Annotated in this window: 48 protein-coding genes (1 of these 48 running past the window's edge); 15 read left to right on the top strand and 33 right to left on the bottom strand. The window is 43.4% G+C overall.

Annotated elements, in window-relative coordinates; genetic code table 11:
* Both infB and F957_RS05520 read left to right on the top strand, forming a co-directional pair.
* Positions 1-1,578: the 3' portion of a translation initiation factor IF-2 gene (gene infB, locus F957_RS05515; protein WP_016542332.1), read on the top strand. It extends 1,137 nt beyond the left edge of the window; only the last 1,578 of its 2,715 coding nucleotides appear in the window; its start codon lies beyond the left edge, outside the window; it ends in the stop codon at positions 1,576-1,578.
* A complete protein-coding gene (locus tag F957_RS05520; protein ID WP_005240073.1) occupies positions 1,578-1,979 on the top strand; it encodes a ribosome-binding factor A in 402 nt (133 codons plus the stop codon). The genes infB and F957_RS05520 overlap by 1 nt, the downstream gene beginning before the upstream one ends.
* Positions 1,980-2,033: 54 nt before the next feature.
* Here the strand turns inward: F957_RS05520 and F957_RS05525 are convergent, their stop codons facing one another.
* The 17 genes from F957_RS05525 to F957_RS05605 form a co-directional block, all read right to left on the bottom strand.
* A complete protein-coding gene (locus F957_RS05525; protein WP_004802326.1) occupies positions 2,034-2,408 on the bottom strand; it encodes a Na+/H+ antiporter subunit G in 375 nt (124 codons plus the stop codon).
* 11 nt (positions 2,409-2,419) lie between these two features.
* On the bottom strand, positions 2,420-2,695 hold the full coding sequence (locus F957_RS05530; protein ID WP_004656203.1) for a monovalent cation/H+ antiporter subunit F: 276 nt from the start codon (positions 2,693-2,695) through the stop codon (positions 2,420-2,422).
* Entirely contained in the window at positions 2,692-3,219 is a 528-nt protein-coding gene (locus F957_RS05535; RefSeq protein ID WP_016542333.1) for a Na+/H+ antiporter subunit E, read from the bottom strand. Before F957_RS05535 ends, F957_RS05530 begins: the two co-directional genes overlap by 4 nt.
* The gene (locus F957_RS05540; protein ID WP_016542334.1) at positions 3,219-5,030 is read right to left on the bottom strand and encodes a monovalent cation/H+ antiporter subunit D; all 1,812 of its coding nucleotides are present in this window, start codon (positions 5,028-5,030) and stop codon (positions 3,219-3,221) included. The genes F957_RS05535 and F957_RS05540 overlap by 1 nt, the downstream gene beginning before the upstream one ends.
* Complete coding sequence (locus F957_RS05545; RefSeq protein ID WP_004656199.1) at positions 5,030-5,398, bottom strand: Na+/H+ antiporter subunit C; 369 nt, start codon at positions 5,396-5,398, stop codon at positions 5,030-5,032. The genes F957_RS05540 and F957_RS05545 overlap by 1 nt, the downstream gene beginning before the upstream one ends.
* Positions 5,391-8,243 (bottom strand): monovalent cation/H+ antiporter subunit A, encoded by a 2,853-nt coding sequence (locus F957_RS05550; RefSeq protein WP_016660490.1) that lies wholly within the window; start codon positions 8,241-8,243, stop codon positions 5,391-5,393. Before F957_RS05550 ends, F957_RS05545 begins: the two co-directional genes overlap by 8 nt.
* A 254-nt stretch (positions 8,244-8,497) precedes the next feature.
* On the bottom strand, positions 8,498-9,880 hold the full coding sequence (locus F957_RS05555) for an ATP-binding protein (protein ID WP_016542336.1): 1,383 nt from the start codon (positions 9,878-9,880) through the stop codon (positions 8,498-8,500).
* A 24-nt stretch (positions 9,881-9,904) separates the two neighbouring features.
* On the bottom strand, positions 9,905-11,407 hold the full coding sequence (locus F957_RS05560) for a UvrD-helicase domain-containing protein (protein WP_016542337.1): 1,503 nt from the start codon (positions 11,405-11,407) through the stop codon (positions 9,905-9,907).
* A gap of 9 nt (positions 11,408-11,416) precedes the next feature.
* On the bottom strand, positions 11,417-12,184 hold the full coding sequence (hisIE, locus tag F957_RS05565; RefSeq protein WP_016542338.1) for a bifunctional phosphoribosyl-AMP cyclohydrolase/phosphoribosyl-ATP diphosphatase HisIE: 768 nt from the start codon (positions 12,182-12,184) through the stop codon (positions 11,417-11,419).
* A 79-nt stretch (positions 12,185-12,263) separates the two neighbouring features.
* On the bottom strand, positions 12,264-12,686 hold the full coding sequence (locus F957_RS05570) for a hypothetical protein (RefSeq protein WP_016660489.1): 423 nt from the start codon (positions 12,684-12,686) through the stop codon (positions 12,264-12,266).
* 35 nt (positions 12,687-12,721) lie between these two features.
* Entirely contained in the window at positions 12,722-13,108 is a 387-nt protein-coding gene (locus tag F957_RS05575) for a VOC family protein (RefSeq protein WP_016542340.1), read from the bottom strand.
* 23 nt (positions 13,109-13,131) lie between these two features.
* The gene (locus tag F957_RS05580) at positions 13,132-14,448 is read right to left on the bottom strand and encodes an FAD-dependent oxidoreductase (protein ID WP_016542341.1); all 1,317 of its coding nucleotides are present in this window, start codon (positions 14,446-14,448) and stop codon (positions 13,132-13,134) included.
* Between the two features lie 119 nt (positions 14,449-14,567).
* The gene (locus F957_RS05585) at positions 14,568-15,167 is read right to left on the bottom strand and encodes a cytochrome b (RefSeq protein ID WP_016542342.1); all 600 of its coding nucleotides are present in this window, start codon (positions 15,165-15,167) and stop codon (positions 14,568-14,570) included.
* Positions 15,168-15,404: 237 nt separating this feature from the next.
* Positions 15,405-17,024: an ABC1 kinase family protein gene (locus F957_RS05590; protein WP_016542343.1), complete on the bottom strand. Its 1,620-nt coding sequence runs from the start codon at positions 17,022-17,024 to the stop codon at positions 15,405-15,407.
* Between the two features lie 12 nt (positions 17,025-17,036).
* Positions 17,037-17,717: a ubiquinone biosynthesis accessory factor UbiJ gene (locus F957_RS05595; RefSeq protein ID WP_016542344.1), complete on the bottom strand. Its 681-nt coding sequence runs from the start codon at positions 17,715-17,717 to the stop codon at positions 17,037-17,039.
* A gap of 10 nt (positions 17,718-17,727) precedes the next feature.
* Positions 17,728-18,669, bottom strand: a complete 942-nt coding sequence (gene ubiE / locus F957_RS05600) for a bifunctional demethylmenaquinone methyltransferase/2-methoxy-6-polyprenyl-1,4-benzoquinol methylase UbiE (RefSeq protein WP_016542345.1) — start codon at positions 18,667-18,669, stop codon at positions 17,728-17,730.
* 205 nt (positions 18,670-18,874) lie between these two features.
* A complete protein-coding gene (locus F957_RS05605) occupies positions 18,875-19,582 on the bottom strand; it encodes an FFLEELY motif protein (protein WP_016542346.1) in 708 nt (235 codons plus the stop codon).
* Positions 19,583-19,792: 210 nt separating this feature from the next.
* Between F957_RS05605 and pap the strand changes: the two genes are divergently transcribed.
* The gene (pap, locus tag F957_RS05610) at positions 19,793-21,211 is read left to right on the top strand and encodes a polyphosphate:AMP phosphotransferase (RefSeq protein ID WP_016660488.1); all 1,419 of its coding nucleotides are present in this window, start codon (positions 19,793-19,795) and stop codon (positions 21,209-21,211) included.
* A gap of 27 nt (positions 21,212-21,238) precedes the next feature.
* Here pap and tcuC read toward each other — a convergent pair whose 3' ends face one another.
* Positions 21,239-22,531, bottom strand: a complete 1,293-nt coding sequence (gene tcuC, locus F957_RS05615) for an MFS transporter (RefSeq protein ID WP_016542349.1) — start codon at positions 22,529-22,531, stop codon at positions 21,239-21,241.
* Between the two features lie 175 nt (positions 22,532-22,706).
* Entirely contained in the window at positions 22,707-23,213 is a 507-nt protein-coding gene (locus F957_RS05620; protein WP_016542350.1) for a hypothetical protein, read from the bottom strand.
* A gap of 183 nt (positions 23,214-23,396) precedes the next feature.
* Between F957_RS05620 and F957_RS05625 the strand changes: the two genes are divergently transcribed.
* From F957_RS05625 to recD, 3 genes are all read left to right on the top strand, one after another.
* A complete protein-coding gene (locus F957_RS05625; protein WP_016542351.1) occupies positions 23,397-27,065 on the top strand; it encodes an exodeoxyribonuclease V subunit gamma in 3,669 nt (1,222 codons plus the stop codon).
* Positions 27,066-27,068: 3 nt separating this feature from the next.
* Positions 27,069-30,782 carry a UvrD-helicase domain-containing protein gene (locus tag F957_RS05630; RefSeq protein ID WP_016542352.1) on the top strand — a complete coding sequence of 1,238 codons (3,714 nt, stop codon included), beginning with the start codon at positions 27,069-27,071 and terminating at the stop codon, positions 30,780-30,782.
* 99 nt (positions 30,783-30,881) lie between these two features.
* Entirely contained in the window at positions 30,882-32,633 is a 1,752-nt protein-coding gene (recD, locus tag F957_RS05635; protein WP_016542353.1) for an exodeoxyribonuclease V subunit alpha, read from the top strand.
* A gap of 698 nt (positions 32,634-33,331) precedes the next feature.
* Here the strand turns inward: recD and F957_RS05640 are convergent.
* Complete coding sequence (locus F957_RS05640) at positions 33,332-34,630, bottom strand: serine hydrolase domain-containing protein (protein ID WP_016542354.1); 1,299 nt, start codon at positions 34,628-34,630, stop codon at positions 33,332-33,334.
* A gap of 240 nt (positions 34,631-34,870) precedes the next feature.
* Here F957_RS05640 and rpsO point away from each other — a divergent pair, with 240 nt between their 5' ends.
* The 4 genes from rpsO (at position 34,871) to F957_RS05660 (ending at position 40,429) form a co-directional block, all read left to right on the top strand.
* Positions 34,871-35,140, top strand: coding sequence for a 30S ribosomal protein S15 (gene rpsO / locus F957_RS05645; RefSeq protein ID WP_004656162.1), 270 nt, complete (start codon positions 34,871-34,873; stop codon positions 35,138-35,140).
* Positions 35,141-35,395: 255 nt separating this feature from the next.
* Positions 35,396-37,483 carry a polyribonucleotide nucleotidyltransferase gene (gene pnp / locus F957_RS05650; protein WP_171068316.1) on the top strand — a complete coding sequence of 696 codons (2,088 nt, stop codon included), beginning with the start codon at positions 35,396-35,398 and terminating at the stop codon, positions 37,481-37,483.
* Positions 37,484-37,743: 260 nt separating this feature from the next.
* Positions 37,744-39,066, top strand: a complete 1,323-nt coding sequence (locus tag F957_RS05655) for a dicarboxylate/amino acid:cation symporter (RefSeq protein ID WP_016542356.1) — start codon at positions 37,744-37,746, stop codon at positions 39,064-39,066.
* 139 nt (positions 39,067-39,205) lie between these two features.
* Positions 39,206-40,429: a magnesium transporter CorA family protein gene (locus F957_RS05660; RefSeq protein WP_016542357.1), complete on the top strand. Its 1,224-nt coding sequence runs from the start codon at positions 39,206-39,208 to the stop codon at positions 40,427-40,429.
* 27 nt (positions 40,430-40,456) lie between these two features.
* Here F957_RS05660 and F957_RS05665 read toward each other — a convergent pair whose 3' ends face one another.
* The 6 genes from F957_RS05665 to F957_RS05690 form a co-directional block, all read right to left on the bottom strand.
* On the bottom strand, positions 40,457-40,783 hold the full coding sequence (locus F957_RS05665; RefSeq protein ID WP_004802375.1) for a chaperone modulator CbpM: 327 nt from the start codon (positions 40,781-40,783) through the stop codon (positions 40,457-40,459).
* Between the two features lie 11 nt (positions 40,784-40,794).
* A complete protein-coding gene (locus tag F957_RS05670; protein WP_016542358.1) occupies positions 40,795-41,739 on the bottom strand; it encodes a DnaJ C-terminal domain-containing protein in 945 nt (314 codons plus the stop codon).
* 141 nt (positions 41,740-41,880) lie between these two features.
* On the bottom strand, positions 41,881-42,492 hold the full coding sequence (locus F957_RS05675) for a LysE family translocator (RefSeq protein WP_016542359.1): 612 nt from the start codon (positions 42,490-42,492) through the stop codon (positions 41,881-41,883).
* A gap of 119 nt (positions 42,493-42,611) precedes the next feature.
* A complete protein-coding gene (gene hslO / locus F957_RS05680; RefSeq protein ID WP_016542360.1) occupies positions 42,612-43,487 on the bottom strand; it encodes an Hsp33 family molecular chaperone HslO in 876 nt (291 codons plus the stop codon).
* Positions 43,488-43,604: 117 nt separating this feature from the next.
* Positions 43,605-45,425 (bottom strand): cation:proton antiporter domain-containing protein, encoded by a 1,821-nt coding sequence (locus F957_RS05685; RefSeq protein ID WP_016542361.1) that lies wholly within the window; start codon positions 45,423-45,425, stop codon positions 43,605-43,607.
* A gap of 122 nt (positions 45,426-45,547) precedes the next feature.
* Positions 45,548-47,773 (bottom strand): primosomal protein N', encoded by a 2,226-nt coding sequence (locus tag F957_RS05690; RefSeq protein WP_378319697.1) that lies wholly within the window; start codon positions 47,771-47,773, stop codon positions 45,548-45,550.
* Between the two features lie 159 nt (positions 47,774-47,932).
* Between F957_RS05690 and gspF the strand changes: the two genes are divergently transcribed.
* From gspF to F957_RS05705, 3 genes are all read left to right on the top strand, one after another.
* Positions 47,933-49,138, top strand: a complete 1,206-nt coding sequence (gene gspF, locus F957_RS05695) for a type II secretion system inner membrane protein GspF (RefSeq protein WP_016542363.1) — start codon at positions 47,933-47,935, stop codon at positions 49,136-49,138.
* Positions 49,138-49,680 carry a type II secretion system major pseudopilin GspG gene (gene gspG / locus F957_RS05700; RefSeq protein WP_016660485.1) on the top strand — a complete coding sequence of 181 codons (543 nt, stop codon included), beginning with the start codon at positions 49,138-49,140 and terminating at the stop codon, positions 49,678-49,680. Before gspF ends, gspG begins: the two co-directional genes overlap by 1 nt.
* A gap of 261 nt (positions 49,681-49,941) precedes the next feature.
* Positions 49,942-50,286, top strand: a complete 345-nt coding sequence (locus F957_RS05705) for a hypothetical protein (RefSeq protein ID WP_016542365.1) — start codon at positions 49,942-49,944, stop codon at positions 50,284-50,286.
* Between the two features lie 57 nt (positions 50,287-50,343).
* Here F957_RS05705 and F957_RS21280 read toward each other — a convergent pair whose 3' ends face one another.
* On the bottom strand, positions 50,344-50,607 hold the full coding sequence (locus F957_RS21280) for a DUF2798 domain-containing protein (RefSeq protein ID WP_016660484.1): 264 nt from the start codon (positions 50,605-50,607) through the stop codon (positions 50,344-50,346).
* Between the two features lie 244 nt (positions 50,608-50,851).
* On the opposite strand from F957_RS21280, the gene F957_RS05710 reads away from it, so the two are divergent.
* Positions 50,852-51,190, top strand: coding sequence for a tRNA-binding protein (locus F957_RS05710; protein ID WP_023270886.1), 339 nt, complete (start codon positions 50,852-50,854; stop codon positions 51,188-51,190).
* Between the two features lies 1 nt (position 51,191).
* On the opposite strand, the gene lnt is transcribed toward F957_RS05710, so the two are convergent.
* Both lnt and F957_RS05720 read right to left on the bottom strand, forming a co-directional pair.
* Positions 51,192-52,751 carry an apolipoprotein N-acyltransferase gene (lnt, locus tag F957_RS05715; RefSeq protein WP_016542368.1) on the bottom strand — a complete coding sequence of 520 codons (1,560 nt, stop codon included), beginning with the start codon at positions 52,749-52,751 and terminating at the stop codon, positions 51,192-51,194.
* Complete coding sequence (locus F957_RS05720) at positions 52,748-53,587, bottom strand: HlyC/CorC family transporter (RefSeq protein ID WP_004656129.1); 840 nt, start codon at positions 53,585-53,587, stop codon at positions 52,748-52,750. The genes lnt and F957_RS05720 overlap by 4 nt, the downstream gene beginning before the upstream one ends.
* 175 nt (positions 53,588-53,762) lie before the next feature.
* Here F957_RS05720 and tusA point away from each other — a divergent pair, with 175 nt between their 5' ends.
* Positions 53,763-54,020 carry a sulfurtransferase TusA gene (gene tusA, locus F957_RS05725; protein ID WP_004656127.1) on the top strand — a complete coding sequence of 86 codons (258 nt, stop codon included), beginning with the start codon at positions 53,763-53,765 and terminating at the stop codon, positions 54,018-54,020.
* A gap of 69 nt (positions 54,021-54,089) precedes the next feature.
* Here tusA and F957_RS05730 read toward each other — a convergent pair whose 3' ends face one another.
* The 4 genes from F957_RS05730 to F957_RS05740 form a co-directional block, all read right to left on the bottom strand.
* The gene (locus F957_RS05730) at positions 54,090-54,527 is read right to left on the bottom strand and encodes a hypothetical protein (protein WP_016660483.1); all 438 of its coding nucleotides are present in this window, start codon (positions 54,525-54,527) and stop codon (positions 54,090-54,092) included.
* Positions 54,528-54,529: 2 nt separating this feature from the next.
* Entirely contained in the window at positions 54,530-55,171 is a 642-nt protein-coding gene (locus F957_RS05735; protein ID WP_016542369.1) for a trypsin-like serine protease, read from the bottom strand.
* 107 nt (positions 55,172-55,278) lie between these two features.
* Positions 55,279-55,776 carry a hypothetical protein gene (locus F957_RS20970; protein WP_016660482.1) on the bottom strand — a complete coding sequence of 166 codons (498 nt, stop codon included), beginning with the start codon at positions 55,774-55,776 and terminating at the stop codon, positions 55,279-55,281.
* 230 nt (positions 55,777-56,006) lie between these two features.
* Positions 56,007-57,671 (bottom strand): electron transfer flavoprotein-ubiquinone oxidoreductase (locus F957_RS05740; RefSeq protein ID WP_016660481.1); only part of this gene is annotated, 1,665 nt, incomplete at its 5' end.

Here is a 57,671-nt window from a genome sequence, read left to right as displayed (position 1 = left end):
GTTTTAGTTTCAGATACGCAAGCAGAAGATAACTTATTGGTTGCTGCTGAAGAAGCACGTGGTGAGCAAACCACTCGTCCACCAGTGGTAACGATCATGGGTCACGTTGACCATGGTAAAACGTCATTACTGGATCGTATCCGTCGCTCTAAAGTGGCTGCGGGTGAAGCGGGTGGTATTACCCAGCATATCGGTGCTTATCACGTTGAAACTGAGAAAGGAATTATTACTTTCCTAGATACACCGGGACACGCAGCGTTTACCTCTATGCGTGCACGTGGTGCAAAAGCGACTGATATCGTGGTCCTTGTTGTTGCGGCTGATGATGGTGTAATGCCACAAACTGCAGAAGCAATTGACCATGCACGTGCTGCGGGTACGCCAATCATTGTTGCCATCAACAAGATGGACAAAGAGTCGGCTGATGTAGACCGTGTCTTAAATGAATTGACCACGAAAGGGATCGTACCTGAAGAGTGGGGCGGTGATGTGCCAATTGCCAAAGTATCAGCACACTCTGGTGCAGGTATTGACGGTTTACTAGATTTGATCTTGATCCAAGCTGAATTGATGGAGCTTAAAGCTTCAGCAGAAGGCGCGGCGCAAGGTGTGGTCATTGAAGCACGTGTCGACAAAGGTCGTGGTGCGGTGACTTCGATTCTGGTACAAAACGGTACCTTGAACATTGGTGACTTGGTTCTTGCGGGTTCATCTTATGGTCGTGTTCGTGCGATGTCGGATGAAAATGGTCAACGTATTACTTCTGCTGGTCCATCAATTCCAGTTGAAATCTTAGGTTTACCAGAAGCGCCAATGGCGGGTGACGAAGTTCTTGTTGTGAATGATGAGAAGAAAGCGCGTGAAGTTGCTGATGCTCGTGCAGATCGCGAACGTCAAAAGCGTCTTGAGCGTGCAAGCTCGATGCGTCTTGAAAACATCATGGCATCAATGGGCAAGAAAGATGTTCCTACAGTAAACGTGGTACTCAAAACTGACGTACGCGGTACTTTAGAAGCCTTACATGTTGCACTTGATGAGCTTGCAACTGATGAAGTTAAAGTCCGTGTAATTGGTTCTGGTGTCGGTGCGATCACTGAGTCAGATGTGACTTTAGCTGAATCATCAGAAGCAGTATTGTTAGGCTTCAACGTACGTGCAGACAATACTGCACGTCAAAAAGCAGACCAAGATAGTATCGATATTCGTTACTACAGCATCATTTATCAATTGATTGATGATGTTAAAGCGGCAATGAGCGGTAAGCTTGCACCTGAACACCGTGAAACCATCTTGGGTGTTGCGGAAGTGCGTGAAGTGTTCCACTCAAGCAAGTTTGGTGCAGCAGCAGGCTGTATGGTGCTTGAGGGTGTATTACACCGTAACAAACCAATTCGCGTATTACGTGATGACGTGGTTGTGTTCCAAGGCGAGCTTGAATCTCTTCGTCGCTATAAAGAAGTGGTTGAAGAAGTTCGTGCTGGTATGGAATGTGGTCTTGCAGTCAAAGGCTATAAAGACATCAAAGCACAAGATAAGATCGAAGTGTATGATGTTCAATTGATTAAACGGAGTCTTTAATGGCGGGTAGCCAACGCTTAAAGCGCATGGCGGATTCAGTACAACGTGAGTTGTCTGAGCTTATCCGTCAGGAGCTTAAAGATCCACGTCTGGGTGGTCTGGTGACCATCTCAGCCGTGAAAGTCAGTGCTGATATGGGTTATGCCGAAGTTTATGTCACAGTAATGGGGCGTGAACTTGGTGATGATCAAAGTGAAGCTGCGAACAAAGAAACTTTAGATGTATTGAATAAAGCATCTGGCTTCTTGCGCCATGAGTTGAGTCGTCGTATTAAAACTCGCGTGACGCCTCGTTTACGCTTCCACTATGACAAAACCAATGCCTACGGTAATTATATGTTTGGTCTGATTGCTGAAGCTGTGAAGGATTTACCTGAACAAGAGCAAGATGAACAAAAGTAAATGCATATAAAAAAGCCACCTTCGGGTGGCTTTTTTATGCTTTGAATAAAAGAGTTAATCTTTCTTCAATGGATGGCGACGATAACGTTGCCAAGGCAATGGACGATTGAGTGCTTCTGGTACATCACCACTGGTTGAGCGTAAGCGTAAATGAATGGCTGCTTGTGCCATCAAATTTGCTGATACAGGCGCAGTGATAAAGGCAAACAAGGTAATCAGTAATTCAGCAAAACCAAAACGACCATGCATCGCAGCAAAAATCATAGCTGCGATCAGAAAGCTACCGAGGCCCAAGGTACTTGATTTGGTGGGTGCATGCAGGCGCATAAATAAGTCAGGGAGACGGATCATGCCAATCGAACCGATCAGCATGAAGAACGCACCAAACACCACAAAAAATGAAACCACAATCTCAAGAATCAGTTGCATGGTATAGCTCCTTAATCAATTACATGACCTGTAGTGAAGTAACGAGCAAGCGCGGCAGTAGAAACAAAGCCGAGCATTGCAACCAAGAGTGCACCTTCGAATAGATTGGTGCTGACCCAATAAATACCTAAGACCACGATCAGACAGGTGGCATTTAAGAATAAAGTATCGAGTGCCAAGAGTCGATCAATCACTGAAGGGCCTGCAATCAAGCGAATCAAGCACAGAAACATAGAGATGGTAATGGCAATTAAACCAATACCCAATGCATAAGGCAAAATGGTCATTTATTTGCTCCTTCTGTAATCTTGACATCAAAGATTTCGATTAAAGGCCTTTCATAGCGGTTTTTAATGTCTTGAATATCCAGTTCGGTATTGTCTGAGCTGAGTGCATGTACCAGAATATCTCCACGTTCCTGATCGATTCCAGCTGAAACCGTACCTGGTGTGGTGGTGATAATCATCGCGAGTAAAGTATTCACTTGCTCGTGCTCAGTTTCCAACGGAACCCGATACCATTTAGGATGTAATTGATCCATAGGACCAAGTACCATTTTGGCAACACGGAAGTTGGAAATGACAATATCCCAAAGTACCACAAACACCAGTTTAATCGCAGGAAGCCAATGAATATGCGGCGTTCTTGCAATAAATGGACTCACTAAACGAGCAATTGCGACAGCTAAAATCAGTGCCATTAAAATGTCAGTCAGATCCAGACTATGTGCCAGCATTAGCCAGCTCAAGAAAATCAGCACCGACACAAATGGATGTGGGAACCAACGCTCAAGCAAAGATAATTTTTGCATCAGTGATCCTCCATTGGCTTTAACTGTGTGTTATTTGGAATGGTCGGCGCTTCGAGGACTTGCTCCGCAATTTGACGCTGCTTATATTCAGAAATATGTTCGCCTTGTAGGGTTGGCTTGGAAATAATATCTGGAATCAGCAAGGCATTCGGATCTTCAACTTCACCGCCATATTTGGTTTCAGGTAAATAGCTTGGATCATAAGGCTGTACGCTGATCGGGCGACCTTGTGCATCATGTTTCAGAATGGTTTGGTTATAAAGCGCGTGATTCTGAATTTGCTGTGCTGTTGCAAGCGTGTAGTTCTGAATCGGCGCCGCGCAAACCACATAAAGCATTAATGCGCCAAGTAAAATATAGATCGCAGTATCATTACGCTTCGGCGCAAGCTCAGGCAGAGCTTGATACTCAGCATAAGCCGCTTCTTTCTGATCTTCTTCCGGTGGGGTTGCACGCCAGAACAGGATAAAGCCAACGCGTGTCATGGCAATGATGCTGAGCAAGCTCACGATCAGAATCACTGCGATGATCCAGCCTTGATAAGGTGTCTCAGCAGTGGCTTGCAAGATGAAGACTTTACCCAAAAATCCGCTGAATGGGGGTAAACCTGCCATCATCAAGGCGATGGTAAAGTAAGTAAAAGCCGCCGCCTTTTCCTGTTTGATTCGTGGTGCAACTTTTAAATGATCTTTAAACGCGCCACGTTGCGAGGTCATCCAGCCACAGAACAAATAGAAAGCTGCTGCGATCAAGGTACTGTGAACTAAATAATATAGTGCTGCGGCCCATGCCTGTGTATTGAACATGGCAATCGAAATTAGCAAAGTACCAATCGATGACAACACCATAAAGCCAACAAAACGGCGTAGGCGTTCAGCACCAATTGCACCAATCACGCCATAGAAAGAGGTGATTAGACCAATGATCAATAAGCAGTTCTTGAAAATGCTTTGAGCCATGGCATCATCAAACACAGTGCCATTCACACGTAAAATGGCATAAATACCCACTTTGGTCATAATGGTGAAAATTGCAGCGACAGGTGTGCTTGCAACCGCATAGGTCTTCGGCAACCAGAAGCCAACAGGCAACATCGCGGCTTTAATACCAAACACCACAAACAGCAGGAGTCCACCGGCAACGGCAAGCTTGTGCTGATCGCCATCTAAGCTTGATACTAGACGGCCAACATCAGCCATATTCAAGCTACCGACACTGCCGTAAATCATGCCTAGACCAATCAGGAACAGGGCAGAGGCCAGCAAGTTAATGGTGACGTAATGCACGCCAAGCTGGAAACGTGGACGACCTTGACCGTGTAATAACAGTACATAGGAAGCCATCAACAGGATTTCGAAGAAGACGAATAAGTTGAATAAGTCGCCTGTCAGGAATGCACCGGTGATTCCCATGAGTAGGAAATGCACCATGGTATGGAAATAACGCCCACGCGTATCCCAGTTCTCACTGGCATACCAAATCACAGGCACTGCAAGAATATAGGTCAGTACCAGCATAAAAGCGGAGAGGCGATCAAGGACTAACACAATCCCAAATGGCGCCGACCATTCACTGAGCTGATAAACCGTAATTTGGCCTGTGCTGGCAATACTCAGATAACTGATTGCCGTGATTAAGCCCAAAACTGCCGAAGCAATACTAATCCCGCGACGCCAAGGTTGACGCCAATCTTGCTTTAAAGAACCTGAACCTGGATTGCCCAATAACACCAGAATAAAACTGGTGAATGCTGGAATTAAGATGCTGATAATTGGAGCGTGAGCGTGCCAGAAACTGTAAAAATCAAACATTATGGCTCATCCTCACGTGGGTCATAAGTCAAAGTGGGTTCTTCTTTCGAGTCGACATGGTCTGTACCAGATTCATAACGACTGCGTAAGGCAAGTTGCACGATAAAGGCAGTGGTGGCAAAACCAATCACAATCGCCGTTAATACCAGTGCTTGAGGGAGTGGGTCGGTCACTTTGGTGGCCTGAGTCAACACCGCAGGTGCATTGATTTGCAGGCGGCCCATGGCAAACAGGAACAAGTTCACGGCATAGCCAATCATGGCTAAACCAAGGACCACTGGAAATGTTCTGGCACGCAGAATCAAATAAATGCCTGTTGCCGTGAGTAAGCCAATCCCTGACGCGAGTAAAAATTCAATACTAATCATTTTGATTATCTCCACCTGGGATTGGACCAGCCATACTAGAGTGACGCGAGTCTCCGAGTACGGAGATCAACAACATGGCAGCACCCACAACGGTAATGTAGACCCCTGTATCAAATGCGACTGCAGAGGCAAGATGCATTTTTCCAAGCAATGGTGCTTCTACATAGATATGTGCACTGGTGAGGAAGGGGCGAGCCCAGAGCCATGCGAGAATACCAGTGAGACCAGCAATGGTTAAACCTGCCCCAATCCATAATTCATAGAGACGACCTGATTTGGCTTTGATCATTTGTTCGGTTTGGTCTTGACCCAATACGATGTACTGAATAATCAGTGCCATTGAGGTGATCAAACCTGCGATAAAGCCACCGCCCGGAAGATTATGTCCACGCATGAAGATGTAGACACTAACCACCAAGGCCAGAGGCAAGATCCATGACGCCGTGATGCGGAACATCAGTGGGGAAGGGTTAAAGCGGTAAGTTAAGCCTTGGGTCATGGTGGTTCCATGTGCACGCATACCATCCATCAGACACAGCGCACCAATTGCGGCAATGCCGAGTACGGTAATTTCACCGAAGGTATCGAAACCACGGAAGTCAACCAAGATCACATTGACGACGTTTGAACCACCGCCCAGTGGAATCGCCTGTTGCATAAAGAACCATGAAATTGAATTGTGGTCGCGTGTTAACAGCAACCAAGCAATCCAACCAATACCTAAACCACCTGCAATGGCCAGGCTGGCATCTCGCCAGCGACGTGAACGGCTTGATTCGTAAGGCGTGAGTTGTGGAAGTAAAGATAAACTCATCAAGAGTAAAACAGTGGTGACGACATCAACTGTAATCTGAGTCAAGGCCAAGTCAGGTGCTGAGAGCGTAACAAACACCATGGTAACGACGAGACCGACTGCACCGCTGATCAGGACGGCTTTGATACGTTCATGATGGAACCACAGCATCATCCAGCAACCTGAGAACAGGGTTAGCCAGAGTACAATCGCCACCCACGGTGCATGCGTGAGTTCACGTGTGCCTGTGGTTAAGCCTTGGTTGAACAGGGGTAAGCCCACCATCACAATGCTGAATAACACAATCCAGAGGATATAGCTTTGCAAAGAACCATTTTCGGTCTTTTGTTTAATCTTGCGACTGGTGAGTAATAAATGTTTCAAGAACAGATCAAACAGGATCTTGCCTTGGAATTTTCCAAGATAAGGATCGAGGTCGATTTTACGAATACGTCCCTCTTTTGCTAGGGTAAAGTAGAAGATTGATCCACCAATTAAAGCAATTAGACTCATGATCAAAGGGGCATTGATACCATGCCAAATCGCAAGATGAACGCCTTCAAATTCAGGCTGCGCCAAACTTGCACGAGTGACACTGTTGACCATTGTTCCTGCCAGTAGGGCAGGGAGGATACCCACTAAAATACATAAGGTAGCTAAAATAATGGCAGGTAAGCGCATGCCTAAATGTGGTTCGTGTGCATCTTTATTCGGTACGTGTTTACCAATAGGACCATCAAAGAACACCCCATGAACGAGGCGAATTGAATAACTGACTGCGAAAATACCCGCTAAAGTAGCCACAATGGCTGAAATCACCATCACTGGACCCGATAAGTTGGCCAATAGCTCGGTAAAGAACATTTCTTTCGAGATAAAGCCATTGGTCAGTGGTACACCCGCCATTGAGGCAGCGGTGATCATGGTGAGAGTGCCTGTAAATGGAAGCAGTTGCCAGATGCCACTGAGCTTGCGTAAATCACGTGTGCCAGTTTCATGGTCAATAATCCCTGCAATCATGAACAATGCCGCTTTAAAGGTGGCATGGTTGATGATGTGGAAAATTGCGGCAGCCACCGCCAATGGCGAGCCAATACCGAGTAAACATACGATTAAACCCAAATGACTAATGGTTGAATAGGCCAAAAGTCCTTTCAGGTCTTCTTTGAAAATTGCAAAACCTGCGGCCATACACAAGGTGAATAGACCGACAAAAGTCACGATATTGTGATACAGCGCAGCACCAATAAAAATAGGAGCTAAACGCGCCAACAAGAAAATCCCTGCTTTGACCATCGTTGCCGAATGTAGGTAGGCGGACACAGGGGTCGGCGCTGCCATCGCATTCGGTAACCAAAAATGGAAGGGGAACTGGGCACTTTTGGTAAATGCACCTAACAAGATCAGCAATAATGCTGGAACAAATAGCGCATGTTGTTGGATGGTATCTTTCATCAATACCAATTCATCAATCTGATAGGTACCGGTGATCTGTCCAATCAGTACAAAGCCACCGAGCATGGCTAAACCACCCATGCCTGTGATGGTGAGAGCCATACGGGCGCCACGTTGCGCTGCCTCGTATTGGCTCCAGTAACCTACCAATAGGAAAGAGGAAATACTGGTCAGCTCCCAGAACACCAATAAGATAATCAGGTTGTTTGAGAGTGAAATCCCCAGCATGGCTGCCATAAACAGCATTAACAGCTGGTAGAGTTTACTGAGAGAATTTTTAGGACTGAGATAGTAATAGGCATAAATATAAATCAGCGTGCCGATACCGCTAATCAGCAGACCAAACAATAAACCTAATGCATCTAGGCGAAAACTCAGATTAATTCCAAGCTGTGGAAGCCAGTCCCAGCTTTGTTGCAGGGTATTACCCTGAAGAACCGTTTCTGCCTGAGTTAAAAGTAAAATAAAACAACTAAGGCTGATGCCAATCGCCCCAAGTGCCGTCACGCCACGCGAAATACGCTGTAATTGTGAGACAAGGGTGGTGCCGAGTATGAGCGGTAATAAGATAATAATCGGTAGCACACTGGTATCCATGTCGATGATTTAGGTCGAAGACCTAAGGGGTGAATTTTCTTTCAAGACTTACAGGCACTCAAAGAGAATACCAAAAACTTTAAATCTTGAAGCCCAATCAAGTTAACGGAGGCAGCAAGTTGTATTGCACAACTTGAAAATAAAAAATGAGATTTATTTTACTATAAAATAGCAGTAAAAATCTGATGTTATTACATGAAATAAACAACATCATTTGATTGAAAACATTTCAATTTCTGTTTTTTGATACGCCGTTATAACGGGGTTTCTTGCGGTGTATCATCTATCTTGAGCAGGTTGAGTAAATTGTTCTTTTCTTGTTCGTTTAAATCCTGAATTTGTTGGAATAAATCATCGACTTTGCTGGTCAATGGATCGGCTTGCAGCAAGGTGTGGGCTTGCACGGAAGGTGCTGTTTCGGTCTGGGTGAGGCCTTGATATAAATTTGAAAGCTGTTGTTGCGATGCTTCTAGATTAAGTTGATACACCCCTGTTGGGTCCAGTTTTAAACATTGGTAATGTAAGGCATGTTCAAGCAAGGCATCTCGATTGCCTGAGACGATGATTTGCAGGCAAGGAAAAGCTTGATGGAGACGCTCCAAAATTTCCGCACAATTATTTTGATCGAGTTGATGGTCAATGTGATCAATCATCAAAATCCCTTCACCTTCTAAGCAAGGATTAAAGCAGTGTTGATTCAGTAAGCAAAGCCGACGGCTAACATCCCCAACCAGTGCTATCCAAGTTTTGAGTGAGGCGGACAGCTGTTGAAAAGGAATCAACTGATCGTGATAGCGCACCATCAATTGTAGTTTTGGCACATATTGAATATAAAGATCACTTAATTCAGGAAAAACCGTGTGCAAGCTGTTTTTCAAGGCATAAAGATTGGGTGCAGAGAGTTGCTTTGGATGATTAATCAGTTCTTGTTGTAATTCTTGCAATATTTCAGATTGATTTTGCTGATTAAAATCGTTGCCCATTAGGCGCCTAACGATATGTGCTGAATGTGCATTTTCGACATCGCTAATCTCGCGTAGCCACTCAAAAAAACGCGTAAAGGTGGTATAGGGGATGGCGGTCAAATCGTAGGCCGAGATTTCTTGCAGGGTTCCAGGGGTATTTTTGCTTTGTAAATTGACGTCTTGCACGAAGCGTTCAGCAGGATAGTAGGCGATCAAAGGCAAGCCGAATAATGGGTCTTGTAGCCCCGTCTTTTGATACAGCGTCACCATTTGGTCAAGTTGTTGGGTCTCCACTTGGCTAATCCCAACCCCTTGACTATTAAATGTTTTATAGAGTTTCCATGCGCAGCTTTGGGTATTGGTCTGTTGGGCGGAGCTACTTTCGGTGAGAGTCCCTGTAAGTTCGTTGCTCATACGGACTTGAATTTGAATTTTGGCTTGCAGACGATTCAGCATAATATCTTGGTCGGCAATCACCACACCTGCGGTACGAATATCTTTGTAACGTGCAGAAAACCAAGTCAGGCTCTGGTAGATATTTTTTAAAATGCTGCTTTTGCCTGTGGCTTGGTCGCCAAGGATCAAGGTGATGGGGCGTTGTTCGGGATCAAATTTGAGATTTAAATCCCGAAAAATGCCAATGTGTTTGAATTGAACCGATTCAAGTTGCATGAGCTGACCTCGATCAAGAGCGCTTTAACCTGCGGACTGACGAAGACTTGAGGGAGCGCACCGTTTTAATTGTTGTATTAAGTCATATAAATGGTGAATATTTAAACTTACTTTAGCACGCGTGCAGGCCACGTAAAGTAATCTTAGCTCTTCATCTGTAATTTTATGTTCTAGCCCATTTATTTTAAATTGGTAATCATCTTCGATATGCACCCGATTCCATTCCAGACCTTTGGCTTTATGCGCGGTTGAAATCACATAATCTGCGTGTTCAATCGGGGTGATTTTCGCCAGTGCTTTTTTCAGAGGATCGGTACCATGATCATCAACTAGTTTGACCAAGGGTTTGATGTCACTACCATCATTGGTTTCACAATATTCATGGACATCATGCCAAGAGTTAAACCAAGCCAGTTCTGGCACATCGGTAATGCGTTTGCCTTGTTTGAGTAAACTGGCGGCATCGACAAAGCGGCTGAGTTTTTGGTGATCGGCTTGCAGACTGACCTTATCGCCATGCACTAAACCAGAGAGCAGTAACTCCATCGCACGTGCATTGGTTCGACACAGAATCGCATCGCGCATTTTGGTATGCGGTTTATTGACCACGCTGGATTTTTGGTTTGGATTACCGAGTAGGGGCACAGTTTCATTCAGTGCACCGAGTAAACTGTTGGCAACATCGGCAATCGCTTCACCAAAACGGAAAGAGGTAGTTAAGCGACTTTCAGGCAGTGGCATTTGCTGCATGGCATTGATGGCACCACGCCATGCATAAATTTGCTGATGTGCGTCACCGACATAAATCACTTGGGTGCTTTTTTGACGCAGTAAAATACCCAGCATCAATGGATCGGCATCTTGTGCTTCATCAAACAGTACATAGTCGGCAGGGATATTCGGTTCAGATAAGGCCCAAAGTTTAAGGTAAATATCATGGCCGATACCCGCTTGATGATTCGGATCAATCGACTCTAGCCAACGTCGTTCTACCGCAGGGTAGAGATGTTGTTGTAAGGATTCAATATCGTCTAGATGCAACCAACTGGGTGCCTGAATATGACGAGGGGCTGGGTATTGTGAACTGGTTGAACAGAAATAGCTGACCGCATTGGCAACTAGGCTGGCCAAGCGACTAGGCATCAACACATATTTTTCATAACGCCCGCCCATGAGACGACGGAGTGTAATCGGTTCTAGTCGATATTCTTTGGCAATAAAGCTGGGGCTAAGACGCGGTAAACGTAATTTATCGGTTACGCCACGTGGTGCACTGCGAAAAGCGAGTGAGTGAAAGGTACGACAGTTCACATTGCCATGAAACTTGTTCTGAGCTTCAGCAGCAATCGCTTTGTTAAATGCCAAGTACATACCCCGCCGTTCTGGCATGGCATCACTGATCATTTGCAAGGTTGTGGTTTTACCTGTGCCAGCATAGGCAATCACTTTAAAGGATTGACCGAGACGAGCATTGTCTATGGCAATGGCTTGCTCATAGGTGGCTTTGGGTTTCTCTATATTTGACACAGGCTCTGATTACGCTTCTTGACTACGGTTGGCTTTTTCAACTAAACCCGATAAACCTTGGCGACGAGCTAGCTCATCCAGCACCACTTGCGGGTCAAGATCGAAATAACCCAACATTACAATGCTGTGGAACCATAGATCAGCCACTTCATAAATCAGGTCGTGTTTATTTTCCAGTGAAGCAAGCACGGCATAATCTTTCGCAGCGATGATAGTTTCGACACTTTCTTCGCCGACTTTTTCTAAAATTTTATTGATGCCTTTTTTATATAGGCTGGCAATATAAGAGCTATCCGCTTCCGCAGTCTTACGCTGTTGCATTAAACGACCTAAATAGCCCAACACATCCACTTGCTCTGTTTGGCCATGATCGTGTGCTTCAACTTTGGCAGATGCACCATAAATAGCGGTTGGATCTTTCAGTTGGGCATCAACAATTTCCCAACCTTGTGGAGTGAGTTTGCGGTAGAAGCAAGACTCGCGCCCCGTATGGCAGGCAATGCCACCATGTTGTTCAATCTGCAAAATAATCACGTCTGCATCGCAATCGAGACGAATTTCGTGCACAGTTTGAAAATGCCCTGACTCTTCGCCTTTATGCCAGAGTTTTTGACGCGAGCGTGAGTAATATACGGCCTGATTTTTTTCAGCCGTCAGTTGTAAAGCCTCACGATTCATCCACGCAACCATTAACACTCGACCAGTTTGATGATGTTGTGCAATGGCAGGAACAAGACCATTGGAATCAAATTTAACTTCATCTAACCAGTTTGACATGAGTGAAAATCCATTGAGTGGAAAGCCGTTAGTGTAGCGTTTGTGACATGGGTTGGCTATGCTTGTTGGGTAAAAACATTTAACAACGCGGACGAATATAGGTATTCATCAGCTGATTTTGTTCTTGTTTTAAAGAGGCTAAAGAGAGTGCAAAAAGTAGAATTGTGCTGTAGGGATAGCTGGCCCAAAACCAAGCATTAATCAAGAAAACACACACTGCAACAAATAACCAAATTTTGAGTAATTGAAGCAAGTATTTTTGCCTGACGGTTGCCAATAAAAGAAATGGGATACAGTCGAATAAAATGACCCACCAAAAATGGGGTCCTGATATTAATTTTCCGACTGAAGATTTAGGATTGACCTGCCATTGAATGAGTTGATAGTGAAAATTTAGAAAACAAAACAGGTTAACTAGGCTAGGGAGTAAGAACCAGCATCCTTTTCGAATCGCCTTGCCTTTATTCTGTCGATACAAAGCCCATAGAAAACTAAATTTCATGTTTTAACCTTATTTTTATTGATGAATTTATATTTTTAAGTATCGAGATAGTTCGAAATTTCAATCAAGTTTTGATCGGGGTCCCGTAAATAGACCGATAAAATTTTACCCATTGCGCCTGTTCTTTCGATTGGACCTTCAACGATGTCAATGTTCTGCGTTTGAAGATGGGCAATAACCTGATCTAATGGGGTTTCGGCAATAAAACATAAATCTGCTGAACCCGCTGTTGGCTGTAGAGCTTTGGGTTCAAACTCTTTACCGACTTGATGCAGGTTAATTTTTTGAGTGCCAAATTGCAGCGCTTTACGGTTTTCAGCAAAAGTAATCACTTCAAAATTTAGGGCCGATTGATAAAACCGACAGGTGATTTCAATATCGGCGACAGTTAACACCAAATGATCTAAATGACGAATTTTCATATTTAACGTAGCTCTTTTTAATATTATTCATATTCAGGTAAAGATTTCGTTTTACTATCAAATGTATGATCTTTTTCAGCATATTGCGCCACCTGTTGATAATCAAGTTGTTGAAACAGACCTGTTTTTAGACCTGAAATAGTGATTGCCATTTCTTTACGGAAATAGGGAATTTGATACATCCATGGAAAGGTCAGGTCACGTATACCACCCGCCCACCAATGATTGGATTGATACAGTGGCGTGAGTAAACGACTGAGGAACTGATAGAACTGGGTCGAAGAACGACGCTGTTGATGATAATGTTGCCATAACATGGTCCAGTCAATCTGCTGGTTTTTTTGTGCGATTTGCACTGACTGTGAAAAGGCCCAAGCATCCAACAAGGCCATATTGGCCCCTTGTCCCAACTGTGGACTCATGGCATGAGCAGCATCACCGATGACCCCGATTCGTCCTTGTCCAAACTGAGACATCACCACATCCCGATATTGCGCAGATAACCATTGTGGTTGATGTTGTTGATTCGACAACAATTGTTTGAGCCATTCTGCCACATCAGGCCAGCGATCTGACACTTGCTTTAACCATTGCTGTGTTGCTGATTCATCTTTTAAGAATGATTGTAGTTGTGAGCTTGGTAAGCTCCAGAACACACTCGACAGCCGTTGCTGAGGTGCTGTCGGTATAGCACCCGTAGGCAACACGCCCATCATGATTTTGGAACGATCATAAAACTGATGCAAAATTTCAGGATCGAGTGTTGGACATTCAGGCACAATACTCCATGCCGCACCCCATGGATAAGCCTGATCGACTTTCACCCATGCCTGAGGGCGGAGTTGACTGCGCGCACCATTGGCAATCAAAACGGCATCGAAACTTGCATCAAACTTGTGTTGTTGATCAGTACCAAAGAGCCGAACTTCATTTTGCTGTTCTTGAATGCGTTCAATACTATGACCCATCCGCCATGTCACTTGATTGGCATATTCAGCCAGTTTGTGGGTCAGCACATGACATAAGGTGGCTCGATGAATACCGAGGCCATAGAGATTGCTGCCTGCTTGATGATAGTGACTATTCACCAGTAGACATTTATTGGGAAGTTGACCTTCTAATCCTGTGACTTTGGCACCCAACTTTAAAGCATGTTCAAGTACACCGAGATGTTCAAATACGGCTAAGCCGGCAGGCTGTAACAACAGACCTGCACCGACAGGGGAGAGTTGATCTGCTTGTTCAAAAATAGTGACACGCTTGCCTGCACGTGCAAGCAGGATTGCAGTTGCTAATCCTGCTGTGCCAGCGCCAACAATGGCGAAATGAGGTGTTTTCATTCTTTGTTCTTTTAAGGCGTTTATAAGATCAGTCAGCTTTGATCTTAACTGATCTCAGGGATTTTTTTAAATGAAATTTATCCTGCGATAAGGCCCATGATAATCCAACGCAGATCGGATTATTTCAATTCATCTTTACCCGTGGTCATCTTGATCAAGGTACGATCTTTTTTAACATAGTGATGATAAAGTGCCGCACCTGCATGCCCTAAAATCAGGATCCAGATCAGCCATTTTCCAAGAATCTGCTTATGAATGAAATCAATCGGTTTCTCGAACTGTTCAAAACTTAGGCCCATCCCTTGTGCCACCCAGCTCTGGAACAGGGCAGTATGTTCAAATTTTGGAATTTCAAACAAGAACAAAAACTCAGTATTGACGCCTGTGCCTAAGTAGCCTGTGAGCGGGGCAATGATCATGATGGCATACAGGGCAAAATGTCCTGCATGTGCCGCAAAGTTTGCTAAGGGGCTGGCAGGTTCTAATCGCGGCTGTGGATTGCTCAAACGCCAGATAATGCGCAGGCTAATCATCACGGCAATGCTAATCCCGACGGAAAGATGAAGTTGTAAAGCTGTCCAGTTCTCAGGTGTGCCTTTTTCGGTAAACCATTGGCGATAATAAACGCTGCAATAGGCGAGTAGAAAAAGTAAGGCGGTTGTCCAATGTAGCCATTTTGCAATCGAGCCATAGTTATGGATGCTATTTTTTAAACTCACGCTTCTCTTCCTTTAAAATCTGTGTTGATGCACCTTAATATCGAGCCGATGATCGTCTATCTATGTAAGGATGAAAAGTCTTTGTGGAAAGATGGCCTGATGTAGAGGTAAGTCTTGCCTAAAATGTATGTGTTGGTTGAGATTCCAGAATGTGTCTGAGTATTTAAAGTTAAAATTTTCAGTTGCATAAAAGCAAAGGCCGTATCGATGGATACGGCCTTTGCTGTGTGTAGGGGCTTATTTGGCGATACGCCATAGTGCAATCAAGCTACTCAGCACAATCAGAATCACGGAGATAAACCATGGGCTAATAATCGCAATGGTCAACAAAATCAGCATCGTGCTACCAAACATCCAGCTACGACGCTGTTGTTGTTGCATTTGCAAACGCATTTGTTGAATTTCACGCAGTTGTTTGTCATGCCATGCTGACTGATTTTTTAAGCCATTTAAGCTATCAATCAATAGGCTTGGAATATCTTGAGCACCAAGTAATAAGTCAGGAATTTGTTGTCCCAGTTCTTTGACATTCTTGACTGGGTTCATATTGGCTTTGACCCATTCAGTTAGAATCGGTTTCGCCAGTTTCCAAATGTCCAATTGCGGATAAAGATCGGTACCGAGGCCTTCCACATGCACCAGTGTTTTGAGTAACAACATGAGTTGCGGTGGAATTTCCAAATGGAAACGACGGGCAATATCCATCACTTGAATCAAAATTCCTGCGAAATCAAGTTGATCCATTGGTTTGGAAACCATCGGGCCAACGGTACGGCGCATTTCACGGGATAGAGCATCTTGATCTGTGCCCGGTGGAATCCAGCCGGCTTGATGTACAATCTGAATCAATTGCATAAAGTTGCTGTTCATTACAGCAAGCAGCATACGTGCAACTGTCATTTGGTCATGCTTAGACAACTCACCCATGATGGCGCAGTCCAAGGCAATAAAGCGTGGATTGCTTGGATTAATGGTCTCGACAAAGACATTGCCTGGATGCATATCGGCATGGAAGAAGTTGTCACGGAACACTTGGGTGAAGAAGATGGTTAAACCCTTTTCAGCCAGATCCGCACGATCCATACCTAAACGATCAAAAGTGGCCGTATCAGAAATAGGGACCCCAGTAATACGCTCAGCCACCATCACATCTTTACTGTCCATATAGACTTCAGGCACATACATCATGCTTGAACCCGTAAAGTAGTGGCGCATACGGCGGGTATTATCCGCTTCTAGGCTGAGATCAAGTTCATTTAAAATGATTTGACGATAGTCTTGAATAATTTCAGTCAGATGCAGCGCACGCGCTGCTTCTAAACGATTCTCTAGCCAATCCCCTAGCCACGCCAAGATTTCAAAATCTTGCAAAATTTGACTGCGAATATCGGGACGAGTGACTTTTACCACCACTTCACGGCCATCATGTAAAGCGGCGGTATGTACTTGGGCAATTGAAGCCGCGGCAAGTGGTTGCTCATCAAAACGAGAAAATAGGGTTGCTACATCTGCTTTTAATGATTCCTGAATGCGCTGTTTTGCAAGTTGGGTGTCATAGGGTTTGACGCGATCTTGCAGTAACACCAGTTGTGTTAAGACTTCTGGTGGAATCAAGTCACGACGTGTAGACAGTAATTGTCCCAGCTTAATCGCTAACGGTCCCATATCCTCTAAAGCTTCTTTCAGCTTTAGCGGATTTTTCTTCTCACGACTTGACCAAGCTGCAGGATGCATTTTAATGATATTCAATGCATGGCGTGCTTTTACTGGTAGTTCTTCCGCAGGGAACAAGGTGTCAAGGCGATAGTGTGCTGCAATACGCCAGAGTTCGAGTAACCGTGTAACATGCGGAATCATATAAAGTCTTACCTAGTCTTGTGTGGATTGTGCTGATGGGGCGAGTTGAGCCTGTAACTGTTGAAGCTTGGCTTCCAAACGGTCTACTTCTTGGTTGAGTTGACGCGTCTCTCGATTGAGGTCATCCATTTGCCAACGCGGGGCAAATAAACCGCTATCTTCTTTTAAGGCATCTTCAACAAAAAATAAATGGCTTTGTAGTGAACGTTTCAGTTGCGTTGGCGCAAGCTGAATTTTGCCAAGCTCATGTGCCAGCTGTGGACCAATCCAAGGCGATAAATGCGCTGCTAGATCAGGCTCAGCTTGTTGCATAATTCTTTGAATATCTTGCAATAAATGATAGTCACCTTGCAGTGGGATATTACCGATCTGATCCATATCACTGAGCAATAATTTAACCAGCTCAACGCCATTTTCAACATGGAGTGTTGCGGTTGCATCCGTGATTTTAGTTTGGGAATCAAATGGGCGCTGTTCAAAGAGAGAAGCGCTTTGACTTTGTCCAGTCACGGTTGGTTCGAGACGAACTCTATTTTCATCAAAAAACACATCAACTGAGAGTTGTGGGCTGTCGATCACAACACGTAATAATTGACCCTGTAATTGATTGAGCTGAATGCGAGTAATCGCATCCAAATCAATCACATGATGAATGATACGTTCGACTGCACCGAGTGCTAAAATCGACCACATATCTTAAGCCTTAAAGTTTGAATCCACGGTGAACGGCCACAATACCACCGGTTAAGTTGTGGTAATCACAGCTTTGGAAGCCCGCATTTTCCATCATGCCTTTGAGGGTACGTTGGTCTGGATGCATACGAATCGATTCAGCAAGATATTTATAGCTTTCCGAATCATTGGCAACCAATTTACCCATGATCGGCAATGCCGTGAATGAATAAAGGTCATATAGTTTTGAGAATGGCTCAAATACTGGCTTAGAAAATTCAAGAATCAATAAGCGGCCGCCTGGCTTAAGCACACGATACATCGCTTGGAGCGCCGCATCTTTATCGGTCACGTTACGCAGACCAAAACTGATGGTGACTAAGTCAAAACTATTATCGGCAAATGGTTCTAAGGTTTCAGCATTGGCCAACACGAAATCGACATTGGTGCAGCCTGCATCAATCAGACGATCACGACCGACATTCAACATAGATTCGTTGATGTCTGAAAGAACCACATATCCTTGAGGACCGACTTCACGGCTAAATACTTTAGCAAGGTCACCTGTACCACCTGCAATATCAAGTACATGTTGACCACGACGAACGCCTGACATATTGATCGCAAAACGTTTCCAGAGACGGTGAATACCAAATGACATCAAGTCATTCATGATGTCGTATTTGCTGGCAACCGAGTGGAACACTTCTGCAACTTTCTGTGCTTTATCATCACTGCTGACGGTTTGATAGCCGAAGTGAGTGGTTTCACCGACGTTACCTGTATTGGCACCACGAGGCAGGTTGTATTTTGGAATCGCGCCTGTTGGAGCAGAAGCGTGGCCCTGTTGTAATGATTGTTGTTGACCTTGAGGCGCGCCTTGCGGAAGCGGTGAGCTAAGGAAAGGGCTGACTTTGTCTGAACTTGGGTTTTGCTCAACGTCTGGGGTAGGCTGTTGGTTTTCGTTAGACATAGTTTTCTCCTAAACTTTCGCTCTAGCGGCACGAATCAGCAAGCATGATGACAGATTTTGTATTTTTTAACAGGCTTTCGCCTGCAATTGTTATGAATAATATACAGAAAGTCACTTTCTCAAAAGTGTTTTTAATCGATGTGCTGAATTGCAAAAATATATAGCCCTGAGTGGCTTGAAAGTCACTCAGGAATTTACAGTTGTCTTAGTTGCGGAAAGGATCGGGATGGCCAGCATGGACCTTTTCAATAATTTCCCGCTCTTTTTCGGTAAAGGTTTGAATAAAGGTAGCCGCAGATTTCATTGGCTTCATTGCCGCAAAGCCTTCTTGAATAAATTGATACATTTGTTCGAATTGATATTTATGTGCAATCCCTTTACACATTTTAAAAGCAGCAAACATCATGGTAGAACGCATATATTTGTCGAGCGTTAGGCCTAACTCATCTAGCAGTTGTAGCTGTTCATAACGTGCATCGCCTTGATCAAGCTTGATCAGGGTTTGACGCATAATCTCATCGGTTAGCGGTGTTTCGAGCGGATAGTCTTCTAGCAGTTGAATCGCGACCTGTTCATCCAATTGAGTGGCCAAGACTGCTAGGCTGACGGATTTTGTTCCTGTCTTAATCGCATTTTCTGGAAGCAGACTTTCCGCTTTGTGCGCATATTTCAGCAGACGTTCAATTTGTTGTGCCATCGCATCAAAATCTGGGCCACCATATAAGCGATTTAAGAAATATGCGGCCATCAGCTGATTGTTAGGTTGCGCAAAAAACTCAGCATGGGTTTGTGCAATACGTTGTTTCATCCATGCTTGTACTTCATGCAAGCGCTGTGCAATCGCTGGATTCTGATGGTAACTCAAAGTTTGATATTGTAATAAAAGCTGATCAAAGGCCGCGAGTTTTGACATGTTCGAACTCAAAGAAAAATAAAATCATAAAAGCATAGGCTGCATCATAACGGAGAACCATGACAGCATAAACTCTAAATGGATAATAATTGGTCACTATGACTGTATCGCTCAAGCGATCTACAGAAATTGTACACGGGTTTTTCTGCGATGAAAGCAGTTTTGACTATACTGATTTTAATATAAAGAATGAGCCACTTAGAGCAGCAAATGAGTAAACAACAACCCATATTTGAATTACGAGATGAAAATGAGCTTTCATTAGAACTGATTGAAGCACAATATGCATTAAAACAAAGTCGCGATAAGAAAAACGCCAAAAGTGTATTGGTGCTGGTCAGTGGCATTGAACTGGCAGGCAAGGGCGAAGCGGTTAAACAGTTACGTGAGTGGTTAGACCCCCGTTATTTAAGGGTCAAGGCGGATGCTCCGCAACTGCTCTGCAATAATCAAACTTTCTGGCAGTCCTATACCCGTTTTATTCCTGCAGAAGGGCAAATTGTGGTGATGTTTGGCAACTGGTATAGCGATCTGTTAACCACCGCGATGCATGTGTCCAAACCTTTGGATGAAAACCTGTTTGATGCTTATGTGGAGCAGATGCGCGCATTTGAACATGATCTGCAAAATAACCATGTTCATATTGTTAAAGTCTGGTTTGATTTATCTTGGAAATCGTTGCAAAAGCGTTTGGATCAGATTGATGCCTCTGAGCAGCGTTGGCATAAGTTACATGGTTTAGATTGGCGAAATAAAAAACAGTACGATACCTTGCAAGGCTTGAGCCAACGTTTTACCGACGACTGGTATATTGTGGATGGCGAAGATGAAAAACACCGTGATCAATGTTTTGCACAATATCTATTACAGACATTGCAAGAGCTACCTGAGCATCAAACCAAAGTTACACAGAAATGGCAGCAGGCCAAAATACCTCAAGCGCTGCTTGAACCGGAGAAAGCCAGCCTAGAAAAGCAAGACTATAAGGATGAGTTAAGTAAGCTGACCAAGAAAGTGGCCGATACCTTACGCTACGATGAGCGTAAAGTGGTGATCGCCTTTGAAGGCATGGATGCGGCGGGTAAAGGTGGCGCGATTAAGCGCATCGTGAAAAAACTTGACCCAAGAGAGTATGAGATTCATACCATTGCAGCACCTGAGCGTTATGAATTACGCCGTCCTTATTTGTGGCGTTTCTGGAGCAAGCTGAATGATGGTGGCAAGATCACCATTTTTGATCGGACTTGGTATGGTCGAGTGCTGGTTGAGCGGATTGAAGGTTTTGCTTCAACGGTTGAATGGCAACGTGCGTATAGCGAAATCAATCGTTTTGAAGAAAATCTGATCGATAGCCAAACTGTGATTGTGAAAATTTGGTTGGCAATTAGCAAGGATGAACAAGCGCTACGTTTTAAAGCACGGGAACAAACGCCACATAAGCGTTTTAAGATTACTGAAGAAGATTGGCGTAACCGTGATAAATGGGATGATTATCTCAATGCTGCTGCGGATATGTTTAAACGAACAGATACCGATTATGCACCGTGGTATGTGATTGCAACGGATGATAAATATTCAGCACGAATTGAAGTCTTAAAAGCGATTTTAAAACAATTGAAGGCGGATTAATCAGCCTTCAATGGCTGGTCATATGTATTAAGTGTTATTTGCCAATTGTGGGGCTGTACTGCGCTGTTGGCGGAAAACAATTAAGGTGGCAACTAAACTGGTGATTGCAGCAAACATCAACCAAAAGGCAGGCATGCTCTTATTGCCTGATGTTTGTACCAGATAAGTCGCAATCATTGGGGTCAGTCCACCAAAAATGGAGGTGGCAAAGCTATAGGCAACCGAGAATCCTGCAATTCGCACTGAACTTGGCATCATTTCGGCCAGCGAAACTACCAAAGCACCATTATAGAAGCTATAGAGCAGTGAGAACCACAATAACACCATCAACATATGGGATAGGCTAATGGTATGGGTCAGCCATGTGAGCAGTGGATAAGCACTGATAAAAATCAATACAGTCGTGGCGATCAATAGCGGTTTACGTCCAAATTTATCCGAGAGATGCCCACCAATCGGTAACAAAATAAAGTTGCTCAGCCCGACCAGAATGGTGGCAATTAAACTTTCGCTACGGCTTAAATTTAGAACCTCTTTGCCATAGGTTGGGGTATACACTGTAATGAAGTAAAACATGGTCGTGGTGGTGGCAACCATACACACGCCAGCCAATACAATTTTCCAGTTGGCCGCTAAGGTGCTCAGAATCTGTCGTGTGGTTGGATGTTCTTTGCGTGAGGCAAAGGCTTCTGTTTCAGCCAGTGATTTACGCAACCAGAAAATAAAGGGAATGATGGCACAGCCGATAAAAAATGGAATCCGCCATGCCCAAGCATCAACTTGAGCTTTGGTAAACACTACACTGACGATATAACCCAATACGGCTGCAAAAATGACGGCAACTTGCTGACTGGCCGATTGCCAACTGGTAATAAAACCACGGTTATGTGGCTCTGCAATTTCAGCTAAATAAACAGATACACCGCCCAGCTCAACTCCTGCGGAAAAGCCTTGGGCCAAACGACCCACGAAAATCAGCACGGTTGCGGCAAATCCAATACTGGCATAACTAGGCGTGAAGGCAATAATTAATGAACCGAAGGCCATGATGCTCAGGGTTATCATCAGACCACGACGACGACCGATGCGATCAACATAAGGCCCAAGTACCAAGGCACCGATTGGCCGCATCAGAAAACTGACAGCAAATACGAGGAAGGTTTTCATCAGTGCGGCATAGCTGCTGTCTGAATGGAAAAAGGTTTCACCTATGGCTTGTGCATAGAGTCCGAACAGAAAGAAGTCGTATTGTTCAAGGAAGTTCCCGCTGGTCACGTTAAAAATTGAACGGACCCGAGAAGGAGATTGGCTAGTTTGCACAACGACGCTCCATCATCTATTTATCATCGAGATGTGGAGATTAAAAATACAATCTTGATTGAAACTTAAAAAATTAAGTGAATATTAACGTATTTGTGTGGTTTTTTTATTGATCTGTTACATCACTGTAAACACCAACATCTTACAGTGATGTGCAGAGGTAGTCTAAATTGTATCAAGCCACAATGGTACTGCGACTTTTTTGCTGAATACGTTTGGCAAGGTTATAGCAATCTTGCACATGCGCTTCAGTGATTTTACGCATCATGAAATAACCAAGGCTGGCTGCGACAATTTGTCCGCCCAAGGGGATAAACTTGGTTACTTGCTTGGTGGCAATTTTCGTGAAAAAGCCATTAAAAGAGGCTTTCATTGCGGTACGTGCCACCACAAAACCCGAGAACTCAAAGCCACGTTTACGTAACTCGTCCCAATGAATTTTTTTGGTTTCAGGATCATAGACACTGATATGCTCAGGGGCGAGACCAAAACGTGCATTAATGTAGGGAATCACTTGTGTCAGCATACCCAAGTCCACTACAACATCAAAAAATGGAATTGGTACAATCGCTGCACCCGCTGACCAATAGGCTCGTTTTTTGGCGAGTTCCAGACACTCTTCACGGATCTGCTCCAAGTTTAAACTTGGATCAATCGAATCAGGAATTTTTTCAATTTTCATAAAGTTATACCTAAAGTCTATTCCTTGATAGTACATTCAATCGCATGCAATGGTGAATTTCAAAACAATTTATTTATTTCCTTGTGTGTTTAGCGTGACATAGTGATTTGAAGTTGTATAGTGATGAATATGTACGATTTTGTGCAACTAAATGATCGTTTTGTGATGAGGTTATATTAACGCATGGGGATTCATGTTATTCAAAGTCAACGCCTTGAAGTGTTATTACAAGGTGTGATGGCATCAATTACCCAACCGAGTACGACACCCTTTCAGGTGTTTAAAACCCAGCATTTTATTGTTCCCAGTCCTGCCCAAGAACAATGGCTCACACAAAAAATTGCTGAACAACAAGGCATGACCGCCAACTATCAATTTCATCAGCGCATTCGTGGTTTTCAGTGGTATGCCTACCAACAAGTATTAGACAATAAAGAACAAGTGCGTAAAGCCAATATTCCGCGTTTGATTTTAAAGTGGCGTATTCATCAAGCCTTACAGCCTTTTATTCAATCTGAACAGAATAGCCTTGCACAAGAGCACCCTTTATATTCGATTGTGCAACGGATTTATGCCAGTGCCGATCAGTTGCAGCAAGGCACGGAAAAACAACTTAAAAAACAAAGTATGTTGTATTGGGTGGCGGAACAGGTTTCACAACTGTTTAATAACTACATGATTTATCGCGGTCATTGTCAACGCGGCTGCCAAAGCAATTGTACTTGTGCGGGGAATTGGCTATCGACGTGGGGACAGAATAAAGCCTTAAATATCGAACAACTGATTGCGCATACGGATCAACAAACTTCAGCCTTTAGCTTACAGCAAACCGAACAGTTGGAAGCATGGCAGCGTTGGTTGTGGCAACACTATTTTCACGATGATTTTGTTGAAATACAAAGTATTGATGCTGATTTCTGGCAACTTTTAGACAATCAGCAGACACGATCCCGAGCTTTGGCACAACTACCGAATCAGGTGATTGTATTTACGATTCTAGATTTACCACCGAGCCAACTGCAATTTTTACGTCGTTTGGGACAGTATCTAGATGTGGTGATTCTGCACTATAACCCATCGCAGGAATATTGGGCCGACAGTGTTGATCCCCTCTGGAAAAAGCGTTATGACCTCGGCGTGAAAGAGCGTTATATTGCGAAACATCCCCATGCTAGTGATGCAGACATTGCTGCATTCTTTGACAGTTTTAGTTTGGGTTTTAATGCCTTAAATCGAGAATCTCGGCATCCCTTACTGACACGGTTAGGTAAGCAAGCGCGGGACCACTTTTCGCTGTTGTCACAACTGGCAACAGGAGAAGAGGGTAAATGGGTGGATGCTTTTGAGGATTATTTCCCTGAAACGTTACTCGGTAAAATTCAGTCGGACATTTTCTATTTGGCAGAACCTCAGCCCCAGCAATATGAACTTGCACCTGAGGATGAATCGATTCAGATCCATGTTTGCCACTCCAGTGTGCGACAACTCGAAGTCTTAAAAGAACAGTTACTGCATTGGCTGTCTCAAGCAGATAGCAATCCACGCCGTCCGAGTGATGTGTTGATTTTGACTCCGAACCTAGCTGAACTTGAGCCCTTGATTCGCAGTGTTTTTCCTGCGCTGGCCCATGAGCATGAGGTATTCTTACCTGTAAAAATTGCAGGGGTGGCGCAGCTAGATGCGTTAAATGCATGGCGTGCTGTACTTGGGCGCTTGCAATTGACACAGGGTCGTTTTACGCAGGATGACTTTGCCGATTGGCTCAATCTGTCTGCGACGCAACAACGTTATGGGCTGGATTATACGCAGGCACAACGGATTCTGAATTTACTCGACGATGCTGGCTTTAAACGTGGTTTGGATGCTGAGCATTTAAAACAAACGCTCAGTGATGATGATCAAGACTATCGTTATAGTTTTAAATTTGCTCTCGATCGTTTGGCGCTTGGGATTGCCGTGCCTGCCCATGTGATGGTGCAGGAGATGCTCAGTTATGCCTTGGTACAGCCAAGTGATTTTGAACTAATTGGGATTGTGATTCAGATCTATCGCGATTTAGCGCTACGACGTGATTGGTTGCTGGCACATGAACAAGGCCAACGTTTGCCAGTCGAGTTTTGGCTACAGCGAATCAAAGCGGATGTGCAGGAGTTTGAACAAGCTGATGTGGTGGCTTTGAAAGCAATTCGTGAAATTATTCAGAAACAAGAGCGGATGCTGACTTTGGCCAGCTACTACGAAGATGCTGAAACACAGTTGCGCCAAATTTCTTTGCCATTGCCTTATATCATCGAAGAAATTCAACGTGCTTTAGAAAGTCAGTCCGCACAAGTGGAGCCGACAGGACAAATTACCTTTAGTCAGATTGGACAGATTCGCCCGATTCCTTATCGGCTGATTGTGTTGTTGAACTTGGATACAGGCAAATTTCCAAATCGGGACAGTCATATTCCGTTTGATTTGATGGATGCACTGCGTCAGCAATTGGGTGATCGTTCTCGTTTGGAAGACGATCAAGGCGCATTTTTAGATGCCGTGTTGTTGGCACAAGAACAGGTTTGGCTGTTTTATAATGGCTTTGATCTCAATGATGGCGAAGTCAGAGAGCCATCCAGTGTGTTGCAGGGCTTCCGTGATCATTTGGCTTTGATTGTCAAACCAGCGCCCTCTAAATCTCTCCTAGAAGGGGAGACTTCATTTGAAGACAGTCTTCCTTTATCCGAAGCGGACTTGGCTGGATTGGAGGCATTACAAGTCCCTACGCAGCTTTATCCTTTGTATCATTTACATCGTCTACAACCGTTCGATCCACTCGGCTTTGTTTCGGATCGACCTGTACGCTTTCAAGACCAATGGTTTAAGGTCGCGTCACAGATTCAGCAAGTCAAAGGTGAGCGGCAGGCGTGGGCCAATACTGCCTATCCCGTTGAACAAAATGAAATGATTATTTTGGAGAGTCAGCAATGGATTCAGGATGTTACTTTCCCTGCGCGGCTGTATTTAAAGACCTTAGGTGTGGAAAATTTAACTGCACAAACATTGCTTGATCAAGCTGAACCATTATTACTCGATGGTCTCGGTAAATATGCCATTCGGCATTTTTTACAGCAGCAGGATGAGCAGCTTTCTCCAAGTCTGTTGCAAGATCAGCTGCCCGTTGGCAAAGTTCAGCACAGTGCTTGGCAGCAAAGTCGCTTAGAGCAGCAACGCTTGTTGGAGCGCTTGCAGCAATATGCCCCAGCACCGACTGAAACCACGCAACGGGTTTGGCGCGTCTCGAAACAATTACAAATCGCCTGTGTGACCCCGAAACAACTGAGCCAAGATTGGGTCAGTTTGGATGCTTCCAGTGCACGTGCCAAGCGCTTTGCCAAAGTCTGGCTGGAATATCTGCTTTGGCTGGCGCTAATCAAGAGTGACACTGCCACAGCGAAGCGCCGAATTGTGGTGTTTAGCGACCAGACGGTGATTTGTGAAGGCTTAAGTTCACAACAGGCACAGCATTATTTAAATGCATGGTTAAAGCTTTGGCGCGATGCACAGCAGCAGCCTGTGGTCTTGCCTGCTGCCTTAGTGTTAAAGCCTTTGGAAAAAGGCAAACAATATGAGTGGATTGAGCTGGATTCAACTCAGGTTTTAACTGAAGAGAGTCAAAAGCAAGTATTGAAGGACTGGAATGATACGGGGGATTTCTCGGGTTTTGATATGACTCAGAATGAAGCCTGTAAATTGCACCGCGATTGGCAGTTCATTCTGCAAGAGCAAGATGCAACCGCTTTATTGCAATATGCCTGTGATCATTATTCCTATGTGTTGTATCAACCGATTTTTGAATTTTTACGGGTGGCGTAAGACATGAACTCAAAGTATCCAGTGTCTTATCAGCCGATTGGCGATATTCAATTTGAAGGCTTGCATCTGATTGAAGCCTCAGCGGGGACAGGTAAAACCTATACGCTATCCAGTTTGATGGTACGGATTTTTTTAGAAAAATATCTGCCCAATCAGGTGATTGCCACCACCTTTACCCGTGCTGCAGCCGCAGAACTTAAAACGCGTATCCGTCTACGTCTGGTTGAAATACTGGCGTACTTAGAACCTTTGCGCGATGTATTGGAACAAGATATTCAAGCACAGGCAGTACAGGAGGCTGATCCGTTAAAACAACAGGTCTTACAAAACTTTGCACCGCGGATTGCCTATGCCTGTGAACGGCTCAAATTGGTCATCGATCAATTGGATGAATTGTTTGTTGGAACCTTGGACAGTTTTAGCCAAAAGCTATTGCGTGAGTTTGCCTTTGAGAGTGGCAAAATCGAACGCGCTGAAATCACTGAAGATGCCAAAAGCTATACCCGTCAATTGATTCATGATGTGTTGCGGGAATGGATTCAGACCCAACCCCAGCAAGTGATCAATGCGCTGTATAGTGTGGGGGGGCTGAAAAGTGTCGATCATTTTGTTGGGATGGTCGAAAGTTCGCTGAATTTTAGTTCGGCACAATTTAAACTGCCTGCTATGCCTGAAATTGAGTTAGCTCAGTTGCAGCAGTGGCAACAGCAAGCACAGCAGATTGACTTGAGCAGCTTGGCGGAATACTTCCAGTTAGAGGGTGCCTATTATGGGCATATTAATGGTGCTTCTTTCCGCAATAACGCCTTTCATAAACTGTTTACAGCATCCTTGCCACCATTATTAACTGCACTCAACAGTCCTGAGAATATACAGATCTTTGATAGTTACTTTGCCGATGCCCGAGATGCGGTATTTAAGTTTTTAGACAAACTCGAAGCACAAAAAATTTTTAAGAAATGTCCTGCTGAAATTGCCGAAGGCTTCTATCAACATCCATGCGTGTTGCAACTGCAAAAGCTGTTTCAAGCTGTGCAGCAGACTCAGCAAGAATTTGAGCAATTACAGGTCTATTTAAAAGCCTATTTATGTATTGAAGTCAAAAAACGCCTACCGCAAGTGTTGCAACAAAAGGGCGAGACTACCTTTGCTCAACAAATCAAGACCTTGTCTGAAGCTTTAAAAGGCGAGCAAGGACAATCTTTCGCGGTATTTGTACAGTCACGCTACCCATTGATTCTGGTCGATGAGTTTCAGGATACCAACCAAGACCAAGATGATATGTTGGCCAGTATCTGGCGTCATCCACAGCGTTACCAAAAAGGTTGCATGATCATGGTCGGCGACCGTAAGCAGGCGATTTATGGTTTCCGTGGTGGAGATATGCTGACCTTCCTGAATGCCTATCAGGATATTATGGCCAAACAGGGGCGTGAGTATAAGTTGATTCATAACCACCGTTCGGTGAAAGAGCTGGTGGAAGTGGTGGATCTGCTGTTTCAGCGCCAGATCGATTTTGGTGAGCAGGTCAGCTATGACCCGATTCAAGCGGGTTCACGTCCACACCCCGCATTGATTGAAAATGCCCAACCCAATCTAATGCCTTTACGTTGGTTGCACTTGCAAGAAGGCAATGAACAGGCCACACAGGTGGCGTGGCAGATTCAGCACTTACTCAACCAAGCCTATTTAAAGCAATTGTACTTAGAGGGTGATGTTCCGACTGCGATTGATGAAGATGATATTGCCATTCTTTCACGTAGCCATCGCCAACTGGATGAAGTGCAATATGTATTGGAACGTATGGGGATTCGGGTCAACCGACCTTCGAAACGCAGTGTGTTTGATTCCAGCATTGCACAGGATGTGGGAGCCCTGCTCACGGCGTTGCTTCATCCTTATGATGAAGCCAAGCTCAAACGAGCTTTGCTCAGCCGTTTATTTGGCTTTGATCTTGCTCGATTATTGGCCTTAGAACAAAGTGCAGAAGGTTTGAGTACATATATTCAGCAGTTTGATGACATACGCGAAATGTGGCTGAATCAGGGCTTTTTATCGGCATGGCAGCGTTGCCTAAATCAGTTTGGTCTTTGGCAACAACTGGTGGCAACACAAAGTAAAGACAATGAACGTGCCGTGGTGAATCTACGCCACCTCACTGATCTCTTGAGCCAGCACAGTGAACATGTACAAGGGATGCAAAACCTGTATCACTGGTATTTAAAACAATTAAATTCACCAAGTGATCGTGATTGGGAGCTTGAACACAAGCTGTCCAGTGAAGCGGGCGTGCAACTGATGACCATTCATCAGTCCAAAGGCTTGGAGTTTAAAATCGTATTTTTACTGGGGGCGAATAAGGCCTTTGCTGAAGTGCAGAAAACACTGAATTTTTCTACCACTGAAATCCAGTTGCCCGAGACAGGTCAGACGCGTACTCAACGTGTCGTGGCTGTGGCGGATAAAAACTTTTTACAGCAGATTGAGCTGGATCAACATCAGCAACGTGCTTTAGCAGAACAAAACCGGTTGTGGTATGTGGCGCTGACACGTGCCAGCCATCGGGTCTATGCGGTGTTTGAACCAGAAAAAGGCGATAAAAATAAATTTTCAGGTTTAGCTTTTTGGAAGAATCAAGGCGATCACTTTCAACATCCCTATAGTACCGATGCTGCGCTGATCTTAGAGCGACCACAAGCCTTACAGATGCAGCAAAACCAACAACAAATTGCACTGTTGGCTCAAGCGTTGCCGACACAACGTTTTTATGCACGCGGAAAAACTAGCTTTAGTTATTTGGCACAGCATCTAAAGCATAAGGCCACTCGGGCGGATCGTTTGGCCAATATCGATACCAATTTTGAGCAAGCAGAAGATGAATTAAATTTTGCTGAAACGGAAAAAATCGCCACGGCTCAGCCAATCGCTTGGATTAAACAATATTTCCCGAAAGGGACTTTGGCTGGTAATTTCCTACATGAGATTTTTGAGCAGATTGATTTTCAGCAACCCCAAACCTGGGTAGAAGACATTCGCCGTCGTTTTAAAAATACCTATCAAGGCTTATGGTTAGAGCTGTTGCAACAGTATCAACTGCATTTTCCTGAACAAGAAAATAGCGAGCAGCAACTGTATCAATGGATTGCTGATTGGCTCAATGAAGTATTACACACGCCACTCAATCAGGGCTTTCAGTTAAAACAATTAGCTGCAGGACAATACTTGTCGGAATGTCCATTCTATCTGGCTTTATCGGATCGAGTGCTGGCGATGCAGCGTGTACAGCAGCTATTTGAGGAATATAGTATCGAAATGCCTGAGTTACTTGAGGCGAAATCTGCTCGCTATCTCAATGGTTCGATTGACTTGGTTTATTTTGATGGTCAACGCTACCATATTGCCGATTATAAGAGTAATTATCTAGGGGCAGAGCAACTGGATTATCAGCCTGCTCAGATTGCAGAAAGTATGTCGCTGTCAAGTTATTGGCTGCAAGCGGCATTGTATCTGGTGGCATTGCATCGTTATCTGTCAGTCAAATTGCAGGATTATGAGATGCAGCAGCATTTGGGTGGTGCATCTTATCTGTATTTACGCGGCATGAATGGGCAGGCGCAGCAAGGCTGTTTCTACTGGAAGCCTGAGGATGAGTTTATCTTACGTCTGGATGCAATACTTGGATATTTTTCTGAGGATAAAGCTGGAAAAATGGTGTAGATAAAGTGTGTGATTTTAAATTAAACAAAAGCTTAGCTTGTGAATAACTCTGTTTATAACCTTGTGGACAAGCGTGTGGGTAAGTTTGAGGATAACTCTGTGGACAAACAAGTTGATGATCAGTCAACGCAAATGACGTGGTTAAATATGTGGAGTGACTATCTCTCACAAGCACCATTTTCTCAATCTGCTCAAGCAGTTAGCGCTGCACAACTATTACAACAATTGGTTGAAGCCAGTTTACAAGGCGACAGTTGTATTGAGGTTGAGCCAAGTCAGATTGCGGCATTGGCGGATTTGGCTGTTTCCAGTGAAATCGCGAGCACGCAGGTTGCCCCATGTGTCTATGATCAGCAGGGCTTGGCATTATACCGATATTGGCATCTAGAGCAACGCCTTGCACAACAGATTTGTCGATTAAAGCGACAAACGATTCAGGTTGTTGATGCCGAACATTATCAAGACTTGCTCAGTGATGAACACCAGCAGACTGCATTGAAAATGGTGTTGCAACAAGGCCTGAGCATTATTACCGGCGGGCCAGGGACAGGGAAAACCTATACCTTGGCGCGTATTATTGCAGCCCTCAACCAAACCATTCCCGATATTCGTATTGCCATGGCCGCACCGACAGGCAAAGCCGCACAGCGTATGCAGGAAGCATTACAAAACTCTTTTAATGATCCAAAATTATTACAATCAGGGCTCGTCACTGATGAGTTACGCAATCAAACCACGCAGACCTTGCACCGTTTACTGGGCATGGGCAATCGACAAATACCACGCTTTCATCCCAAACAGCCTCTACCCTATGACGTGATTGTGGTGGATGAAGCCTCAATGCTGGATTTGAATTTGGCAACCCTGTTATTTGAAGCTGTCCCAGATCAATGTCGACTTATTTTGCTCGGTGATGCCAATCAATTGGCTTCGGTTGATGTCGGCTCGGTTTTGGCTGATTTACAGCAAGTCCAGGCATTGACTGAAAATCGTGTCCAGCTACAGACCAGCCGGCGTTTCTCTGGTGAGGCCAAGATTGGTCAATTCGCACGGTTTATTCAGGCACAGCAAGGTGTAAGTAATCCCGATTTAGTCTTATCAAAACTAGAGGCAGAAATTGTTCAGGCTGCACCTTTGCAAGCGATTTCCTTGAGCAAGGATATGCCAGACCTGATTCAGCTGGAATATTTACCCAAGCAACAGCAGGTTGATATTGAGCCTTATCAGCAGAAGCTCATGGCAGGATTTCAAGCCTATATTGAAGCTTTAAAACATTATATACAGGCAGATGAACCTACTGAGCACATCCAGAACGTGATTCAAGCCTTTGATGATTATCGAATCTTAACGGCAGTTCGACATGGGCCGTTGGGAATCGAGCAACTGAATCGTTATGCGGGGCATTGGCTCAATCAGCAACTCAAACAAATCGCTGTTGGAGATTGGTATATCGGACGTCCTGTAATGATGACCTATAATGACTATCAGCTTGGGATTTCTAATGGTGATATCGGGATCTGTTTTAAGCATCGCACCCAGTCACAGCAATTCGAAGTCTTTTTCCCGAGCTTAAATAAATGGATTGCAGCGCATCGACTGCCACGCAGTATGCAAACCGCCTTTGCTTTAACCATTCATAAATCACAAGGTTCGGAATTTACCCATACTGCGATTGTTTTAGATGCGCATGCCGAGAAGCTGTTGAGTCAGGAATTGATCTATACCGCAGTCACCCGTGCTAAAAAAGTGGTGAGTATTTTGGCTGACGCACCTGCATTACAGCAGGCCTTAACGATACGGACTGTTCGACGCAGTGGTTTAGTGCAAAAGATCAATTTGAACAGATTGTGAACTTATTCTTCAGAATTCACCATTTTGTAAGTAAAAGCTTACAAGGATTCGAGATATTGTCGCTAGAGCAAGCGCAAGGTTTTTGAGATTATGTACACACAAAGAGCCTAGCATGGAAAGCTAGGTAAATCGCAAAAATATAATAATAACGTCGTATGACAGCGAACTTACAGTGAAGTAAGTGATAAAAGAGGAAACTTACAGCCGCTAAGCCTTGTAGTTTTGGGAGAGACTACAGGGCTTTTTTATTTTTACCGCAAAATTCACTATAAAATCAACATAATCCATATCATATTTAGGGTTTTTGAAAATAGGTGAAAATTCACGTTTTAACAAATCTGCATTCTTTTACTTCATTTATATCTTCAAATAAAAGGAAGAAATAGAAATCTTCTTGTCTGACAATTTTTTGTTATTATTAAGTTAAATGTTATACAGACTTGTACGTTTTTTCTTACGCAGAGATAAGAGAAATGCTATTTCTCTCCACAATTGATTCTGACAGAATAGTCGGTATAGAGAAAGCGAATATGTGTTAAAAAATAATAAAGAAAAGGATGGGTGATGAGCATTCAGAGGGTTTGAATGGTGTAAGAAAAAAGAATAAAAAACAACAAAAAAGAACAATGATAAATCTAAGCGCAAAAGCCCAAGTTTAACTTGGGCTTTTTTGTGCGCGGACTTCTAGTGGCTGATGCTTAAACGAGATCAGCTTCAGTACGATCTGTTGCAAACAGCGAACGGCGTTGATTCTTCGCAATTTTCGGACAATTTGTGGAGATCTGGTACAGCGTTTTTACCAGTGCAGGCAAGTGCGTTCCCACCACGGATTTTCCAGTCGTCAATAGCGATACACTAATATCCCGCTCTGGATCAGCCCAACACAGAATATTAGAGAAGCCAATATGGCCAAAAGCCTGTCCGGTCATTGGACCAAATAGACCCACAGGGTTGCTGCCAAGCATTGGACCCAATGCATAACGCATCGGTGCCAATAAGGTTCGGTCTAAGCTAATCCCAGAAGTTGGCAGGGTGGAGCGGAATACCGTTTGAGGACTCATAATTTGTTTGCCCTGATACTCACCACCACTGAGCAGCATTTCAAAAAACCGCCCTGCCTGCTCAGCACTGGTATAGATATTGCCAGCGGGGCAAATGGTGTCCATAAAGCGGCTATCATTGGTGACATCCACTGCAAGCTGTAGACCGCCACCCAGTACATGATTGAGATAATGATCTGTGCCTAAACTTGGATGAATCCCCGTCGCATAGTTCAAGGCAACATCGGCACGATATTCAGGTTTTAAACCATAGTTGAAATAATCCAAGCCCATTGGTTTTTCAATATTTTCAGCCAAGAACTCACGAACGCTTTGCCCTGTTACCCGTTGCACAATTTCGCCCAGAATATAACCTGCGGTTACCGCATGGTAGGCAAGATGAGTTCCTGAAGGAGAAACCGGTTTGGCGGCACAGAGCAGTTTTAGAATATCATCTTGGTTAAATAGAAGTTCTGGTGTGACTTCAGTGTCGATACGTGGAATACCACCACGATGGGAGAGCAGATGGAAAATGGTCGCCCGACGTTTACCATTCACGCCATATTCAGGAATGTAATAACTAATCGGATCAAGTAAATTGAGCTCACCACGTTCATCCAGCAGATGAATCAACATCGCCGTGACCATTTTGGAGGCAGAGAACAGGCAGACAGGAGTATCTGGTGTCCCAATCTTGGCATCGGTGGCTAAGCCATCTGGAGAGTTACCTTGCGCATAACCGATACTTCGATTGAGAAGAATCTGCCCCTGACGACGTAGGCATAAGCTAATAAGTGGATAATTCCCCGTTTTATATAGATTTTCAACACTGTTCCATATCTTTTGAATCTGTCTTTCGGTCATGCCGCCTAATTCAGCCGAGACTTCATCTTTGCTGCGAATCACTTGATTTAGGTCATGCGGCACATAACAGGTATTGGTTGATAAAATTTTCACGATTCCCTCGCAATATTTTCGTTTTCTTTCTTCTCTGTCATAAATTGAAACCAGAATCAGGCTAGTGTGCCTATTTTGTACAGCGCTGTCAGCTGCCGAATTGCCAGCGGATATAAAACAATTTTGCAATATAGCGATAGATCACTTAAAATAAGCGCCTTGCTGTAGTGATGCACGGCAGTCGGTTGGTTTCAACTGATCATTATCATTTTATTTTTGTAAGCATCTCGGAGAAATCGAATGGCTTTAACTAACACTGATCGCGCAGAGATCATCGCTAAATTTGCTCGTGCTGAAAACGACACTGGTTCACCTGAAGTACAAGTTGCTTTATTGACTGCTCAAATCAATGATTTGCAAGGTCACTTTAAAGAACACAAACACGACCATCACAGCCGTCGTGGTTTGATCCGTATGGTTAACCAACGTCGTAAATTACTTGACTACTTAAACGGTAAAGATCACGGTCGTTATGTTGCTTTGATCGGCGCATTAGGTTTACGTCGTTAATTCGATTTTACTTTGTTTTCGCTATTTCGCATGTTGCTATGCTTTATCGCTGAAAAGAGAGTTTCATCTAATTTATCTTAGATGACTTTAGAAGGGGCGCTTGTTCGCTCCTTCTTTGTGTTTAAATTTATTTAAAATTTTGATCTAGTGCGATGGCTTCTAAGCTTTGTCATTTATCTACACAGCAGTTGTAGTCTGAATGCCAAACCTTAGGGGTCTCACTAGAATAAAACTAGGAAAATATAATACATGTCAATGTTTAATATCGTTCGTAAAGAATTCCAATTTGGTCAACACCAAGTTGTTTTAGAAACGGGTCGTGTTGCACGTCAAGCAAATACAGTTTTAGTTACCATGGGTGGCGTGACTGTTCTCGTTGCGGTTGTGGCTCAGCCTAAAGCAAAAGCGGGTCAAGACTTTTTCCCGTTAACTGTTAACTATCAAGAAAAACAATATGCAGCTGGTCGTATCCCTGGTGGTTATGGCAAGCGCGAAGGCCGTGCGTCTGAAGCTGAAACGTTGATTTCACGTCTGATTGACCGTCCAATCCGTCCATTGTTCCCAGAAGGTTATTTCAACGAAATCCAAGTAACAGCAACTGTTGTTTCTTCGGATAAGACGATGGATGCTGATATTGCAGCTATGCTCGGTGCTTCAGCGGCATTGTCGATTGCAGGTACGCCGTTCCGTGGTCCAATTGCAGGTGCACGTGTTGGTTTAATCAACGGTGAATACGTTCTTAACCCGAATTTTGAACAACTGGCTCAGTCTGATCTTGACCTTGTGGTTGCAGGTACAGAGTCAGCTGTGCTTATGGTTGAATCTGAAGCGAAAGAACTTTCAGAAGATCAAATGTTGGGTGCGGTGCTTTTCGGTCATGACGAAATGCAAATTGCGGTTCAAGCGATTAAAGAATTTGCAGCAGCGGCAGGTGCAGTTGAATCAACTTGGGTTGCGCCAAGCAAAAATGAAGTGCTTCTTGAGCAATTAAAAGCGGCTTTTGAAGCAAAAATCTCTGAAGCATATACCATTGCGGTTAAACAAGACCGCTATGCGGCACTTGATGCACTTTATGCAGAAGCCGTTGCTCAGTTCGTTCCTGAAAATGACGAAACGGGTATTGCGGATGAAGTAAACGAATTATTTGAAGACCTTAAATACCGTACTGTACGTGACAACATTTTGTCAGGTAAGCCACGTATTGATGGCCGTGATACTAAAACTGTACGTGGTATCGACGTACAAGTTGGTGTATTAGATCGTGCACACGGTTCTGCATTATTCACACGTGGTGAAACTCAAGCGTTAGTGACAACCACTTTGGGTAATACCCGTGATGCGTTAATGGTTGATACTTTAGCGGGTACAAAAACTGACAACTTCATGTTGCACTACAACTTCCCAGCTTACTCTGTTGGTGAAACGGGTCGTGAATCAGGTCCTAAACGTCGTGAAATCGGTCATGGTCGTTTGGCTCGTCGTGGTGTTCAAGCAGTTCTTCCTGCAGCTGACCGCTTCCCGTACGTGATCCGTATCGTATCTGATATCACTGAATCTAATGGTTCATCTTCTATGGCTTCTGTATGTGGCGCTTCATTGTCACTGATGGATGCTGGTGTACCATTGAAAGCACCAGTTGCGGGTATCGCAATGGGCTTGGTTAAAGAAGGCGAGCGTTTCGCAGTTCTTTCTGACATCTTGGGTGATGAAGATCACTTGGGCGATATGGACTTTAAAGTTGCGGGTTCTGCCAACGGTATTACTGCACTTCAAATGGACATCAAGATCGAAGGGATCACTGAAGAGATCATGGAAGTGGCATTAAACCAAGCATTTGCTGGTCGTATGCACATCCTGAATGAAATGAACAAAGTCATTTCACGTGCACGTTCAGAAATCAATGCACATGCACCAACCTTCGAAGTAATCAACATCAACCCTGACAAGATCCGTGACGTGATTGGTAAAGGTGGTGCGACCATCCGTGCGATTACGGAAGAAACTAAAGCAGCGATTGATATCGAAGATAACGGTACTGTACGCGTGTTTGGTGAAACTAAAGCAGCTGCGAAAGCTGCGATTGCGAAAATCCAAGCGCTTACTGCAGAAGTTGAGCCAGGTACCATCTATGCGGGTAAAGTTATTCGTATCGTTGAATTTGGTGCATTCGTGAATATCATGCCAGGTACTGATGGTTTGCTTCACATTTCACAAATCTCAAATGAGCGTATTGCGAATGTGACTGACGTATTAAAAGAAGGTCAGGACGTTAAAGTACAAGTTGCTGATGTCGACAACCGTGGTCGTATCAAGTTGACAATGAAAGACATTGAACAAGCTTAATGCTAGCAAGCATTTTGCTTAAAAAAAGCGCATTGTTTTAACAATGCGCTTTTTTATTAAGTGAATGATTGTTAAGAACATAAAAAACTGAAACTATAAACATAAAATTTCTTGATATTAGACATTAGTCTAATGCTTTAATTGTGCGCCTCACAATTAACGTAGAATTCCCCAAATTTCCGTGCCTGCCTGCGTTTATGTGGTTTTAGATAGACAGTCGGAAGTCTATTTGTTCATCCCAATATGAAGGAATATCGCACATGCTTGTCGATCATGTCGCCACAGGTCAAGATGACCAACAGCCTCCCAAGAAACCAAAGTTTTATCAGATTCTTTATGTGCAAGTGATCTTCGCCATTGCCGCGGGGATATTGTTAGGTCATTTCTTCCCAGAATTGGGTGAAAGCTTAAAGCCACTGGGCGAAGCCTTCATTAAATTAGTTAAAATGATTATTGCTCCCGTGATTTTCCTGACCGTTGTGACAGGGATTGCGGGAATGAAAAACCTCGGCAGCGTAGGTCGGGTGACCGCGAAGGCCATGATCTATTTCTTGACCTTCTCCACTCTAGCTTTGATCGTGGGTTTGATTGTCGGAAATGTGATTGAGCCAGGTCATGGTTTGAATATTGATCCAAGTAGCTTGCACAGTACCAAAGTTGATGAATATGCTGCCAAAGCACATGAGTCGACCATTACCGGCTTCTTGATGAATATCATTCCAGATACTTTGGTCAGTCCATTTGTATCCGGCCAAATTCTTCAAGTTCTGTTTGTTGCGGTATTGTTTGGTTTGGCATTGGCAAAATCAGGTGATTTAGGTCGTCCAGTCACTGATTTTTTACAGCAGCTCACCACGCCAGTATTCACCTTGGTGGGTATGTTGATGAAGTTTGCGCCGATTGGTGCATTTGGTGCCATGGCCTTTACCATTGGTGCTTATGGGATTAGCTCAATCGGTAATTTGATGTTGTTGATTGCGACCTTCTACATTACTGCTTTGCTGTTCGTGATTATTATTCTGGGCGCAGTGGCACGTTATAACGGCTTCTCGATCATTGACCTGATTCGTTATATTAAAGACGAACTTTGGTTAGTCCTCGGAACAAGTTCATCAGAAGCGGCATTACCGTCATTGATGGCGAAGATGGAAAAAGCGGGCTGCGAAAAGTCGGTGGTGGGTTTAGTGATTCCAACCGGTTATTCATTTAATTTGGATGGTACCAATATTTATATGACTTTGGCGGCATTGTTCATTGCCCAAGCCTGTAATATTGAATTAACCCTCACCCAACAAATCACCATTCTATTGGTGGCGATGTTGAGCTCTAAAGGTGCAGCAGGGATTACTGGTGCGGGCTTTATTACCTTGGCTGCAACCCTGTCCGTTGTTCCTGCAATTCCAGTGGCGGGTATGGCATTGATCCTTGGTATTGACCGTTTCATGTCAGAATGCCGTGCATTAACCAACTTAGTCGGTAATGCTTGTGCCACAATCGTGGTGGCAAAATGGGATAATGCGTTGGATAAAGAGCAACTTGACCAAGCCCTTAAATATGGTGTGGTTGAGAAGAAAGAAGTGTAATCTTCCTAATATTCGGAAAAGCCTCCATGCTGTGCATGTGGGGCTTTTTTATTGGATGTCGTTTCAGTCCTGTAATAGCCTAGCTTTTTATCTGGCTTCGTGGCAGCATTTCTATCGCCCTTCTAATGTCTATTGTCCTATGCAACTTTATTATTTTTATCGTCATAACAGTGAAAATACGATTTTTATCAGTGCGGAACAACAACCAGAACATACGCTTGAATTTTTATGGGTGGATAGTCTTAGACAAGATCTGGTGAATCATACTGAGGTTTGGCAGAAGAATATTTATGAGCATACGGGATTGGTACTGAATGAATTCCATTTGCGGGATCTACTGAATATTGAGCATCCTTGTGCATTTGATACGGTGGAGGAATATGACCTACTGGTGTTCCGTAAACTGATTAGCCCAGATGACCAGATTTTGGCAAATGAGAGTACTTCAGAATCACATGAAAGTGTTTTTGGTTTGGCGACCACACCCATGAGTTTTATCTTAACGCCCACCGTTTTGGTGAGTGTGAGAGAGCAGGGCAATCAGGCAGTAGAGAGTTATATTCAACGCATTCAGACCATTATGGGGCGACCAATTGCAGAGCAGAATAAACCACGTAAATTAGCCAGCACCCCCGCAGATTTATGCTTACGCCTATTGAATAGCATGATTGATGGTTATCTGAATTTACGCACGCCCTTAACCCGTCGGGTCGAGTATTGGCAACAACAACTGTTACAGGGTAATCGTCGTTTTAAGCAGTGGCATCAATTGTTTCATGAAGATATGGCCTTTCAGCAAATCGAAAATCTCTGTGAGGAGCAGATCGAAACCTTACAGGAGTTCAGAGACGAGCTGGTCGATAATTATCATCATGTGGTGGGTGAGCATAAGCATAAAGCACATGATATTCTGTTGGTACGCCTGAACGACTTAATGAGTCATGTAGAACGGGTGCAAAAGCATACGCTACGTTTAAGAAATGCGATTCAATCGGCCATCGATTTACACTTCTCTGCGATTGCCAACCAAACCAATGAAAACATGCGCATCTTGGCAATTATTACCGCCATCTTTGCACCACTGACCTTGCTGACTGGGGTCTATGGGATGAACTTTAAGTTTATTCCAGGGTTGAAATCACCGGTTGGCTTCTGGATCATGCTTGGGGTCATGCTGATGAGTACAGTCATGCTACTGTATTATTTTTATCGTCAACATCTGGTTGGACGAGGAGAGCGTAGTGTGATTGATTTACTGGCTCAGCAACATCGACAACGTAATTTTAATTTGTTGTGGTTTCTGGACTACGAACCGATTAAGCAAACGCTGAAAGAAGTGGAGAAAATGACCAAGCTAAAATAGGATGGGCTTGGTCATTTGCAGGATGGCTTAATGAAAATGTTTGAGCTGTTTACGCAGCTGTTGCACTTCATCGATTAAATCCAACATCACTGCGACGGCAGACAGGCTGGCATCAAAGTCGCGTTGCAGACGATAGGCCCGTCTGGCTCGGCTGACATCTTCACCAATAAACTGATAGCTTTGTGGTTCAACAGAGATTTGCAAAATATCATAATCAATCAGCTTGAGTACCCAATCGGTACTTTGACCACATGCTTCGGCGAAGTGCTCAAGATCAAGTGCCAATTGTTCATCAATGATTTCAACTTGGCTATGACCGTCATATTGAATTTCTTTGTATTGAATGGTTGTCATGATCTTACTCCTTATGAGGCACGGGGTTTGAATGCAGCAAAGGCATCGGCAAATTGTTGGTAGGCCTGTTGCTCTTGCTCACTGTGCGCTGGCGGTAAAACAATATTAATAATCAGGTATAACTGCCCAGCAGTTTTGTTGGGAATGCCTTTGTCTTTTAAGCGTAACTGTTGCCCATTCTTAGCATTTTTCGGTAAGTTCACTTTGAGCTGCCCAGCAGGAGTGCTTAGTTCGATGCTTTGGCCCAAACCAGCTTCCCAAGGGCTAACATCAATAGTCTGATAGACATCAGCACCTTCAACACGAATTCGATCCGTGTCTTTGTATTGGATTTCAATATAAAGATCACCGTTTTCACCGCCATTGATCCCCGTTTGGCCTTGACCATTGAGGCGGATTTGCTGACCTTCCTTCATGCCTTTTGGAATCTTAACCTCTAGGGTTTTCCGTTGCACTTCAGGTTCACCATACACATTGTAGGTTGGGATTTGCAAGGTGATCTGTTGAGTTGCGCCATGGTAGGCAATGTCTACATCGACCTGAATACTGGCGTGCTGATCTTCACCACGATAACTGCGTTGCTGGCGTTGAGAGCGCTGTTGCCCGCCACCAAAGCCTGAGCCAAAGCGACCAAATAAGTCTTCAAAGCCACTAAAGTCAGCGCCATCACCTGAGCTTTGACGATAGAATTGTGAACCGTCAAAACCACTATGCTGGCCTTGGCCCGCATTAGAAAAGCCCTGAGGATGATCCAGCATTTGGTCATATTCTGCTTTTTTAGTACTGTCACTCAAAGTGTCGTAGGCGACGTTAATCGCCTGCATTTTAGCTTCAGCATCAGTTTCTTTGCTAATGTCAGGATGGTATTTACGTGCCAGTTTCCGATAGGCTTTTTTGATTTCATCTGCTGTGGCGTCTCTTGAAACACCGAGCTCTTCATAATAATTTTTTGCCATGATTTTAATAAAGATAATAATGTGTTTCTTTCATTATGAAACGAATCCAAGAGATTTCAATGGATTCGATTGTATAAGACTTGTTCCGCTGCGCTTCAAGCATAGTGGATAAAGAATTTAGACGGGTATTGCGGTGATTGACTAGAGAAAAGTATCAACCAGACCATAGAATGCAATCAATACCAGCAGGACACCACACAGGCCTAGAATCTTAGGATAAATACTACTTTGAGAAAGGCTGCGGAAGAACAGATAGACCAAAGACAGGGTGAGGAAGTCCAAAATAATCCAAGTCACTGTCAGTAGGCTTAAACTGAAATTGATGTTCGGTGAGATGTGAATAAACTGCGGGAAAAATGCCGAAAAGAAGATAATATCTTTCGGATTGGAAATTCCCACCAGAAAGCCTTTTTTAAAGCCACCGCTTTGTGCAGATACGGTTTGAATGGCAGTTGGATGTGGTGCCTGAAGCACTTCTTTAATGATGCTATAACCCAGATAGGCGATATACAGGCAGCCCAATACCCGAATGGCTTTGAGGTAATTCTCATCAATAGTAAGAAAACCTTTGAGAATGAGTACGGAAATAAAAATCAGGATTAAAGAGGCGAAGTTGGTTCCAAAAATCGTCTCTAGTGCCTTTTTATAGCCACCCTTAAGACCAGCACTGGCAACTAAAATCATCACAGGACCAGGGGTCGCAATCAGCACAACCACACTGATGATAAACAGTAAATATTCGAAGTAATTCATAAGGCAAAGTTAGAGTCTATGTTATTGGGAGATTTGAGCATTGTTTTATCGCATAGACCTTAATACAAAATAAAAAAAGACGGAAGCCCGTCTTTTTTTATTTTTTAACATTTGGTCAATTAACTTAAATGTTCACCGAACAAACCTAAGGCTTCTTCTGCGGTAAATTCATAACGGGTATTACAGAACTGACAATCCATCTGGATTGGGTTTTGAGCTTCCAGTGTTTCATGAACTGCAGTCACACCGATTTGAATCAAGGCATTGGCACAGCGTTCTTTAGAGCAGGTACAGCCAAACTTTAATTGTTCAACTTCAGGTAAACGCACTTCTTCCTCGTTATACAAACGATAAAGAATTTCATTGGCTGAAAGATCTGTCAGTTCTTCTGGTTTTAAGGTTTCAGTCAACATGGTCAAACGAGGCCATAGATCTTCGTCTACCATTTTTTGCTCTTCTTCATCGTTACGAGGAAGGAGCTGAATCAATAAACCACCTGAACGTTGCTGATTGGTTGCCAGAACGATATGTGTCGGAATCTGTGCCGATAAATCGTAGTATTGGGTCAAGCAACCTGCCAAGGTTGGTTGATCAAGCGGTACGATCCCCTGATAACGTTCGCCGTGTTCAGGCTCAATATTGATGAACAATACTGGATTGCTAAGCGCAGCAAGCACAGTACGGCTGTCTGTACCTTCGACAAAGCGAGGATCTTCTTCGTAATCAGCCAAGGCACGAACTTCACCTAAATGGTTGCATTCGGCCATGGCCCATTTGAAGGTACCTGTCGCTTGAATCTGTAAGCTAATACGGCCATGAATCTTGAGTGTGCTGGCAAGTAAGGCCGTTGCACTGAGCATTTCACCCAAGAGGCTTTGTACCGCAGGCATATATTCACGTTGCGCCAAAATGGTTTGAAGCGCTTCTTCCAAATGAACCACTTCACCGCGAACAGGACAGTCTTCGATAAAAAAGCGTTGGCGTAAATCAGACATATTTTTCTCCAGTACCCCTCTAGGGGGAAACAAAGCAATAGCTTGCTTTGAAAAGCACTTCGGGCTTTATAAAAAGGTGCATGTATGCAGTCAATAATGGTGTCAGTTTGCTAAAACTCAAGATGCTTCATTGGGTGAATTTGCATCACTTTGTGTGTTTTGATCATTGCTCACACGATCTATATGCAAAGTTTTTGTATGTGCAAATAAATACTCTAGTTCGGCTATAGCATTTGGATAGCTTTCAATCATGTCTTGTTGATCGTGTGTCCAGTGTTGCTGTATCAGCAGTCGTTGATCTTCCTGTTTGAATTGCGTCATCTGCATTTCTGCTTCATCGCTGGAAAGACCCGTTTCAATCAAGGCCTGCTGCGCCATATTTAACGATGAAGCATAAGTTTCACGCCAAATCTGTGAGATGCCTAAGCCATGCAGTAAATGGGCATGGTGACGGTCACGAGCACGGACTAAAAGCGTTAAATCTGGGTAGTTTAAACGCAGGTGCCGCGCCAGATTCATACTGTCTTCAACATCATCAATCGCAACGATCAGTAATTTACAATATTCGATTCCTGCAGCACGTAGGTTTTCGACTTGAGTCACATCGGCATCAATAAAACGATGCCCGTATTGTTCAATAAAATCAGCATCAGGTTGGTTGCTATCGATCACATTAAAGTGTTTACCCTGTGCATGTAAAGCGCGTGCGATGACTTGTCCAAAACGACCAAATCCAATGATGAGAATTGGATGTTGTGGAACATCGGCATCAACCACCGCGATTTTACTCTTTTGTAGCATGGGCAAAATTTTTCGATCAAATAATTCGTATAGGAGCGGAGTGAAAAGCATCGACCCGAATATAATGAGAAAGGCTGGTTCTAATAAGTCTTTGCCGAGTAAATTTTCGCTTTCTGCCAGCTTGAGTAGAATAAAACTAAATTCACCACTTTGTGCCAAGGTGATTGCAAAGCGAGTACTGAGTTTGGCATGGCGTTGTTGGTAATAGCTGATCGCGCCAATCACAGCGGCTTTGATCAAGACCAAAGTAAAGATTGAAGCCAGAATCAGCAGTGGTGTTTGAGTTAAAGGCGCCAATGAAAGGCCCAAGCCAATCGCCAGAAAAAATAAGCCTGTTGCTGCATCTTTAAAAGGGTCGAGAATACGTTCAACTTCAGTTTTAAATTCGGTTTCTGCGAGTAGCAAGCCTGCTAAAAATGCAGCAATCAAGACATGAATATTGAGAATATCCATGATCAGGATCACAGCAAGCAGTACCAATAAGCTGAGCGCAGGAATGAGATGAATACTATTTTTATGTGCTAAAAAACGGAATGCAGGTCGAACCAAATAACGGCTGGCGAGGAACAAGCCTGAAATAGTGGCAATGATCGCAGCAAAATAAGCAATCCCATGACGGGTTGAGGCCGTGTCTTCCAATAAAGGAAAAAGTGCAATCAGAATGACGGCAATAAACGCTTGGAACTGTAAAGTCGCCAGGCTTACTTGACCTAATTTATAATTGAGCTGTTGTTTTTGTTGGAGTAGTTGTTGTGGGAGAATGACCGCAGAGAGCGCTAAAGCAGATCCAAGTATCAGACTAATCAGCAGCTGATGAAACAGGATGAAGCATGCTCCAACCAGCAAGATAGTGGTGACCAGATATTGTAAACCACTATTTTTTAAGATGCCTCTGCGCTCTGCCCAGAGTTGTAGAGGGCGAAAAGCAAACCCAATAAAGAACATCACCGCAATCATACCAACATGCAGTAATTGCTGGATCAGGTGCGGGTCTTCAATCAAACCAGAAACACTGGAACCAAGTAAAAGCCCTGTAATGAGATAACCCAAAACAGTGGTGGAGGCATAGCGTTTTGTCAAAGGAACAAAAATTAAAGCCGCAGCCAGTAAAAAAATAATCGGGAGCAGTAAAGACATTGAATGCCTCAATTTTTCTATTCTGTCTAGACTAACTCAAATGAGGCACCTATAAAAATATGATCTGCAAAGATGATATTCTGAAATGCTACTGGTCATTTGAATCAGTGTACGCTTAGCTTTTAACTAAACTCTTGTGGATCAACATCAATCGAAAGTCTGAGTAGATGCTGACGTGGTAAATGTACCACTTGTTGCCACCATTGACGTAAATAAAAATGCAGTTTGGCGCGATCAGGCGACAAAATCACCATATGCGCACGATAACGTCCTGCTTTACGTTCCATCGGTGCAGGAATGGGACCCCATATATCCACGGTATCGCCCGCCATTGCTCTCAGCTGTTGGGCAATATCAGCTAAGAATTGTTGGCTATAGTCGCGATCTTTAGATTCAACCCGAACCAATACCGCATAGCGATAGGGTGGAAGGAGTGCGATTTTGCGATCAGCCAGCATTTGTTTGGCAACAGTGCGGTAGTCATGCTCAATTAGGGTAGTCAGCATCGGGTGATCCGGGCGCAGACTTTGTAAATAAACACTGCCTTTATGCTCACCACGACCAGCACGGCCAGCGACCTGCACAATCAGCTGTGCGGTTCGCTCAGGCGCACGTGGGTCAACACTGAGTAAGCCAGCATCAATATCTAAAATCGCGACGAGGGTCACATGCGGGAAATGATGACCTTTGGCCAGCATTTGGGTACCCAACAAAATGCTCGGCTTATTTTGCTGAATGCGATCATAGATCTTTTGCCAGCTACCGACTCGGCTGGTACTGTCACGATCGACCCGAATCACTTCATTATGTGGGAACAGTTCTTGTAAATGTTCTTCAAGTTTTGCTGTTCCTGCTCCAAGGGTTTTTAAGCTTTGTTTCTGACAGGCAGGACAATGATCAGGCAGGCGATTGATGGTGCCGCAATGATGACAATGCAAATAATGGTAGGGCTGTGAATGCAAAGTAAAATGTGCATCGCAATGTGGGCAGTTGGCTTGCCAACCACAACTTTCACACATCAGGATCGGCGCATAACCGCGTCGATTTAAAAAGATCAGCACCTGTTCTTTACGTTCTAAAGTATGTTTGATCTGTTCGATGAGTGTTTGGCTGAGACCATGCTTCTTTTTTGCGACTTTTAAATCCACCACATACATTTTCGGCAGTACAGCGATGCCTGCACGCTGATTCAACTCAAGCAGATGTAATTTGCCCGATTCCACCAAGTGATAACTGTCAATACTTGGGGTGGCGGAGCCGAGAATGACAGGGCAATTCTGCAAATGTCCACGATATAAGGCCACATCGCGGGTATGGTAGCGAAAACCTTCTTGCTGCTTAAAGGAGAGATCATGTTCCTCATCTAGAATGATTAAGCCTAGATGCGGCAGTGGGGTATAGATTGCTGAGCGTGTACCAATAATAATCGATGCTTTGCCCGTTTGTGCATGCTGCCATGCCTGTAAACGTTTTGAGTCATTTAAGCCTGAGTGCAGTAAGGCCACATCACAATGAAAACGTGACTTAAAACGAGCAACCGTTTGCGGGGTTAGACCAATTTCAGGCACCAGTACCAATACTTGTTTGCCTTGTTTTAACACCTCATGCATGACTTGCAAATAAACTTCAGTTTTGCCACTACCGGTCAAACCATCGAGTAAAAATGCCTGATAGTGATGCTGTGCTTTGAGGATCTGTTGAATTGCTTTCTTTTGATCTTCGTTGGGTGTCAAAGGGACTTGTGCCAGTTGCACAGGCGTTGGGGTGAAATCATGCGGTTCTAAACAGCATTCAACCAAGCCCTTTTTTTCTAATGCCTTTAAAGTTGAGGTTTCTACACCACTGAGATTGAGCACATTCTCTGTAGCACCGTGTGGATGAAGCTTTAAAACCTGATAAGCATCATATTGTTTTTGTGAACGTTTTAATAAGGCATTGGGGTCATCATGCGGAGTGATTTTCCATAGATGAAACAGGATATCCAAGGCACGCCCTTGTCTTAATAAGGTGGGCAAGGCACTTTGCATCACCTCACCAATCGGGAATTGGTAATATTGTGCAGACCATGTCAACAAAGTTAAAACTTGTTGATCTAGAATGGCTTCTTCATCGAGCAGTTCAGTAATCGCTTTAAGTTTGAATTGGCCTGTAAATGCTTCGTTAGGATCTACTTTTTCAGTAATGATTCCTACGAGGTTTTGCCGCCCAAAAGAAATCGCAACGCGTGCACCGATTTGCGCCTGCGCATATTGCTCAGCACTGACCGTGTAGTCAAAGGTGTCATACACATAGACGGGTATCGCGACTCGAATACGGTAGAGAATAGCGTTAGAATTTTGGCTAGGCATATCGGCTTCATTCATGTGTAAAATGGCATGACTGTATGTCATATAATTATGCTAAAGTGCTGTGCAATATGTCGATGAATTTCTTGCGGAACAAGGTTCCTCATCCCATACACGGATGCAACTTAACGACTACTATTTTGGGACAATTAGAACAGAACCATGCCTGCTTATCAATTTACAGCTATTGATGCTTCTGGAAAGCAACATAAAGGTGTGCTGGAAGGGGATTCCGCACGCCAAATTCGCCAACAGTTACGTGATAAAGCATGGACACCGATTGCGGTCGATGCGGTTGAGCAAAAAGACAAACAACAACAGCGTTCATGGTTTAAAAAAAGCTTTAGTGCCTATGATCTGGCTTTGATGACCCGTCAGCTTTCAGTTTTGGTCGCTGCGGGAATTCCACTTGAAGAAGCACTGCGTGCAGTGAGTAAACAAAGTGAAAAATCACATGTCCAAAACTTATTAATCGCCGTACGATCCAAGGTTTTGGAAGGACACTCACTGGCGAAAAGTATGCAGCAGTCAGGGCGATTTCCCGAACTGTATATTGCAACTGTTGCTGCGGGTGAGCGTTCAGGCCATCTTGATCTGATTCTAGATCAACTGTCCGACTACACCGAGAACCGTTTTGCTATGCAGAAGAAAGTGCAGGGCGCGATGATCTATCCGATTGTACTGATGCTGATGTCTTTCGGGATTGTGATGGGGCTGATGACCTACGTCGTGCCTGAAATTGTCAAAACCTTTGAACAAAGCAAAGAAGCCTTGCCTTGGATTACAGTTGCTTTGATGAAAGCCAGTGCCTTTATTCGACATACTTGGTTGGGCATGCTCATTCTGGCTTTTATCGCGGTGATCTTGTTTACCCGTTTTTTAAGAACCACAGCAGGACATTATGCATTTGACCGATTAACACTCAGATTGCCACTATTTGGTAAACTTTCGCGTGGTATAAATGCGGCACGTTTTGCCAGCACCTTGTCGATTCTGACCCGTTCTGGCGTACCTTTGGTTGAAGCCTTGCGAATTGGGGCGGAAGTCAGTAATAACTGGGTAATCCGTGATGCCATTGAAGTGGCGATGGAGCGTGTAACAGAAGGTGGTAATTTGGCAACACAGTTGGAGCGTTGCGGTTATTTCCCCCCAATGATGGTACAAATGATTCGAAGCGGTGAAGCATCAGGCGAGCTAGATCGTATGTTGGATCGTGCATCCACCATGCAAGATCGTGAGGTGACCACCTTTATTTCCACATTACTGGCTTTACTTGAACCTTTGATGCTGATTTTTATGGCAGCAATTGTATTGGTGATTGTGATTGCGGTAATGTTGCCAATTATTAATATGAACAATATGATTTGATGAGTGACATGAAAGAGATGAATATGAATAACTCAATGAATAAGCACAATGTTGAACAAAGCTTGAATCCTTGCACTCGAAGCATAGCCTCTTATCTTGCGGCACGTTCGAGCGTTGCTCGAATGAATCGTGCCTCAGGATTTACACTCATTGAAGTGATGGTTGTTATTGTAATTTTAGGTGTTCTGGCTGCATTGATCGTTCCAAACGTGATGGGGCGTGGTGAAAAGGCCAAAGTTGATACCACCAGTATTACTTTAAAAGGTGTTGCGGGTGCGTTGGATCAGTATAAGCTAGACAATGGTCGTTACCCATCGATGCAGGATGGTGGTTTGGATGCGTTGGTGAATCAACCTGCTTCTGCGAAAAACTGGTTGCCAGGTGGTTATGTCAAAGGTGGTTATCCAAAAGACAGTTGGGAAAATGATTTACAGTATGTGATCCCAGGGCGTGAAGGTCGTGCATTTGATTTATATTCGTTTGGTGCGGATGGTAAAGAAGGTGGCGAAGGCAATGATGCCGATATTTATTATCAGCCATAATGATGAAATAAAATATCACTTCACTTTTTGAATTAAATAAATCTAGAGTGAAGTGATAATGTTTCTTAATTATAAATAACAAGCTAAAATTTTGAAAAATATAAAATAAATAAAATATTGAATATGTGAGAGTTATAATAAGAATTATTCCCATATTTAATAGTTACAAGAAAAAGAAATTATGCAGAAAAATAGACTTCTTCTTTAGATCAAAGCTTTGCATAATAAATTCAGACCATTGAAATAAGATGTGGAGATCAGATGAAAGCATTTTTTGTGTTGGATGAACTGAATCAGTTTCATTGGGCAATGCTTAAATCTGTATTGCTCATCTTAAGTTTATTGCCTTTTAGTGAAGGTGCATTAAGTTTGTGGCAAGCTTCAGAAGGAAGCAGCCAAATCATGATTGGTTTTTTTGCATTGAGTATGTTGAGTGCATGGTTTGTATTGTGTTTTCTCAGTGCCTTAAAAACCAGTGTCTGGCATAACCACGAGCTAATTTCTAAATATGAGCAGCTTGTGTTTAAAGCCTATCGCTATATTCCGATGCTATTTTTATCCAGTCTGGTGGCGTATTTATCGGTGCAATTGTCGATTAATTTCTAAGCCTATATTGTGAATAAAAACGTAGACCAAAGATCTACGTTTTTTTATGGTCTGCAGTTAAACTGGTCGAACCAAGAGCAGGGTTAACTTGCGCACGACAGGCAAGACCAAGAGCAGCACAGGGAAAGCAATTAGCCATGAAATTCCCCACGCTGACATCCACGTTGCGAAAGAGAACTGCTCAAAACCCATACTTCTCAGTGTACTTATACAAGACACGATGAAAGTCATAATAATGGATAAAAAGAAGGGTAAAACAATGGATGCGTAACGATTTGGAATTTTCTGAAAATTAAAAGTAGAAGATTTTGAATTCTGCATTTTTGACTCCGTAAACCAACAAACGCCAGTGCCTTATCCAAGATGAAAATATCTAGATAAAATAGCTCCAAGCCTTGTTGGAGATATGTTGGCACGTTGATTGACGTAAACGTTTACGGCTTTATAATCAGCACAATTAATTTAGCATGAAGTCGCTAAATAGAAAATAAAAATAAGCGTATTTATTGAGTTGGATAGATTCGCTATGCTGCAACTGGGCTTAAAAGAGCAAAAAGGAAAAAGCATGCAACAGATCGAATGGAATGATTTTACTAAGGTTGAATTACGTGTGGGTAGAATCATTCAAGCGGAAGTGTTTCAACAAGCGCGAAAGCCCGCTTATATTTTGCAGGTAGATTTTGGTGAAGAACTGGGGATCAGAAAATCCAGTGCGCAAATTACCAAGCTATATCAACCTGAAGATTTGCTTGGAAAACTGGTGGTTGCTGTGGTGAATTTCCCGAAAAAGCAGATTGGGCCGATTCAGTCTGAATGTCTGGTGACAGGTTTTCATAATGCAGACGGAGATGTCGCGCTTTGTGTCCCAGAGTTTGATGTTCCTCTGGGCACAAAGTTACTGTAATTTATCGACGGGATTTGAAGCTAATATCAACTTTACGCGGACGATAGATCCAGCCTACGATCAATAAAAGCAATGATAAAATTAAGATCGGGTAATCGCTTAGGCGGTTATACAGCGTTTGCCCTTGCATGGCAGGTAATTCGCCACGTAATACGGCTTCTTGATCTATTGGTGCTTGTTTTACGATATGACCATGCTGATCAATAAATGCAGTCACACCTGTATTGGTGGCGCGAATAAACCAACGACCATTTTCCTTGGCTCGCATCTGTACCATTTGCAGATGTTGCCAAGGTCCAGCCGTCCCCGTGAACCATGCATCATTCGACACAGTAATTAAGAAGTCACTATTTGATGCATTGCGACGGGTCAGGTTGGGATAAGCCACTTCATAGCAAATGGCTGCAGCCAATGCATGGCCTTTCACCATTAAAGGTTTCTGATTGGCCTCACCACGTGAAAAACCACTCATGCTGACATCATTTTGAAGGGCAGGTAATACCCATTTCAGTGCACCTGATAACGGAATATATTCACCAAAAGGCACTAAACGTTGCTTCTTATACAAACCCGATGAATCACTACCCGATGCCATAATACTGTTGTAATACAGCGGCTCGCCGACTTGTTGTGATTTAGGTAGATCCCAATAAGGAATACCTGTGACCCAAGCGGTATCGGTTTTCTTTGCTTGCGCGGCCATCGCATCCAAGAATTCTGGAATATCGGTCTGGAACATCGGAATAGATGACTCAGGCCAGACGATCAGATCACGACCCCATTCAGCACGAGTCAGTGTGGCGTAAATCTCTAAGGTTTTGATCTGGTATTCGGTGAGCCATTTCAAGTCTTGCGGAATATTGCCCTGAACCAAGGAAACGCTGAGTGGTTTGGCTGCTTTAGGTTGAACGAATTGAATCAATCCAGCGCCCCAAGCACCCAGTATCAGTAGGGTAGATGGAATTGCCCAGAACCAGCGACGATTTAGAATCTCAACTAAAGCACAGGCCAGCACAATCACGACGAATGAAACGGCATAAACGCCAAATAACGGCGCATAGCCATCGAGCAGACGTTCAGTGAAGGCATAACCTGCAAACAACCATGGGAAACCAGTGAACACCCATGTCTTGGCCCATTCAAAGAGTACCCAAAGTGGCGCGAAAGTCAGCGGTGTTTCAGGGAAGAAGCGCCGATACAACCAAGTTTGGAAGGCTGTAAATAGACCCATCGCAGCCGCCATAAAGGCAATCATCAAAATGCTTAAAAAGGCATTGGTATCGCCATAGGTATGGATAGAGGTGAATAGCCAAAAAGCACCGACGAACCATAAACCAAAACCATAAGCCCAACCCAGCGCAAAGGCTTGGCGTGGACTACGTTGACGTAATACTGCATACAATAATGCAGGCGATAAAATCGCGAGCCACCAAAAATAATAGGGTGCTAAGGCAAAACTAAAGATTGCACCTGAAATCAGTGCAATCAAAAGGGGAAATATAAAAGGAAGCTGAGTGTGTGCTTGAGATGGATTTAGCAGCTTCTCAAAATAGGTTCTCATTGACGGACAGCTCGAATCAGATGAATAGTGCGTGCATCTGCTTCAATAATGGTAAATTGCCAATCTCCAAGTTCAATGGTTTGACCTTGTAAATCGCTCACTAAACCAATCTCTTGCAGCAGTAAGCCGCCCATAGTTTCAACTTCATCGTCAGAAAAATCTGCATCTAAAATAGTGTTGAAGTGTTCGATTGGTGTAAGTGCCTGCACTATCCAAGTATTGGCTGTGGTTGGGTCATTGTCTGGTACGATATACAGTGCTTCTTCATCTGCAATATCGTGCTCATCTTCAATTTCGCCCACAATCTCTTCAAGAATGTCTTCGAGGGTAACCAAACCCGAGGTTGAGCCATATTCATCAATCACGATGGCAATATGGGTCTGGGTATTTTTTAACATGCGTAGCACTTGGTCTGAGCGTGCACTTTCAGGTACGAAAACAGGCTGACGCATCAATGAACGAATATCGACTTTGACATTGCGCTCAGTTAAAAATGGCAAAAGATCTTTCGCCAATAAGATGCCGACCACATTGTCACTTTGATCTGCTGAAAATACAGGGAAGCGTGAATGTGCCGAATCAATCAGTACATGCAGAATATCAAGTAATTGATCGTCTTCCTGTAAGCTGATAATCGCTGTACGCGGTGTCATGACTTCTCGAATCTTGGTTGCTGGCAGATCGAGAACACCCTCAAGCATAGCAACAGTATCTGGCTCTAAAAAGCGACGTGAGTCTTGAACTAACTTGAGTAATTCATCGCGGGTTTCAGGTGCGGTGCCTAACCATTTTCTTAAGCCACGCATACCCCACGACGGACTGGATTCCTCGACCATGATCTTTCCTAAAGACTCTCTATATCAATTAGATGATTTTCATCATACCGAAGATAAAGCGGATATGCATCAATAAAACTATGTAAAAAACGTACAGTTTTTCAAAATGCTGCTGATGATTTTCATCTGAGCGGTTTATGCTAAAATATGACAATTCGAATATTTGAGTTTAATGATGTCTGAACAACCCAAACTTCCCGCTGTTCAAATTAATACGCGAGGTTTACGTTGCCCTGAACCTGTGATGATGCTGCATCAAGCTATTCGCAAAGCCAAGTCAGGTGATGTTGTTGAGGTGCTTGCCACAGATCCGTCTACCTCATGGGATATTCCAAAATTTTGTATGCATCTCGGACACGAGTTGGTATTAAAAGAAGAAAGTTTGGATGAAAACAGCAATACGGAATATCGTTATTTGGTCCAGAAGGGTTAAGGATCATTTTTAAATATAAAAGCTTAAATCACGACTAAATTGATTTTATTAACGTTATCGTGATTTAAGCTATTTAATTAAAGGTTGTATTAATTTATTAATAATAATGCCTTTCTTTAAACTACAAGAATTTGCTGGTTTAATAATCCACTTGTCGGTATTAAGATCAATAGCGTAAGGCTCTCCACTTCCATATGCTATTAACTCCCTATTTTTGTATTCTTTTTCATCAACCACTAAAACATTTTTTTTAGAATCCCAATAAGCTTCCTGAGTTGCGAAAATAGGAAGAATTCTATTTTCCCTATTCTCAAAATATAAACATGACCCTTCAATTTTTATAGTTGCCTCGCTATAACTTGCATTGTCTCCTTCACCGGTATATTTTATTTGAGGAATAATGACTGTAGATTGAGAGCTTTTAGTCTCTTGGTTAGGGTTGTTACATCCATAAAGAATACAGATGAACCCAATGAGTGAGCTAAATAGTTTAATTTTTTTATTCATGATCAATAGACTAAAGAAAATCCTAGGTTATAAAGTTCATCCGTAGACATATAATAATATTCTGTACATTCGCCTGAGCCAGTACCAGAAGCTAGTGTCCCTTTTAACAAGCCAAATGCGGTTTGAGATGCGAAAACGGGACCGCCACTATCTCCTTGATAACATTTTAACGTTCCATTTCCTGTTCCTGATGCAGTGCCTTTTACTCTTACCCAGACAGGGTTACAGGTTTGACCATTGCATGCATTGGAATAAGTGGGGGCATAATTAGTTTGAGCTACATAACCACAACTATATCCAGTCGTTTTACCCTGATGACAAACATTATCGCCTTGAGTCGTACTTGCTCGTGTTCTTCGGCCTGTTAAAGTACGAGGGGTTGTTTGAGAGTCAGCATAAAACTCTGGTACAACAGTATTTCCAGAAGTAACAGAGTGCCATTGTACATCTTGATTTGCATTGCGTGCTTCATTAACAAAATTAAGTGCTACGCCACTATCCATATCCTTTAAGTTATTGTCACAATGACCAGCTGTTGTTATAAATCTGGTCCCTGCACTGTTTTTTATACCAAAACCTGACGTACAGTAGGATGAGGGAGAAGAGATATAAGCACCGCCTCGAATACTTGCAGCATCAGACATTTTTTGATTAGTAAACTCTATGTTAAAGGGTAAACCATTATTTTTACTTGATAGCGTTGCTAACTTCTGCTGTAAAATGGATTTATTAAGACTTCCATCTGTATAAACTAATAAACCAATTTCTCCACTTTTTTCATCATACCAAGTTGCTTGTAAATCAGGGAAAATTTTTTCAAACTAGGAATATTCGCTTTTAATCTACTTAAGCCTTCATCAAGAGTCTCATTAGCACCTGTTTGAAACTCAATAGGGATACTTAAATCTATATTAATAAAAGAAGGAAGAGTGCTTTGTACTTTAGCTCTAAAATTTTGTACAGGTTGTCCACCTTTTAGTCGAACAATAATTTTATAGGTTGGGTCATGCTCAACATAAATCCCAGCCAAACGTTCTTTATAGTTTTGTTTTATTTGCTCTATTAAAGGAGCTTTTGCATCTTGTATTGCTAACCTTTTTTGAGCCTCTTGTAAGCTTACACGATGATCTTTTATATACTCATTCGATTGTGCTTTTAATTCCTGGGCTAATGGAGAATTAGCTGCATAAGTATGAAAAGAGCATAAAGCTATAAATGGTAAAAATATACACTTCTTAAAATTATTCATATTTAACCTTTAAAATTATTTTAAGGTTTGAAACTATCATATTAAGATTTTAATTATTTTACGTTTTATACATTAAATTTAATCATATGGTGCCGATTTTATAAATATTTATTGTTTTATTTCAGGCCTTGTCAGTTATATCTGATGCTTAAAATATATTTGAATATTGAAGTGGCTAAAGCCCCAAAGATAAAACCCACCAAAACAGTGTCTTAGTGGGTCGCAAGGAATTACATATTCGGATAGTTCGGACCACCACCGCCTTCAGGCGTTACCCACGTAATGTTTTGTGATGGATCTTTGATATCACACGTCTTACAGTGTACACAGTTGGCTGCGTTGATTTGGAAGCGTTTAGAACCATCATCATTTTCCATGATTTCATAAACTCCAGCAGGGCAGTAGCGTTGAGCTGGCTCATCCCATTTTGGTAAGTTCACGTTCACTGGAATTGAAGGATCAGTTAACTTCAAGTGCGCAGGTTGGTTTTCTTCATGTACGGTATTTGAGATAAAGACTGAAGATAAACGGTCAAAAGTCAACTTGCCATCTGGTTTTGGATAGTTTGGTTTAAACGTTGAAGCATCCACCGTTTTAAGCACGGCAAAGTCTTGTTTAAGATCATGCAACGTGAATGGCACTTTAAAGATGTTTTGATCGATAAAGTTAAATGCACCACCAATCCATTGACCGAACTTATGCATCGCTGGACCAAAGTTACGCGAGCTATATAACTCTTCTTTTAACCAAGAATTGTTATATTTATCGGTATAAGCAGTGAGCTCTTTGTCAAAGTGGTCTTCGCCTTCAAGTACACGTGCAATCGCAAGATCACCACCTTTGGCAACACCCGCAGCAATCGCTTCAAACACTGCTTCACCACACAACATGCCTGATTTCATTGCGGTGTGTGAGCCTTTGATTTTTGAGAAGTTCAAGAAACCAGCATCATCACCAATCAAGCAACCGCCCGGGAAAGTGAGTTTAGGCAATGCATTAAAGCCGCCTTTGACCACAGCACGTGCGCCGTAAGAAATACGTTTGCCACCTTCAAGGAATTGCTTGATGGTTGGGTGTGTTTTCCAACGTTGCATTTCCATGAATGGATACATGTGCGGATTTTCATACGATAAATCGACGATCATGCCCATGGTGACTTGGTTATTTTCTGCGTGATATAACCACCAACCACCAGTAGAACCTGTTTCAGATAAAGGCCAACCTGCACCATGCATCACTAAACCTGGTTTGTGTTTTGCAGGATCGATTTCCCAAAGTTCTTTGATCCCGATACCGTAATGTTGCGGATCAGCATCTTTATCAAGATTATATTTGGCAATTAGGCGTTTACCGAGGTGACCACGGCAGCCTTCAGCGAATAAGGTATATTTGGCATGTAGCTCATAACCAGGCGTGAAGTTATGGGTTGGCTCACCATTTTTACCAATCCCCATATCACCTGTTTGGATGCCTTTTACCGTACCATCTTCATGGTAAAGCACTTCAGCAGCAGCAAAACCTGGGAAGATTGAAACTTCAAGTTCTTCGGCTTTTTGACCTAACCAACGCACCACGTTACCGAGAGAAACCACATAGTTTCCTTCGTTGTGCATTGACTTTGGTACCATCCAATGCGGCATTTTTTGTGCTTTGCTATCAGACAGTAAGAAATATGTTTCGTCGCCCGTTACAGGGACATTCAGTGGTGCGCCTTCTTCTTTCCAGTTCGGAAATAATTCGTTCATGGCACGTGGTTCAAGTACAGCACCAGAAAGGATATGCGCACCTACTTCAGAGCCTTTTTCAACAACACAAACAGAAAGATCAGGCAGGTTGTTTTCAATCGCTAATTGACGAATTTTAATCGCAGCAGATAAACCCGAAGGTCCTGCGCC

Source organism: Acinetobacter gyllenbergii CIP 110306 = MTCC 11365, assembly GCF_000413855.1.
In the GTDB taxonomy this organism is placed as follows: domain Bacteria; phylum Pseudomonadota; class Gammaproteobacteria; order Pseudomonadales; family Moraxellaceae; genus Acinetobacter; species Acinetobacter gyllenbergii.
The sequence above is the reverse complement of the archived record's forward strand: the minus strand, read 5'-3'. Positions and strand labels throughout refer to the sequence as shown.

What these genes read in the sequence shown, in the direction of transcription:
- F957_RS05520 (WP_005240073.1), top strand. Translation starts at nt 1,578, where the DNA reads ATGGCGGGTAGCCAACGCTTAAAGCGCATGGCGGATTCAGTACAACGT.
- F957_RS05525 (WP_004802326.1), bottom strand. Translation starts at nt 2,408, where the DNA reads ATGCAACTGATTCTTGAGATTGTGGTTTCATTTTTTGTGGTGTTTGGT.
- F957_RS05530 (WP_004656203.1), bottom strand. Translation starts at nt 2,695, where the DNA reads ATGACCATTTTGCCTTATGCATTGGGTATTGGTTTAATTGCCATTACC.
- F957_RS05535 (WP_016542333.1), bottom strand. Translation starts at nt 3,219, where the DNA reads ATGCAAAAATTATCTTTGCTTGAGCGTTGGTTCCCACATCCATTTGTG.
- F957_RS05540 (WP_016542334.1), bottom strand. Translation starts at nt 5,030, where the DNA reads ATGTTTGATTTTTACAGTTTCTGGCACGCTCACGCTCCAATTATCAGC.
- F957_RS05545 (WP_004656199.1), bottom strand. Translation starts at nt 5,398, where the DNA reads ATGATTAGTATTGAATTTTTACTCGCGTCAGGGATTGGCTTACTCACG.
- F957_RS05550 (WP_016660490.1), bottom strand. Translation starts at nt 8,243, where the DNA reads ATGGATACCAGTGTGCTACCGATTATTATCTTATTACCGCTCATACTC.
- F957_RS05555 (WP_016542336.1), bottom strand. Translation starts at nt 9,880, where the DNA reads ATGCAACTTGAATCGGTTCAATTCAAACACATTGGCATTTTTCGGGAT.
- hisIE (WP_016542338.1), bottom strand. Translation starts at nt 12,184, where the DNA reads ATGTCAAACTGGTTAGATGAAGTTAAATTTGATTCCAATGGTCTTGTT.
- F957_RS05570 (WP_016660489.1), bottom strand. Translation starts at nt 12,686, where the DNA reads ATGAAATTTAGTTTTCTATGGGCTTTGTATCGACAGAATAAAGGCAAG.
- F957_RS05575 (WP_016542340.1), bottom strand. Translation starts at nt 13,108, where the DNA reads ATGAAAATTCGTCATTTAGATCATTTGGTGTTAACTGTCGCCGATATT.
- F957_RS05580 (WP_016542341.1), bottom strand. Translation starts at nt 14,448, where the DNA reads ATGAAAACACCTCATTTCGCCATTGTTGGCGCTGGCACAGCAGGATTA.
- F957_RS05590 (WP_016542343.1), bottom strand. Translation starts at nt 17,024, where the DNA reads ATGATTCCGCATGTTACACGGTTACTCGAACTCTGGCGTATTGCAGCA.
- F957_RS05595 (WP_016542344.1), bottom strand. Translation starts at nt 17,717, where the DNA reads ATGTGGTCGATTTTAGCACTCGGTGCAGTCGAACGTATCATTCATCAT.
- ubiE (WP_016542345.1), bottom strand. Translation starts at nt 18,669, where the DNA reads ATGTCTAACGAAAACCAACAGCCTACCCCAGACGTTGAGCAAAACCCA.
- F957_RS05605 (WP_016542346.1), bottom strand. Translation starts at nt 19,582, where the DNA reads ATGTCAAAACTCGCGGCCTTTGATCAGCTTTTATTACAATATCAAACT.
- pap (WP_016660488.1), top strand. Translation starts at nt 19,793, where the DNA reads ATGAGTAAACAACAACCCATATTTGAATTACGAGATGAAAATGAGCTT.
- F957_RS05620 (WP_016542350.1), bottom strand. Translation starts at nt 23,213, where the DNA reads ATGAAAATTGAAAAAATTCCTGATTCGATTGATCCAAGTTTAAACTTG.
- F957_RS05625 (WP_016542351.1), top strand. Translation starts at nt 23,397, where the DNA reads ATGGGGATTCATGTTATTCAAAGTCAACGCCTTGAAGTGTTATTACAA.
- F957_RS05630 (WP_016542352.1), top strand. Translation starts at nt 27,069, where the DNA reads ATGAACTCAAAGTATCCAGTGTCTTATCAGCCGATTGGCGATATTCAA.
- rpsO (WP_004656162.1), top strand. Translation starts at nt 34,871, where the DNA reads ATGGCTTTAACTAACACTGATCGCGCAGAGATCATCGCTAAATTTGCT.
- pnp (WP_171068316.1), top strand. Translation starts at nt 35,396, where the DNA reads ATGTTTAATATCGTTCGTAAAGAATTCCAATTTGGTCAACACCAAGTT.
- F957_RS05655 (WP_016542356.1), top strand. Translation starts at nt 37,744, where the DNA reads ATGCTTGTCGATCATGTCGCCACAGGTCAAGATGACCAACAGCCTCCC.
- F957_RS05660 (WP_016542357.1), top strand. Translation starts at nt 39,206, where the DNA reads ATGCAACTTTATTATTTTTATCGTCATAACAGTGAAAATACGATTTTT.
- F957_RS05665 (WP_004802375.1), bottom strand. Translation starts at nt 40,783, where the DNA reads ATGACAACCATTCAATACAAAGAAATTCAATATGACGGTCATAGCCAA.
- F957_RS05670 (WP_016542358.1), bottom strand. Translation starts at nt 41,739, where the DNA reads ATGGCAAAAAATTATTATGAAGAGCTCGGTGTTTCAAGAGACGCCACA.
- F957_RS05675 (WP_016542359.1), bottom strand. Translation starts at nt 42,492, where the DNA reads ATGAATTACTTCGAATATTTACTGTTTATCATCAGTGTGGTTGTGCTG.
- hslO (WP_016542360.1), bottom strand. Translation starts at nt 43,487, where the DNA reads ATGTCTGATTTACGCCAACGCTTTTTTATCGAAGACTGTCCTGTTCGC.
- F957_RS05685 (WP_016542361.1), bottom strand. Translation starts at nt 45,425, where the DNA reads ATGTCTTTACTGCTCCCGATTATTTTTTTACTGGCTGCGGCTTTAATT.
- F957_RS05690 (WP_378319697.1), bottom strand. Translation starts at nt 47,773, where the DNA reads ATGCCTAGCCAAAATTCTAACGCTATTCTCTACCGTATTCGAGTCGCG.
- gspF (WP_016542363.1), top strand. Translation starts at nt 47,933, where the DNA reads ATGCCTGCTTATCAATTTACAGCTATTGATGCTTCTGGAAAGCAACAT.
- gspG (WP_016660485.1), top strand. Translation starts at nt 49,138, where the DNA reads ATGAGTGACATGAAAGAGATGAATATGAATAACTCAATGAATAAGCAC.
- F957_RS05705 (WP_016542365.1), top strand. Translation starts at nt 49,942, where the DNA reads ATGAAAGCATTTTTTGTGTTGGATGAACTGAATCAGTTTCATTGGGCA.
- F957_RS21280 (WP_016660484.1), bottom strand. Translation starts at nt 50,607, where the DNA reads ATGCAGAATTCAAAATCTTCTACTTTTAATTTTCAGAAAATTCCAAAT.
- F957_RS05710 (WP_023270886.1), top strand. Translation starts at nt 50,852, where the DNA reads ATGCAACAGATCGAATGGAATGATTTTACTAAGGTTGAATTACGTGTG.
- lnt (WP_016542368.1), bottom strand. Translation starts at nt 52,751, where the DNA reads ATGAGAACCTATTTTGAGAAGCTGCTAAATCCATCTCAAGCACACACT.
- F957_RS05720 (WP_004656129.1), bottom strand. Translation starts at nt 53,587, where the DNA reads ATGGTCGAGGAATCCAGTCCGTCGTGGGGTATGCGTGGCTTAAGAAAA.
- tusA (WP_004656127.1), top strand. Translation starts at nt 53,763, where the DNA reads ATGTCTGAACAACCCAAACTTCCCGCTGTTCAAATTAATACGCGAGGT.
- F957_RS05730 (WP_016660483.1), bottom strand. Translation starts at nt 54,527, where the DNA reads ATGAATAAAAAAATTAAACTATTTAGCTCACTCATTGGGTTCATCTGT.
- F957_RS05735 (WP_016542369.1), bottom strand. Translation starts at nt 55,171, where the DNA reads ATGTCTGATGCTGCAAGTATTCGAGGCGGTGCTTATATCTCTTCTCCC.
- F957_RS20970 (WP_016660482.1), bottom strand. Translation starts at nt 55,776, where the DNA reads ATGAATAATTTTAAGAAGTGTATATTTTTACCATTTATAGCTTTATGC.